The sequence below is a fragment of the Halomonas sp. NyZ770 genome, assembly GCF_020616575.1.
In the GTDB taxonomy this organism is placed as follows: Bacteria; Pseudomonadota; Gammaproteobacteria; order Pseudomonadales; family Halomonadaceae; genus Vreelandella; species Vreelandella hamiltonii.
In genome coordinates this window covers 3951652-4009322 of the sequence record NZ_CP085143.1, presented here as the reverse complement: position 1 = coordinate 4009322, position 57671 = coordinate 3951652, and the positions used below count along the sequence as shown (strand labels likewise).

Annotated in this window: 51 protein-coding genes and 1 pseudogene (2 of these 52 only partly in view); 33 read left to right on the top strand and 19 right to left on the bottom strand. The window is 58.4% G+C overall.

Annotated elements, in window-relative coordinates:
• Positions 1–1576: the 5' portion of a chloride channel protein gene (locus LG409_RS18530; protein ID WP_144983963.1), read on the bottom strand. Its footprint begins 230 nt before the window's first position; the window shows 1576 of its 1806 coding nt (coding positions 1–1576); its start codon is at positions 1574–1576; its stop codon lies beyond the left edge, outside the window.
• Positions 1577–1739: 163 nt separating this feature from the next.
• Between LG409_RS18530 and argC the strand changes: the two genes are divergently transcribed.
• From argC to mgtE, 19 genes are all read left to right on the top strand, one after another.
• Positions 1740–2774: an N-acetyl-gamma-glutamyl-phosphate reductase gene (gene argC, locus LG409_RS18525; protein ID WP_227407382.1), complete on the top strand. Its 1035-nt coding sequence runs from the start codon at positions 1740–1742 to the stop codon at positions 2772–2774.
• A 98-nt stretch (positions 2775–2872) separates the two neighbouring features.
• A complete protein-coding gene (erpA, locus tag LG409_RS18520; protein ID WP_026001913.1) occupies positions 2873–3226 on the top strand; it encodes an iron-sulfur cluster insertion protein ErpA in 354 nt (117 codons plus the stop codon).
• 149 nt (positions 3227–3375) lie between these two features.
• A complete protein-coding gene (locus LG409_RS18515; RefSeq protein WP_100731122.1) occupies positions 3376–4143 on the top strand; it encodes a transporter substrate-binding domain-containing protein in 768 nt (255 codons plus the stop codon).
• A gap of 98 nt (positions 4144–4241) precedes the next feature.
• Positions 4242–4913: an amino acid ABC transporter permease gene (locus LG409_RS18510; RefSeq protein WP_016915590.1), complete on the top strand. Its 672-nt coding sequence runs from the start codon at positions 4242–4244 to the stop codon at positions 4911–4913.
• Between the two features lie 10 nt (positions 4914–4923).
• A complete protein-coding gene (locus LG409_RS18505; RefSeq protein ID WP_308429568.1) occupies positions 4924–5682 on the top strand; it encodes an amino acid ABC transporter ATP-binding protein in 759 nt (252 codons plus the stop codon).
• A gap of 543 nt (positions 5683–6225) precedes the next feature.
• Positions 6226–8130 carry a tRNA uridine-5-carboxymethylaminomethyl(34) synthesis enzyme MnmG gene (gene mnmG, locus LG409_RS18500; protein ID WP_096921746.1) on the top strand — a complete coding sequence of 635 codons (1905 nt, stop codon included), beginning with the start codon at positions 6226–6228 and terminating at the stop codon, positions 8128–8130.
• Positions 8127–8792 carry a 16S rRNA (guanine(527)-N(7))-methyltransferase RsmG gene (gene rsmG, locus LG409_RS18495; protein ID WP_096921747.1) on the top strand — a complete coding sequence of 222 codons (666 nt, stop codon included), beginning with the start codon at positions 8127–8129 and terminating at the stop codon, positions 8790–8792. Before mnmG ends, rsmG begins: the two co-directional genes overlap by 4 nt.
• Complete coding sequence (locus LG409_RS18490; RefSeq protein ID WP_227407381.1) at positions 8792–9559, top strand: ParA family protein; 768 nt, start codon at positions 8792–8794, stop codon at positions 9557–9559. The genes rsmG and LG409_RS18490 overlap by 1 nt, the downstream gene beginning before the upstream one ends.
• Before the next feature lie 66 nt (positions 9560–9625).
• A complete protein-coding gene (locus LG409_RS18485; protein WP_096921748.1) occupies positions 9626–10570 on the top strand; it encodes a ParB/RepB/Spo0J family partition protein in 945 nt (314 codons plus the stop codon).
• Between the two features lie 202 nt (positions 10571–10772).
• Positions 10773–11171, top strand: a complete 399-nt coding sequence (locus LG409_RS18480; RefSeq protein ID WP_227407380.1) for an ATP synthase subunit I — start codon at positions 10773–10775, stop codon at positions 11169–11171.
• Positions 11172–11186: 15 nt separating this feature from the next.
• Entirely contained in the window at positions 11187–12014 is an 828-nt protein-coding gene (gene atpB, locus LG409_RS18475) for a F0F1 ATP synthase subunit A (protein WP_039179035.1), read from the top strand.
• 65 nt (positions 12015–12079) lie between these two features.
• Positions 12080–12307 carry a F0F1 ATP synthase subunit C gene (gene atpE, locus LG409_RS18470; protein WP_039179032.1) on the top strand — a complete coding sequence of 76 codons (228 nt, stop codon included), beginning with the start codon at positions 12080–12082 and terminating at the stop codon, positions 12305–12307.
• 78 nt (positions 12308–12385) lie between these two features.
• Positions 12386–12856: a F0F1 ATP synthase subunit B gene (locus LG409_RS18465; RefSeq protein ID WP_039179028.1), complete on the top strand. Its 471-nt coding sequence runs from the start codon at positions 12386–12388 to the stop codon at positions 12854–12856.
• An 11-nt stretch (positions 12857–12867) separates the two neighbouring features.
• Positions 12868–13404, top strand: a complete 537-nt coding sequence (locus LG409_RS18460; protein WP_039179024.1) for a F0F1 ATP synthase subunit delta — start codon at positions 12868–12870, stop codon at positions 13402–13404.
• Positions 13405–13420: 16 nt separating this feature from the next.
• On the top strand, positions 13421–14965 hold the full coding sequence (atpA, locus tag LG409_RS18455; protein ID WP_039179021.1) for a F0F1 ATP synthase subunit alpha: 1545 nt from the start codon (positions 13421–13423) through the stop codon (positions 14963–14965).
• A gap of 65 nt (positions 14966–15030) precedes the next feature.
• On the top strand, positions 15031–15918 hold the full coding sequence (atpG, locus tag LG409_RS18450) for a F0F1 ATP synthase subunit gamma (protein ID WP_039179018.1): 888 nt from the start codon (positions 15031–15033) through the stop codon (positions 15916–15918).
• 76 nt (positions 15919–15994) lie between these two features.
• Complete coding sequence (gene atpD, locus LG409_RS18445) at positions 15995–17374, top strand: F0F1 ATP synthase subunit beta (RefSeq protein WP_016915577.1); 1380 nt, start codon at positions 15995–15997, stop codon at positions 17372–17374.
• A gap of 24 nt (positions 17375–17398) precedes the next feature.
• Positions 17399–17827: a F0F1 ATP synthase subunit epsilon gene (locus LG409_RS18440; protein ID WP_016915576.1), complete on the top strand. Its 429-nt coding sequence runs from the start codon at positions 17399–17401 to the stop codon at positions 17825–17827.
• Positions 17828–17946: 119 nt separating this feature from the next.
• Positions 17947–19329, top strand: a complete 1383-nt coding sequence (mgtE, locus tag LG409_RS18435; RefSeq protein WP_227407379.1) for a magnesium transporter — start codon at positions 17947–17949, stop codon at positions 19327–19329.
• On the opposite strand, the gene LG409_RS18430 is transcribed toward mgtE, so the two are convergent.
• Positions 19326–20519 (bottom strand): cation diffusion facilitator family transporter, encoded by a 1194-nt coding sequence (locus LG409_RS18430; protein ID WP_039179012.1) that lies wholly within the window; start codon positions 20517–20519, stop codon positions 19326–19328. The genes mgtE and LG409_RS18430 overlap by 4 nt on opposite strands.
• Before the next feature lie 181 nt (positions 20520–20700).
• Here LG409_RS18430 and LG409_RS18425 point away from each other — a divergent pair, with 181 nt between their 5' ends.
• The 5 genes from LG409_RS18425 (at position 20701) to nhaD (ending at position 27501) form a co-directional block, all read left to right on the top strand.
• Positions 20701–21501 carry an undecaprenyl-diphosphate phosphatase gene (locus LG409_RS18425; protein ID WP_039179009.1) on the top strand — a complete coding sequence of 267 codons (801 nt, stop codon included), beginning with the start codon at positions 20701–20703 and terminating at the stop codon, positions 21499–21501.
• Between the two features lie 27 nt (positions 21502–21528).
• Positions 21529–22626, top strand: a complete 1098-nt coding sequence (locus LG409_RS18420) for an FAD:protein FMN transferase (RefSeq protein ID WP_039179005.1) — start codon at positions 21529–21531, stop codon at positions 22624–22626.
• 15 nt (positions 22627–22641) lie between these two features.
• Positions 22642–24009, top strand: coding sequence for a bifunctional UDP-N-acetylglucosamine diphosphorylase/glucosamine-1-phosphate N-acetyltransferase GlmU (gene glmU, locus LG409_RS18415; RefSeq protein WP_227407378.1), 1368 nt, complete (start codon positions 22642–22644; stop codon positions 24007–24009).
• A 43-nt stretch (positions 24010–24052) separates the two neighbouring features.
• Complete coding sequence (glmS, locus tag LG409_RS18410) at positions 24053–25879, top strand: glutamine--fructose-6-phosphate transaminase (isomerizing) (protein ID WP_227407377.1); 1827 nt, start codon at positions 24053–24055, stop codon at positions 25877–25879.
• A gap of 155 nt (positions 25880–26034) precedes the next feature.
• Positions 26035–27501 (top strand): sodium:proton antiporter NhaD, encoded by a 1467-nt coding sequence (gene nhaD, locus LG409_RS18405; RefSeq protein ID WP_227407376.1) that lies wholly within the window; start codon positions 26035–26037, stop codon positions 27499–27501.
• Positions 27502–27599: 98 nt separating this feature from the next.
• Here nhaD and LG409_RS18400 read toward each other — a convergent pair whose 3' ends face one another.
• The 3 genes from LG409_RS18400 to LG409_RS18390 form a co-directional block, all read right to left on the bottom strand.
• On the bottom strand, positions 27600–28217 hold the full coding sequence (locus LG409_RS18400; protein WP_227407375.1) for a CBS domain-containing protein: 618 nt from the start codon (positions 28215–28217) through the stop codon (positions 27600–27602).
• Between the two features lie 117 nt (positions 28218–28334).
• On the bottom strand, positions 28335–29738 hold the full coding sequence (locus LG409_RS18395; RefSeq protein ID WP_096921755.1) for an ATP-binding protein: 1404 nt from the start codon (positions 29736–29738) through the stop codon (positions 28335–28337).
• Positions 29738–30409, bottom strand: a complete 672-nt coding sequence (locus LG409_RS18390) for a response regulator transcription factor (RefSeq protein ID WP_016915565.1) — start codon at positions 30407–30409, stop codon at positions 29738–29740. The genes LG409_RS18395 and LG409_RS18390 overlap by 1 nt, the downstream gene beginning before the upstream one ends.
• 56 nt (positions 30410–30465) lie before the next feature.
• On the opposite strand from LG409_RS18390, the gene LG409_RS18385 reads away from it, so the two are divergent.
• Positions 30466–31395: a GNAT family N-acetyltransferase gene (locus LG409_RS18385; protein ID WP_227407374.1), complete on the top strand. Its 930-nt coding sequence runs from the start codon at positions 30466–30468 to the stop codon at positions 31393–31395.
• 210 nt (positions 31396–31605) lie between these two features.
• The gene (locus tag LG409_RS18380; protein ID WP_227407373.1) at positions 31606–32418 is read left to right on the top strand and encodes a c-type cytochrome; all 813 of its coding nucleotides are present in this window, start codon (positions 31606–31608) and stop codon (positions 32416–32418) included.
• 100 nt (positions 32419–32518) lie between these two features.
• Here LG409_RS18380 and rep read toward each other — a convergent pair whose 3' ends face one another.
• Entirely contained in the window at positions 32519–34588 is a 2070-nt protein-coding gene (rep, locus tag LG409_RS18375) for a DNA helicase Rep (RefSeq protein ID WP_227407372.1), read from the bottom strand.
• A 94-nt stretch (positions 34589–34682) separates the two neighbouring features.
• Here rep and LG409_RS18370 point away from each other — a divergent pair, with 94 nt between their 5' ends.
• A complete protein-coding gene (locus tag LG409_RS18370; protein ID WP_039178973.1) occupies positions 34683–35165 on the top strand; it encodes a tRNA (cytidine(34)-2'-O)-methyltransferase in 483 nt (160 codons plus the stop codon).
• Here the strand turns inward: LG409_RS18370 and pyrE are convergent.
• The gene (gene pyrE / locus LG409_RS18365) at positions 35162–35827 is read right to left on the bottom strand and encodes an orotate phosphoribosyltransferase (protein ID WP_016915560.1); all 666 of its coding nucleotides are present in this window, start codon (positions 35825–35827) and stop codon (positions 35162–35164) included. The genes LG409_RS18370 and pyrE overlap by 4 nt on opposite strands.
• Before the next feature lie 151 nt (positions 35828–35978).
• On the opposite strand from pyrE, the gene LG409_RS18360 reads away from it, so the two are divergent.
• The gene (locus LG409_RS18360) at positions 35979–36746 is read left to right on the top strand and encodes an exodeoxyribonuclease III (protein WP_227407371.1); all 768 of its coding nucleotides are present in this window, start codon (positions 35979–35981) and stop codon (positions 36744–36746) included.
• Between the two features lie 71 nt (positions 36747–36817).
• Here LG409_RS18360 and rph read toward each other — a convergent pair whose 3' ends face one another.
• On the bottom strand, positions 36818–37555 hold the full coding sequence (rph, locus tag LG409_RS18355) for a ribonuclease PH (RefSeq protein WP_016915558.1): 738 nt from the start codon (positions 37553–37555) through the stop codon (positions 36818–36820).
• Between the two features lie 150 nt (positions 37556–37705).
• Between rph and LG409_RS18350 the strand changes: the two genes are divergently transcribed.
• From LG409_RS18350 to LG409_RS18340, 4 genes and pseudogenes are all read left to right on the top strand, one after another.
• The gene (locus LG409_RS18350; RefSeq protein ID WP_227407370.1) at positions 37706–38584 is read left to right on the top strand and encodes a YicC/YloC family endoribonuclease; all 879 of its coding nucleotides are present in this window, start codon (positions 37706–37708) and stop codon (positions 38582–38584) included.
• Between the two features lie 129 nt (positions 38585–38713).
• Positions 38714–39415 (top strand): hypothetical protein, encoded by a 702-nt coding sequence (locus LG409_RS18345; RefSeq protein WP_227407369.1) that lies wholly within the window; start codon positions 38714–38716, stop codon positions 39413–39415.
• Between the two features lies 1 nt (position 39416).
• A pseudogene (locus LG409_RS18760) lies at positions 39417–39605 on the top strand (helix-turn-helix domain-containing protein); the annotation flags it as partial.
• 3 nt (positions 39606–39608) lie between these two features.
• Positions 39609–40628 carry an ImmA/IrrE family metallo-endopeptidase gene (locus LG409_RS18340; protein ID WP_446719105.1) on the top strand — a complete coding sequence of 340 codons (1020 nt, stop codon included), beginning with the start codon at positions 39609–39611 and terminating at the stop codon, positions 40626–40628.
• Between the two features lie 97 nt (positions 40629–40725).
• Here LG409_RS18340 and LG409_RS18335 read toward each other — a convergent pair whose 3' ends face one another.
• From LG409_RS18335 to LG409_RS18285, 11 genes are all read right to left on the bottom strand, one after another.
• Positions 40726–41217 (bottom strand): DUF4411 family protein, encoded by a 492-nt coding sequence (locus tag LG409_RS18335; RefSeq protein WP_227407367.1) that lies wholly within the window; start codon positions 41215–41217, stop codon positions 40726–40728.
• Positions 41214–42353: a helix-turn-helix domain-containing protein gene (locus tag LG409_RS18330; RefSeq protein ID WP_227407366.1), complete on the bottom strand. Its 1140-nt coding sequence runs from the start codon at positions 42351–42353 to the stop codon at positions 41214–41216. Before LG409_RS18330 ends, LG409_RS18335 begins: the two co-directional genes overlap by 4 nt.
• Positions 42354–42459: 106 nt before the next feature.
• The gene (locus LG409_RS18325; protein WP_227407365.1) at positions 42460–45678 is read right to left on the bottom strand and encodes a DEAD/DEAH box helicase; all 3219 of its coding nucleotides are present in this window, start codon (positions 45676–45678) and stop codon (positions 42460–42462) included.
• Positions 45675–47015 carry a restriction endonuclease subunit S gene (locus LG409_RS18320; RefSeq protein ID WP_227407364.1) on the bottom strand — a complete coding sequence of 447 codons (1341 nt, stop codon included), beginning with the start codon at positions 47013–47015 and terminating at the stop codon, positions 45675–45677. Before LG409_RS18320 ends, LG409_RS18325 begins: the two co-directional genes overlap by 4 nt.
• A complete protein-coding gene (locus LG409_RS18315; protein ID WP_227407363.1) occupies positions 47015–48640 on the bottom strand; it encodes a class I SAM-dependent DNA methyltransferase in 1626 nt (541 codons plus the stop codon). Before LG409_RS18315 ends, LG409_RS18320 begins: the two co-directional genes overlap by 1 nt.
• A 38-nt stretch (positions 48641–48678) precedes the next feature.
• On the bottom strand, positions 48679–49206 hold the full coding sequence (locus LG409_RS18310; RefSeq protein ID WP_227407362.1) for a hypothetical protein: 528 nt from the start codon (positions 49204–49206) through the stop codon (positions 48679–48681).
• Positions 49207–49212: 6 nt separating this feature from the next.
• Positions 49213–50397: an AAA family ATPase gene (locus LG409_RS18305; RefSeq protein WP_227407361.1), complete on the bottom strand. Its 1185-nt coding sequence runs from the start codon at positions 50395–50397 to the stop codon at positions 49213–49215.
• A 65-nt stretch (positions 50398–50462) separates the two neighbouring features.
• Complete coding sequence (hsdR, locus tag LG409_RS18300; RefSeq protein WP_227407360.1) at positions 50463–53993, bottom strand: type I restriction-modification system endonuclease; 3531 nt, start codon at positions 53991–53993, stop codon at positions 50463–50465.
• Between the two features lie 323 nt (positions 53994–54316).
• Positions 54317–55606, bottom strand: coding sequence for a type II toxin-antitoxin system HipA family toxin (locus LG409_RS18295; protein ID WP_227407359.1), 1290 nt, complete (start codon positions 55604–55606; stop codon positions 54317–54319).
• Positions 55596–55889 carry a helix-turn-helix domain-containing protein gene (locus LG409_RS18290; RefSeq protein WP_227407358.1) on the bottom strand — a complete coding sequence of 98 codons (294 nt, stop codon included), beginning with the start codon at positions 55887–55889 and terminating at the stop codon, positions 55596–55598. Before LG409_RS18290 ends, LG409_RS18295 begins: the two co-directional genes overlap by 11 nt.
• 129 nt (positions 55890–56018) lie before the next feature.
• Complete coding sequence (locus LG409_RS18285) at positions 56019–56498, bottom strand: Lrp/AsnC family transcriptional regulator (protein WP_227407357.1); 480 nt, start codon at positions 56496–56498, stop codon at positions 56019–56021.
• Positions 56499–56646: 148 nt separating this feature from the next.
• On the opposite strand from LG409_RS18285, the gene LG409_RS18280 reads away from it, so the two are divergent.
• On the top strand, positions 56647–57671 hold the 5' portion of the coding sequence (locus tag LG409_RS18280) for a zinc-dependent alcohol dehydrogenase family protein (RefSeq protein WP_227407356.1). The gene runs 16 nt beyond the window's last position; 1025 of the gene's 1041 nt are visible here — the first part of the coding sequence; the start codon lies at positions 56647–56649; its stop codon lies off the right edge, out of view.

Below are 57671 nucleotides of genomic sequence, written 5' to 3'. Positions count from 1 at the left end.
CCAACAGGTCGATCAACTCCTCCTCTTGCGCGGCTCCCTCTTTCAAGGCTTCGTCATGCTCCAGCAACCAGCGGGCCAGCTCTGCCGCTTTCAAGCCCAATACCGGCTTGTCGTCGCTGGATCGTTCGATCACCAGCCAGGTAGGGTTGGTCTCCAGCCGCTGGCGGGCCTGCTCGAGGGTGATCATGCGCTCGGTACGCACCAGAGAGCGCTCCATGACCGCAGGCACCGACACTCTGGAAAGCGCCTGCATCAACGGCTGCTGCAAGGGGTGCATGCCATACCGCACCGAACTGACGAAAAACCCTTCACAGCCCGTCAACTGTCGCGAGGTCAGGCAAGCCACCACCACCGCCAGCATGCCAGGCAACATCATGTGGGGAGTGTGGGTCAACTCCAGCAGTGCCATCAAGGCCGCCAGCGGAGCCTGCAGCACGGCGCCCATCATGGCGGCCATCCCCAGCATGGCATAAATCCCGGGATCTGCCGCCTTGTCGGGCCATAGCCAGCCACCCAGCATGCCTGCCAGTGCGCCGGTGGCTGCACCCGACACCAGCACGGGGCCGATGATACCGATCGGCACCCCGCCCGCCACGGTCAGGGCCGTGATCAGCAGTTTGCCGATCATCAGCGCCAGCAATACGCTAACGGTCAGTTGGTTATTCAGCGCCGCGGCCAGGCTATCGTAGCCAATGCCCTGTATTTCAGGAAACCACCACGCCAGTGCTCCCGTGGCCACTCCAACGCTGCCCAGCCTCAGCCATAACGGCAGCCCTTCCAGGAAGGCATGGCGTGCCAGATGAATGAATACGCCAGCCATCAGGCCAATCACCAGCCCCGTCACCACTATCCAGGGCAAATTCATCAGCGAGCCAAGCGCTACTTCAGGGATGCGGAAGGCTGGCTCGTTGCCGTACGCCAGCTGAGCCACCAGCGCACCCATGGTGGAAGCCAGGATCACCGGCATGAAGCTCATCAGGGTGTACTCCATCATGACCACTTCCATGGCAAAGATGACCCCCGCGATGGGCGTATTGAAAGAGGCAGAAATACCCGCCGCCGTTCCACAGGCCACCAGCACACGCAGGCTGTTGTGCGGCAGCCGCAGCCGCATCCCCAGGCCACTGGAAGCCGCCGCCCCCAGATGAATCGCCGGTCCTTCACGGCCAGCAGAGAGACCGCCCAACACCGATACCACCCCGACCCACCACTGGTTGAGCCAGTTACGCAGTGGAAAACGCCCCTGATGGTAGGTCAGGCGCTCGATGACATGGCCGACGCCCAGCTTGCGTGCGGTGGCCTTCTGACGATACAGCAGCACACCGATGACGCTCACGGCCAGCAGGGGCAGCAGCACTCTGACCCACGGGGGCAGCGCTTCGAAGCCTTCCGGGTTACCGTCCGGCATGTACAGCGCGGCTCCCGCCTCCAGCAGCAGCCTGAATGCCACCATGACGGCCCCGGTCATGACACCGGACACCAGGCCCAGCACACACAGTTGCGGCAAGGCATCCACATTGGCCAGCTGGCGACGAAAACCCTCTAAGGTGAAATCTGACCGCGAAAAACCTGCCACAACGCTCGTCCTTGGTTGGGTAGAGTGGGTCTACGACACGCAGTGCTCTTATGCGCCTGCTCTCTTGTGTATCATAGCTGGAGACACATCAACAGCCTCGCAAAACTTGCTAGGCTGCTAATTACCGCTGCCAGGACTGTGCAGAAGGCGCAAGGAGTGATCTGTGATAAACGTTGGCATTGTAGGCGGCACTGGCTACACCGGTGTTGAACTTCTGAGGCTACTGGCCCAGCACCCCGAGGTAAATGTTCAAGCGATAACGTCGCGCTCGGAAGCAGGCGTCAAGGTCTGCGACATGTACCCCAACCTGCGAGGCCACTACGATACCCTGACCTTCAGTGAGCCCGATGCCAAGGCCCTGGGGGCCATGGACGCCGTCTTTTTTGCCACCCCTCATGGCGTGGCCCATGCGCTGGCAGGCGAGCTATTGGCCAACGGAACCCGCATCATCGACCTGTCGGCCGACTTTCGCCTGCGCGATGCCGACGAGTGGAGCCGCTGGTACGACCAGCCCCACGGCGCCCCTGAACTGTTGAAAGAGGCGGTCTACGGCCTGCCGGAAATGCATCGTGAAAAGATCAAGACCGCGCGTCTGATCGCGGTACCCGGCTGCTACCCCACCGCCGTTCAGCTGGGTTACCTGCCGCTGCTGGAAGCGGGCCTGATCGACCCGAATCAGCTGATTGCCGACTGCAAGTCCGGGGTCACCGGCGCTGGGCGGGGTGCCAAGGTCGCCTCGCTGCTGGCCGAAGCCAGCGAGTCCATGAAAGCCTACGGTGCAGGCGGCCATCGCCATCTGCCGGAAATTCGTCAGGGCCTGGGCGACATGCAGCCAGACACCGTGGGATTGACCTTCGTCCCCCACCTGACTCCCATGATCCGCGGTATCCACGCCACGCTCTACAGCACCCTCAGCACCGAGCCAGGCGACTTGCAGGCACTGTTCGAAAAACGCTTTGCCGATGAGCCGTTCGTGGACGTCATGCCCGCCGGCAGTCACCCGGAAACCCGCAGCGTAAAAGGCAACAATACCTGCCGCATCGCCGTGCATCGTCCGGGCAACGGCAATACGGTGGTGGTACTTTCCGTCATCGACAACCTGGTCAAGGGTGCCTCCGGCCAGGCCATCCAGAACCTGAACCTGATGTTTGGTTTCGATGAGCAGATGGGCCTCAACGCCCCCGCTCTGATGCCTTGAGCTGCAGTAATTCCCGGCAATAGTTGACCATTTTGCTGGGAATTACCCATAATCCCCCCATGCCGTCTATTCGTTCCTAAAGCTCGCGGGAGGTACCCATGAGCGGTGCAGAAGCTTTTGTTCCAACCCCTTTAATGCTGTCCGACAGTGCACGCCAGCGCATCAAGGCACTCATGGCCGAAGAGCACAATCCAGCCCTCAAGCTGCGTGTCTATGTCACCGGTGGTGGCTGTTCCGGCTTTCAGTATGGTTTTGACTTTGCCGACAACGTGGCAGAGGACGACACCCTGATCGAATTCGGAGATGCCACGCTGGTGGTAGACCCCCTCTCCTACCAATACCTGGTCGGCTCTACCGTGGACTACGAAGAGGGCTTGGCAGGGGCGCGTTTTCGCGTGCAAAACCCCAATGCCACTACCACCTGCGGCTGTGGTGCCTCGTTCATGGTATGACCAGCGTTGGTCGCAACGACTTCCCCATGACTTGACGCCTTGGCGGTTTCTCGCCAAGGTAAAAAGGTCAATAACGGTTCATCGACCGGTTTATAAGAAGAAACACGCTATAAACGGTGACGGAAACCACATAAAACTCGGGGAAACTAATGAAACACTTTTTTACCACCTCCGCTATCGCCACTGCCGTTGCACTGGGCTTGGGCAGTACCACTGCGTTTGCTGACACACCCACGGTCAATGTGGTGACTGACCCAAGCTTTGTGCCCTTCGAGATGCTCGACCCCGAAACCGGTGAAATGATCGGCTTCGACATGGACATCATCAACGAAATCGCCGAACGGGCTGGCTTCGACGTCAATCTCACCACCATGGAGTTCGCGGGCATCATTCCGGCCGTCCAGACCGGCAGCCAGGAAATTGCCATTGCCGGTGTGACCATCACCGAAGAGCGTGCGCAGATCGTCGACTTCTCTGACCCCTACTACGACTCGGGCCTGCAGATCATCGTGCGTGCCGACAACGATGACGTAGAGTCCATCGAAGACTTGGCCGGGCTCTCCATCGCCACGCGCATCGGCTCCACCAGCTACGACTTCCTGCAAGAACAGCTGGGCGACGACGCCGATATCACTCCCTATCCAGGCAATAGCGACATGTACATGGCCCTGCTGGGGCGTAACGTCGATGCCGCGTTCTACGATGCCCCCAACGTTGCCTACTTCTCGCAAACACGCGGTGAAGGTCGCACCAAGGTCGTCGGCCCCCTGTACGAAGGCCAGCAGTACGGCATCGTTTTCCACAAGGGTAGCCAGTGGGTAGAACCCGCCAATGAAGCACTCGCGGCCATGCGTGAAGACGGCACCTACGACGAGATTTACCAGAAGTGGTTTGGTGAGTCCTCCGACGAAGAGTAAGCACTGTCTGAGGTAAGTGCGTTATCTCGCGTTTACAGGGCCGGGCGGCCTAGCCCCCGGCCCTGAATCATTGTGTGGTGCTGTTCTGGAGACGTCACGTGGAAGTCACTTTTCAATTCGACTGGGCGGCCGCTTTCCGCTCGATTCCCTACTTGTTACCCGGTATTCCGTGGACACTGCTGATCTCGTTCGGCGGCCTGGCCATTGGCTTTTTCATCGGCATCTTCTTTGGCCTGCTGCGCATCAGCCGCACGCGCTGGCTGCGCTGGCCAGCCATCCTGTATGTCGAAGTCTTTCGCGGTACGCCCATCCTGGTGCAGGTGCTGTTCATTTTCTACGGCCTGCCCCAACTGCTGGGTGGCCCCATCAATGCGCTGGTGGCCGGCATTGCCGCCATTGCCGTCAATTCAGGGGCCTATATCTCCGAAATCGTACGTGGAGGCGTGCAGTCGATCGAACGCGGGCAACGCGAAGCATCGCTGTCGCTGGGGCTCTCCCGAGCGCAGTCGTTTCGTTACGTCATCTGGCCTCAAGCCTTCCGCCGCATGATCCCCCCGCTGGGCAACCAGGGCATCATCAGCATCAAGGACACCTCGCTGTTTTCCGTCATTGGCGTGGGTGAGCTGGTGCGCCAAGGGCAGATCTACATTGCCACCACCTTTACGGCGCTGGAAGTCTATTTCATGGTCGCCCTGATGTACCTGGCCATTACCTGGACCCTCTCTATCATCCTGCGCCAGTTGGAACGGCGCGGCGTCGTTGGCCAATAAGGAGCGCACAATGACTTCGACCTCATCGCCCATTGTGCAAATGCAGAAGCTCAACAAGCACTTTGGCAGCCTGCATGTGCTCAAGAACATCGACCTGGAAATCGTCCCCGGAGAAGTCGTCGTCGTGATCGGCGCCAGCGGGTCCGGTAAATCCACGCTGATCCGCTGCATCAACGGGCTGGAAGAGTTTCAGTCCGGCAGCCTCGATGTCGATGGCAATACGCTGCTGCCGGATGGCAAAAGCAGCAAGGCCCTGCAAACCATCCGCACCGAAGTCGGCATGGTGTTCCAGCAGTTCAATCTGTTCCCCCATCTGAGCGTCATCGACAACATTACCCTGGCCCCCATGAAAGTGCGTGGCTGGAGCCGTAAGGATGCCGAAGAGACGGCTCAGCGGCTGTTGGAACGCGTCGGCATTGCCGATCAGGCACAGAAGTACCCCAGCCAGCTCTCTGGAGGGCAGCAGCAGCGGGTCGCCCTGGCCCGCGCGCTGGCCATGGAACCCCGGCTCATGCTCTTCGACGAGCCCACCTCGGCGCTAGACCCGGAGATGATCGGTGAAGTGCTGGACGCCATGCGTGAGCTGGCCAAGGAAGGCATGACCATGGTCATCGTGACCCATGAAATGGGCTTTGCACGGGAAGTGGCCGACCGCGTCATCTTCATTCACAAAGGGGAAATCACCGAGCAAGGGTCACCGGAACAGCTGTTCGATGCACCTCGGCACGAACGCACCCAGTCCTTCTTGGCGCGCGTATTGAAACACTAGCAGCCCATCAGGGCACCTCAGAGACCGGCCTGTCCTTGCGACAGGCCTTTTTTTTTGCCTGTGGATAATATTTTTTCCTCGGCTGCCACTATCTGGCTAACACCCGCGCCATGGGCATCTTTCAACGCATATGATGGTCACCAGATCACTTGTTCACAGGTGCGGTAACAAGCGCGGTAGCCAGCGGTGGATAAGCCGTCGTTAACCTGGCCTGTGGGTAAGTAAGCTTTTCATCCACAGCTCCGTCACCGCTTCTACGCAGGCACTCCGCCGGTTCGCCACTACTTGGTCAACAATACAAAATAATGATTCATATAGAAAAAAACCATTTATCAACAGATTTTGTCCACACCATTAGTAACTACATTTACAGAACTTCTCTTATATATTTTTATTTTGTTATTAATTTATAAAACCACTGATAGCAGGGGTGTGGAAAAACCTGACGGTTACCCACAGGAGGTTTATACTGGCGGGCTTATTCCAACAGCGGTGATCCGCTGACCACATCATCCGTGCCTTGGGCACAAGACGAGGTGTCTCTTGAACTACCCCGACCGCTTTGACGTGATTGTCATCGGCGGTGGCCATGCGGGAACCGAAGCCGCATTGGCCTCTGCTCGCATGGGCTGTCAAACCCTATTGCTGACCCACAACATCGAGACGCTGGGCCAAATGTCCTGCAATCCCGCCATTGGTGGGATCGGCAAGAGCCATCTGGTCAAGGAGATCGATGCGTTGGGTGGTGCCATGGGGCTAGCCACGGATTTGGGCGGCATCCAGTTTCGAGTACTCAACGCACGTAAGGGGCCTGCCGTACGCGCGACCCGCGCCCAGGCAGACAGGATCCGCTACAAGGCCGCCATTCGAGGCATGTTGGAAAACCAGCCAAACCTGACGATTTTCCAGCAGGCGGCTGGCGACCTCATTGTGGATAACGACACCGTACGCGGTGTAGTGACCGAGACAGGCATTCGTTTTCATGCCGAGTCGGTGGTGCTGAGCACGGGCACGTTCCTTGGCGGGGTTATCCACATCGGGTTGGACCAAAGCCGTGGTGGCCGCGCAGGCGACCCGCCTTCCAATGCGCTGGCCGAGCGACTGCGGGCACTGCCTTTTCACGTCGACAGGTTGAAGACCGGTACCCCTCCGCGTATCGATGCCAAATCCGTCGACTTTTCACAGCTGGAAGAGCAGCCAGGCGACACACCCACGCCGATCATGTCCTACCTGGGGCATCGGGGCATGCATCCTCAGCAAGTGAGCTGCCATATTGCGCACACCAACGAGCGCACCCACGAGATCATCCTGAACAACCTCGATCGTTCCCCCATGTACTCTGGGGTAATCGAAGGCATCGGCCCCCGCTACTGCCCGTCGATCGAAGACAAGGTGCATCGCTTCGCCGACAAATCGAGCCATCAGGTGTTCATCGAACCGGAAGGTCTGGATACCCACGAGCTCTACCCCAACGGGATCTCCACCTCACTGCCCTTCGATGTGCAGCTGCAGGTCGTGCGCTCCATCAAAGGGTTGGAAAACGCCCATATCACGCGCCCGGGTTATGCCATCGAGTATGACTTCTTCGACCCGCGGGATTTGAAGCACTCGCTGGAAACCAAATTTATCCACAACCTGTTTTTTGCCGGACAGATCAACGGCACCACTGGCTACGAAGAAGCGGGTGCTCAAGGGTTGCTGGCGGGGCTCAACGCGGCACGGCGAGCCAAGCAGCTGGAGGCGTGGTACCCACGTCGTGACGAGGCGTATCTAGGCGTTCTGGTGGATGACCTGATCACCATGGGCACCAAGGAACCCTATCGCATGTTCACGTCGCGCGCCGAGTATCGGCTGCTGCTGCGTGAAGACAATGCCGATCTCCGCCTGACCGAGCAGGGCCGCCAGTTGGGGTTGGTCGATGACACCCGCTGGGCGGCTTTCAGCCAGAAACGTGATGCCATCGAGCGTGAAGCCACGCGCTTGTCCAGTGCCTGGGTACATCCCGACAGCCCGGCTGCCGCCAGCATCGCCGAGAAAACCGGCAAGCCGCTGTCGCGGGAGTACTGCCTGAGCGATTTGCTGAAGCGCCCTGAACTGACCTACGCCGATATTGCCGACCTGCCGGGCATGGAAAGCGGCGGCGTGGAGGATGAAGCTGTCGCCGAACAGGTGCAGATTCAGGCCAAGTATCAGGGGTACATCGATCGTCAGCAGGACGAAATCGACAAGCTCAAGCGCCACGAAGCCACTGCGCTCCCCGCTGAGCTGGATTATCACAACGTGGAGGGGCTCTCCCACGAGATTCGCCAGAAGCTCAGCGCCGCGCGGCCGGAAACCCTTGCCCAGGCTGCCCGTATCTCTGGAGTGACGCCTGCTGCCGTCTCGATACTGCTGATTCACCTGAAAAAGCGCCGCCTGATCAGCCATACCGAGGTCGCCAACGGATGAGTTTCTTGCCGCCGCTGATTGAAAGCCTGCCCGGTAGCGTAGCCCCCAGACTGGAGCAAGGGCTGGCCCAACTGGATATCGCCATTACGCCCACCCAGCGTGAGCAGCTGCTGGGGCTGCTGGCGCTATTGCACAAGTGGAACCGGGCTTATAACCTCACCGCCGTACGCGACGTCGATGAAATGGTGTCTCGCCACGTGCTGGACAGCGCGGCGGTGGCGCCCTTCATACGGGGGCCTCGACTTCTGGACGTAGGCGCCGGGCCAGGCTTGCCTGGGCTGGTGCTGGCGATTTTGAAGCCCGAGCTTCAGGTGACGCTGCTGGACAGCAACGGCAAGAAGGTTCGCTTCCAACGGCAGGCCGTCATGGAGCTGGCGCTGAGCAACGTGACGCCCACTCAGGCAAGAGTCGAACAGTTTGCGGGCCAGCACTTCGATCAGGTGATCTCGCGGGCCTTCGCCAGCCTGGTGGACTTCGTGACCTTGACGCGCCCGCTACCGACCGCCGACGGCCAGTGGCTGGCCATGAAGGGCCCCGGTGCCGATGACGAGCTGCGCGACCTGCCAGCAGGTGTTGAACTGAAGGCTCGGCACCTGTTGAATGTACCCTTCGAGACGGCCGAGCGGCAGCTGTTGATCCTGACCCCAAAAGGAGTTGAGTAGTGAGCCAGATCATTGCCCTGACCAACCAAAAAGGCGGCGTGGGCAAGACCACTTCAGCCGTCAATCTGGCCGCCAGCCTGGCCGCCCTGGACCGGCGCGTACTGTTGGTCGACCTCGACCCCCAGGGGCATGCCAGCATGGGCAGTGGGATCGACAAGTACGATCTGGAAAAGAGCGTGCTGGACGTGCTGCTGGGGGAAACCTCGGCCAGCGACGCCATCGTGCGCGGTTTGTCGGTTCGTTACGATGTCTTGCCGGGCAATGGCGATTTGACGGCGGCGGAAGTCGAGCTACTGGACGCCGATCAGCGGCAGAGTCGCCTTTCTCAGGCGCTGACCAGCGTGGCCGACGAATACGATGTGGTACTGATCGACTGCCCGCCGTCGCTGAACATGCTCACGGTGAATGCGCTTACTGCAGCCCATGGCGTACTGATCCCGCTGCAGTGTGAATTTTACGCTCTGGAAGGACTCTCGGCGCTGCTGGATACCGTGGAACAGATCAAGCAGAGCGTGAATCCCGAGCTTGCCGTCTCCGGTATCCTGCGCACCATGTACGACAAGCGCACCAGCCTCACGCGGGAAGTGGACAAGCAGCTACGCGACTTTTTCGGCGATGCGCTGCTGAAAACCACCATTCCGCGCAACGTGAAAGTGGCAGAAGCGCCAAGCCATGGCCTGCCCGTGACCCAGTACGCCCGTTTTTCGCGGGGCAGCCAGGCCTACCGCGTGCTGGCCAAAGAGATGATTCGACGGTTGTCACTGTAACGCCTGTCGTTACGGCGGCTGTCGCTGTAAGGTTCGAAGTACGTAACGTTCAACGAGGGAAAGCGAATGACGCGTAAACGCGCGCTAGGACGTGGCCTGGATGCCCTGATTGGTGCGGGCGCCCGTCGTCGTGACAGTTTGGACCTGACCAGTAGCGCCTCACAAGGCACAGAGGCCCTTCTGCCGGAAGGTGCTTCCGCAGAGGCAGCGCAGGACGATGCCCATGCCGAACGCCTGGAGCGGCTGCCGCTGGGGCAACTGACGCGGGGCAAGTACCAGCCTCGCCGCGACATTCAGCCCGAGGCACTGGAGGAGCTGGCCGACTCCATTCGCGCCCAGGGGGTCATGCAGCCGATCGTCGTTCGCCCGATTGGCCCGGACCGCTATGAAATCATTGCCGGTGAACGGCGCTGGCGCGCTGCCCAACTGGCCGAGCTGGATGTCATTCCGGCGGTCATTCGCCATGTCAGCGACGACGTGGCACTGGCGCTGGCACTGATCGAGAACATTCAGCGTGAAAATCTCAATGCCATCGAAGAAGCGCTGGCATTGAAACGTCTGGCTGAAGAGTTCGAGCTTACCCAGCAGCAGGTGGCCGATGCCGTGGGCAAATCCCGCACGCAGGTGGCCAACCTGCTGCGTTTGCTGGCCCTGGACCCGGAAGTACAGACCCTGCTGGAGCGTGGCGATCTGGACATGGGGCATGCCCGTGCCCTGCTGTCGCTGAACAGCGCCCAGCAACGCCAGGTGGCCCATGAAGTGGTCAACCAGGACCTGACGGTGAGAGACACCGAGGCGCTGGTAAAAAAAGTGCACGACACCCAGCAGGCGCCGGCGGCATCGGCCAAAAAAGTGGCCAAGACCGCCGATGTGGCGCGTCTCGAAACGCACCTTGGCGAGCTGTTGGGCGCGCCTGTCTCCATCGATCACGGTCAGAAGGGCAAAGGCAAAGTCACCATACGTTATACAAGTCTTGAAGAGCTGGATGGCATTCTTGCCCACATAAAGTAGCAGGCTAATGAAATATGTGGCCTTTTTTTAACCCTTTGGTCGCAAGTAAACGCCAAAACGTACGAAATCCGTGCAACTTCGGTTGAAGGTGTGATAGCGCTTCCCTATAATCCGCCGTGTTTGTCGAAAGCTTGCTTGGACGAACGGGCGTACTCGGTATCCCATTGAGCAGCAGCCCAGCCTGCACGGAGTCGTAGTCAAAGTGAAAAGTGCAGCGCCTGCCCGTCGACGTCTATTGGATTTTCGGCGGCTGTTTCTTGCTCAACTGGTGGCGTTCTTGCTGGTGACCATGTTGGCAAGCGTCATGGTCGGCATCGAGGCAGCAGTATCTGCCCTGTCGGGGGGGCTGATCAGCCTTCTACCGACCATCTATTTTGTGTGGCGTGGGCAGCGTCAGCGAAATAATCGACAACCACAGCGTAATGTGCTCAGTCTTTATCAGGCTGCAGCGGGCAAGTTTGGTTTGACGGTGGCGTTATTCGCCATAGTGCTGACAACAGCGCCCCCTTCAAACCCAGCTTTTTTCTTTGTCGCCTATGTGGTGGCCCAACTGATGCACTGGCTAGCCCCCTGGCTCGTGCGTGAGCGGTCAACCCTTTAAACTTGAGGAAGCAGTATGGCAGCGGATAATGAAGTATCGGCCATCTATTACATACAGCACCACCTCCAGAACCTGACGTTCGGAAAACATCCGGAAAACGGCTGGTCGCTTGCATCCACTTCTGCTGAAGCGGCAGAGATGGGTTTCTGGGCAATTCATTTGGATACGATGGGTTGGTCCATCGGTATGGGTGCCCTGTTTCTTTGGTTATTCCATAAAGCTGGGAAAATGGCGACTACCGGTGTCCCTGGCGGTCTCCAGAACGCAGTAGAGATGGTTTTCGAGTTCATCGAAAACCTGACACGTTCAACTTTTCACGGCCAAAACAAGCATATAGGGCCTATCGCACTGACGCTGTTCATGTGGATTTTGCTCATGAACAGCTTGAAAATCATACCGGTCGACTATTTCCCTGTACTGTTCAACAAGCTTGGTCTTGAGTACATGAAGATCGTTCCTACAACCGATGTGAATGCCACCCTGGGCATGGCGTTCGGTGTGTTTCTGATGATCATCTACTACAGCGTCAAGGTGAAAGGAGCTGGAGGGTTTGCCAAGGAGCTTTCTCTGACCCCCTTCAACCATTGGTCGTTGATCCCTTTCAATCTGGTTCTTGAAACCGTTGGCTTGATCGTCAAGCCTATCAGCCTTGGGCTGCGTCTTTTCGGAAACATGTTTGCCGGTGAAGTTATCTTTATCCTGATTGCCCTGCTACCTTTCTGGGCAATCTGGCTGCTAGATGTCCCATGGGCCATTTTCCATATACTGGTGGTTTCGCTGCAGGCCTTCATCTTTACGACGCTGTCTATCGTCTATCTGAGCGCCGCGCACGAACATCACTAAATCCGAGCAACGCTTTGCATTAAACCCTAAACCCTTGTAATCAACGCACTATCAGGAGCTTCATCATGGAAATCGTCTACATTGCTGCTGCCATCATCATCAGTGTTAGCGCTCTGGCAACTGGCCTAGGCTTCGCCATGCTGGGTGGTAAACTGCTTGAATCCACCGCTCGTCAGCCCGAGCTGGGTGATCAGCTGCAGACTAAAACCTTCATCATGGCTGGCCTGCTGGACGCCGTTCCCATGATCGGTGTTGGTATCGCGATGTACCTGATCTTCGTTGTTGCCGGTTAATGATGTGTTAGCCGAGCGGAATGACCGCTCGGCTTAGTATCACTCCGGTCGCCACGAACTTGTCAGAGGTACATTCCTGTGAATATCAACATGACGCTTATCGGGCAAACGATCGCCTTCGCGATCTTTGTCTGGTTTTGCATAAAGTATGTGTGGCCTCCGATCAGCAGCGCGCTTCATGAGCGTCAAAAGAAAATTGCTGATGGCTTGGACGCAGCCAGCCGTGCGACGCGTGATCTTGAGCTCGCTCAAGAGCGTGCCGAGCAGACGCTGCGCGAGAGCAAGGAGCAGGCATCTCAAATTCTCGAGCAAGCCAACAAGCGTTCCAATCAAATGATTGAAGAAGCACGTGAACAAGCACGTGCTGAAGGCGAACGTCTTGTCGCTAATGCACGGTCTGAAATTGAGCAAGAAGTTCATCGTGCGAAAGAAGAGCTGCGTGCGCAGGTTTCCCGCCTTGCGATCGTAGGCGCCGAGCGAGTTCTTGAAGCCTCTGTTGATGAGAAAGCGCACCGCGACTTGCTTGATAAGCTTGCCGCTGAACTGTAAGGAGGTGATCTATGGCGGAACAAACGACCGTCGCTCGTCCTTACGCCAAAGCGGCGTTTGAATACGCGCGCGATCATCAGGCACTAGACGTTTGGTCACAAGCGTTGAAAGTAGCAGCAGCGATCGTGAAGGATCGGCAGGTTGCTAGCCTGTTAGGTAGCCCCAAACTGAGCAGCGAACAGAAAGTAGCATTGCTGTCAGATATGTTGTCTGACGACGCGGATGATGCTTTCAAACGCTTTTTAGTAGCTTTAGCGGATCAGCGTCGACTCATGACGCTGGACGCAATTGCTGAACAGTTTGAACACCTTCGTGCAGAGCATGAGCAGCGTATCGACGTCACTGTGGTTTCAGCCTACAAGCTGGATAGCAAGCAGCAGACCAAGCTGGCAAACGCGCTCAAGAAGCGTCTGAATCGCGAAATCTCCATTACTACTCAGGTCGACAAGTCGCTCATTGGCGGTGTCATCCTGCGTGCCGGCGATACCGTCATTGACGGTTCGGTGCGTGGTCGATTGAACCGTCTTTCCGAAGCGCTGACCGCTTGAGTCTGAGGGACATGGCATGCAGCAACTGAATCCTTCCGAGATCAGCGACATCATCAAGCAGCGAATTGAGAAGCTTGACGTCGCATCCGAAGCCCGTAATCAGGGCACCATCGTCAGCGTTTCCGACGGTATCGTGAAAATTCACGGCCTCGAAGACGCGATGTTCGGTGAAATGATCGAATTCCCCAACAGCATCTTCGGCATGGTACTCAACCTGGAGCGTGACTCCGTGGGTGCCGTTGTCCTGGGTGACTACCTGCAGCTTGAAGAAGGCATGACCGCTCAGTGTACCGGTCGTATTCTTGAAGTTCCGGTAGGCCCCGAGCTGGTGGGTCGCGTTGTCGACGCGCTGGGTAACCCCATCGACGGCAAAGGCGAGATCAACGCAAAACTGACCGATGCGGTAGAAAAGGTAGCGCCTGGCGTTATCACCCGTCAGTCCGTTGACGAACCCATCCAGACGGGTCTGAAGTCCATCGACGCCATGGTGCCGATCGGTCGTGGTCAGCGTGAGCTGATCATCGGCGACCGTCAGATCGGTAAATCCGCCATTGCCATCGATGCGATCATCAACCAGAAAGGCAAGGGCGTGACCTGTGTCTACGTGGCCATCGGTCAGAAGCAGTCGACCATTGCCAACGTGGTGCGCAAGCTCGAAGAGCACGGCGCGATGGAGCACACCATCGTGGTGGCGGCTGGCGCTGCCGACCCGGCACCCATGCAGTTCCTGGCGGCCTACTCTGGCTGCACCATGGGCGAGTACTTCCGTGACCGTGGCGAAGACGCGCTGATCGTGTATGACGATCTCTCCAAGCAGGCCGTTGCCTACCGTCAGGTATCGCTGCTGCTGCGCCGTCCGCCGGGCCGTGAAGCTTACCCGGGTGACGTGTTCTATCTCCACTCCCGTCTGCTGGAGCGCGCTGCGCGCGTCAATGTCGACTACGTCGAGAAGTTCACCAACGGCGAAGTGAAAGGCAAGACCGGTTCCTTGACCGCGCTGCCGATCATCGAAACCCAGGGCGGTGACGTATCGGCCTTCGTTCCGACCAACGTCATCTCCATCACCGATGGTCAGATCTTCCTGGAAACCAACCTGTTCAACTCCGGTATTCGTCCGGCGATCAACGCAGGTCTGTCGGTTTCTCGTGTTGGTGGTGCTGCACAGACCAAGATCATCAAGAAGTTGGGTGGTGGTGTGCGTCTGGCGCTGGCTCAGTACCGCGAACTGGCGGCGTTCTCGCAGTTTGCCTCTGACCTGGATGAAGCCACGCGTAAGCAGCTCGAGCACGGTCAGCGTGTTACCGAGCTGATGAAGCAGAAGCAGTACTCGCCGATGTCCGTGGCGGAAATGGCCCTGTCTCTGTACGCTGCCAACGAAGGTTACCTGGACGATGTGAGCGTCGAGAAGGTGCTGGACTTCGAACGTGCTCTGCACGACTACATGAAGTCCGAGCACCGCGAACTGCTCGACAAGATCAACCAGACCGGCGACTACAACGGCGAGATTCAGGACGGTTTGAAGTCGGGTCTCGAGAAGTTCAAGGCGACTCAGAGCTGGTAATGTCTGGCCCGCCTGCGGGCGGGCTTGCATGCTTTCTGAGAGCCACGAACGAAGGGTAGATCGCTATGGCAGCTGCAAAAGAGATACGCACCCAGATCGGGAGCATCAAAAATACGCAGAAGATCACCAGCGCCATGGAAATGGTGGCTGCATCGAAAATGCGTAAAGCGCAAGATCTGATGAAGGCCGGCCAGCCGTACGCCAAGCAGATCCGTAACGTGGTAGGCCACATTGCTGACGCTAACCCCGAATACAAGCACGACTACATGGTCGAGCGAAACGAGGTAAAACGCGTCGGATATATTGTGGTTTCCACTGATCGCGGGCTGTGTGGCGGTTTGAACGTCAACTTGTTCAAGGCAGTGGTGAAAGATGCTGTTGCCTGGAAACAGCAAGGTGCTGAGCTGGATTTCTGTGCCCTCGGTTCGAAAGCAGGTGCTTTCTTCCGCAACTATGGTGGCAACTTGATTGCTGCGAAAAGCGGATTAGGAGAGTCGCCTACCGTCGAGGGTCTGATCGGTAGTGTCAAGGTCATGCTGGAAGCGTATGACGAAGGACGCCTGGATCGTTTGTTTGTGGTGTACAACGAGTTTGTAAACACCATGACGCAAAGACCCGTTGTGCGTCAGCTTCTTCCTCTGTCGTCCGATATGGGCGCAGACGCTAAGCATGACGAAGAAAACGCCCGTCCCGGAAGCTGGGACTACCTGTATGAACCGGATGCCAAGGCGTTGCTGGACAGCCTGTTGGTTCGATTCATCGAATCGCAGGTGTATCAGGCGGTAGTCGAAAACGGTGCGTGCGAACAGGCCGCCCGTATGATCGCTATGAAGAGTGCCACTGATAACGCGGGCAACCTGATTGACGATCTGGAGATGGTTTACAACAAGGCCCGTCAGGCCGCCATCACCCAGGAAATTTCCGAGATCGTCGGCGGCGCTTCTGCCGTTTAACGCCGAGGGAGTGGTCTGACTGACAGGTCATTCCCGGCAGACAGGTTTCATTTGCAGGTTTTTGAGAGGAACCAAGATGAGCGGACGTATCGTACAAATCATCGGCGCGGTGATTGACGTAGAGTTTCCGCGGGACTCTGTGCCCAAGGTCTACGACGCGCTGAAGGTCTCCAATGTTGAGACCATCCTCGAAGTCCAGCAGCAGCTGGGCGACGGCGTAGTACGCGCCATTGCCATGGGCTCCACCGAGGGTCTGAAGCGTGGCCTGGACGTGGTCAACACAGGTGCCGCGATTTCCGTACCGGTGGGTAAGGAAACGCTGGGCCGCATCATGAACGTGCTCGGTGAGCCGATCGATGAAGCGGGCCCGATTGGCGAGCAAGAGCGCATGCCGATCCACCGTAAAGCCCCCAGCTATGCCGACCAGGCAGCTTCCAACGAGCTGCTCGAGACCGGTATCAAGGTCATCGACCTGGTATGCCCCTTCGCGAAAGGCGGTAAGGTTGGTCTGTTCGGCGGCGCGGGTGTCGGTAAAACCGTCAACATGATGGAGCTTATCCGCAACATCGCCACCGAACACAGCGGCTACTCCGTATTCGCAGGTGTGGGTGAGCGTACTCGTGAGGGTAACGACTTCTATCATGAAATGACCGAATCCAACGTTATCGACAAGGTAGCGCTGGTCTATGGTCAGATGAACGAGCCGCCCGGCAACCGTCTGCGCGTAGCGCTGACCGGCCTGACCATCGCTGAGAAATTCCGTGATGAAGGCCGTGACGTTCTGCTGTTCGTCGACAACATCTATCGTTACACGCTGGCCGGTACCGAAGTATCTGCACTGCTGGGCCGTATGCCTTCAGCGGTAGGTTACCAGCCGACGCTGGCGGAAGAGATGGGCGTTCTTCAGGAGCGTATCACTTCCACCAAGACAGGCTCTATCACGTCGGTGCAGGCCGTTTACGTTCCTGCGGATGACTTGACTGACCCGTCTCCGGCGACCACCTTCTCCCACCTTGACGCTACCGTGGTACTGGCGCGTTCTATCGCTGAGCTGGGTATCTACCCCGCCATCGATCCGCTGGACTCCACGTCACGTCAGCTGGACCCGCTGGTCGTCGGTGAAGAGCACTACGAAGTGGCGCGTGGCGTGCAGAACGTTCTGCAGCGTTACAAGGAACTGAAGGACATCATCGCGATCCTGGGTATGGACGAGCTGTCTGACGAAGACAAGCTGGCCGTATCTCGTGCGCGTAAGATCCAGCGCTTCCTGTCTCAGCCGTTCTTCGTGGCTGAGGTATTCACAGGCTCACCAGGCAAGTATGTTTCTCTGAAAGACACCATCCGTGGCTTCCAGGGCATTCTGGCTGGCGAGTATGACGATCTGCCGGAACAGGCCTTCTACATGGTCGGCTCCATCGACGAAGCTGTCGACAAAGCCAACCAGATGAAGAAGTAATCCCGTCCATTAGGGGGATTCGCTATGGCGAATAGCTTCACTTGCAATATCGTCAGCGCAGAAGCATCTATCTTCTCAGGCAAGGTCGAGCAGGTGGTGGCTTCCGGGATCATGGGTGACCTCGGCATTTTGCCGGGGCACGCCCCGCTGCTGACCGAGCTTCAGCCGGGCCCGATCCGCGTGATCCACGATGGCGGCAAGGAAGAAAACTTCTTTGTCTCTGGCGGCTTCATGGAAGTCCAGCCAGATGTCGTGACGATCCTGGCAGATGCCGCTGCTCGTGCCGGTGACCTCGACGAGGCCGCCGCCGAGGAAGCGCGTCAGCAGGCGCTGAAAGCCTTTAACGACAAGTCGGCAGAGCTGGATTATACCCGTGCTGCTGCTGAACTTGCCGAAGCCGTTGCTCAGTTGCGAACGATCCAGCAACTGCGCAAAAAGGCGGGTAAAGGCTAGTTACACGCACTGTGTACCCAAACGCCCCTTAAACCCGACCAGGGTTTAAGGGGCGTTTTTTTTGTCTGTTAGTATGGTGGTCAGTCGTCCCGGATTTGTATGGGCATCAGGAGAGAGCGATGGCGCTGAACGAAGAAGCCTTACAGGAATTAAAAACCGAGCTGCTCGAGGAGCTGGTCAAGGAAGAGCCCAGCAAGGCGCAGTTGGCGGAACGCCTCGCCGAAATTCGCTCGGCCGACATTGGCGAAGTGCTGGAAGAGTTGATCGAAGAGGATGAGGAGCTACGTGCGGCCCTGACGGTGCTGGACATACTCTCCACCGAGCGAGCCGCCAATGTGTTGGGCTATCTGCCAGGCGAGAGTCAGCTCGAAGTCGTCGGTGAGCTGAGCGACACCCAAGTGCTCAAGCTGCTGGAGGAGATGGGGTCGGACGAGCGGGTGGATCTGTTCAACCTGCTCGATGAAGATCGCCGCGAAGCGTTGTTGCGTCGCATGGCGCACCAGGAGCGGGAAGATCTCAAGCGTCTGGCCAGCTATGAAGAAGGCACGGCCGGCGCCATCATGACCTCTGACTATGTAGCGATAGCCAGTGGCATGACGGTGTCACAGGCGATGATGCGGGTACGACAGACAGCGCCGGATGCGGAAACGGTCTACCAGCTCTACATCCTCGACAAGGAAGGCGAGCTGGTGGGAACCATGTCGTTGCGGCAGCTGATGGTCGCCCGTCCGGGTGCCATCGTCGATGACATCATGATCAAGGATGTCATCAGCACCCACGTAGACGAAGAGCAGGAAGAAGTGGCGCGTATCGTGGCGCGCTATGACCTGCTGGCGCTGCCGGTACTCGATCAGGATGGGCGCATGGTGGGGATCGTGACCCACGATGATGCCATGGACGTGGCCGAATCCGAGGCCACCGAAGATATCCACAAGGGGATGTCGATTGGCCAATTGGAAGATGGTGTCAGTCGGGTGCCCCTGGCCAGCCTTTACCGCAAGCGGGTGACCTGGCTAGTACTGCTGGTGTTTGCCAACCTGTTTTCGGGGGCTGGTATTGCGTACTTCGAAGATACCATTGCCGCCCAGGTCGCTCTGGTATTCTTCCTGCCGCTGTTGATTGGCAGTGGCGGTAATGCGGGCGCCCAGGCGGCCACGCTGATGGTGCGGGGTATGGCCACCGGGGACGTAGGGGTCAAGGACTGGAGCAAGATGCTGGGCAGGGAGCTGCTGGTGGCCGGTGCGCTGGGGCTGACCATGGCGTTGGCCGTCGCGCCCATCGGGGTCATGCGCGGCGGTGAGGAAGTCGCCATGGTGGTCGCGTTGAGCATGGTCACCATCGTGCTGTTCGGTAGCATGATGGGCATGTGTCTGCCGTTCGTGCTGGAGCGCTTCAAGGTGGACCCGGCCACGGCCTCGGCACCGCTGGTGACGACCTTGATCGATGCCTCGGGGGTATTGATCTACTTCACCATCGCCACCGCCATTCTGACCAACGTCTAGCGCATGGCGCTGCTGGCCGCGCGGGTGATGAACATCACTTCCACGTGGCCCAGCCATTCGATGTCGCTGGCCAGCGCCTTGAGTTGGCTGGCCAGGCACTGGGGCGGCTGGTGGACCGCGTCACCGATGATCAGCGTGACCGATACCTTGTCGTCCAGGTAGTGAAGCTGCAGATCGTTCAACGTGCGCCATACCGGATGCATGTACCAGCGTTCGTCGAGGGCGGCTTCCACTTCTGGGCGCAAGGGCAGGCCGGGCAGGCGGCTCGGATCGCCTTCACCGGCGTCGTCTTCCGGGTCCACGTGGAAAATGACATCGGTCAGCAGCGGAAACTCGTGGCGCAGGCGGCGGCTCACCTCGTTGCCAATTTCATGGGCTTCGGAAACGGTGATACGCGGGCCTACCACCACGTGCAGGTCCACCATCACCCAGCCCGCCGATTGGCGCGTGCGCAGGTCATGCACGCTATCCACGCCGGGCACGCTGCAGGCCACGTCATGCATCTGCTGCTGCACGTCTTCGGGCAAGGCGGTATCCACCAGCTCTCTGGCGGACTCCCACAGCAGGTCGATGCCGACCTTACCTACCAGCAGCCCCACGATGATCGCGGCCACGGCGTCCAGCCACCCCAGCCCATACTGGGCACCCACCAGTGCTACCAGCACGACGGCCGTGGATAGAGCATCGCTGCGGGAGTGCCAGGCATTGGCTTCCAGCAGCTTGGACTTGACCCGTTTGGCGACCCGCATGGTGTAGCGGAAGATCCACTCCTTGCTGATCAGGGCCAGCACCGTCACCGCGATGGCAAAAGCGCCGGGCGCGCCCACTTCGGTACCACTCAACAGGCGGTCGATGCTCGACCAGGCAATACCGCCGGCCACGAAGATCAGTACGCTGCCCAGCAGTAGCGTGGTCAGCGTTTCGATGCGGCCATGGCCATAATGGTGGTCGTTATCCGGTTCCTGACGGCCATAATGAATGGCGGCCAGGACAAAACCATCGGTGACAAGGTCAGACAGGGAGTGAATGCCATCGGCAATCAAGGCTGCCGAGCCGACCAGAAATCCCACCGCTACCTTGACGATACTCAGCAACCCATCCAGCCAGGCTCCAATGTACGTGACACGCTTGGCTTCCTGGCTGTCTATGGCGTTGCTGGGAACCACTGATGATTCTGGGGTCTGAGTCATGGGATACCTTGAAGACTCGCTCTTTCGATAGGCGCTTATTGTAGCGCACCACGGCGCAAGCTCTATACCTTCTTGCCAGGAGTCCTTGGCCAGAGCGGACAATGAAAGCGGGGATGTGTATCCTTGGCAGCTCTGGTACTCCCAGCCATCGCCCTTTGACTCACTGTTTACAGGATGCACCATGGATTGGCTTCAAGTCATTATTCTGGCGTTAGTGCAAGGACTAACGGAATTCTTGCCTATTTCAAGCTCTGCACACCTGATTCTGGTGCCTGAACTGACCTCTTGGGAAGATCAAGGGTTAGCCTTTGACGTGGCACTGCATTTGGGAAGCCTGAGCGCGGTCGTCATCTACTTTCGTCATGAAATCATTCAGATGATCACCAGCACCTCGAAGGCGTTGGTAGGGCGCGGGGTGGATGAAGATGCTCGCTTGGGCATTTGGGTCGTCATCGCGACGATACCCGTCTGTCTGGTGGGGTTTCTGCTCCACGATGTGATTTCAGGCTATATGCGTTCAACCCTGATCATCGGGGCGAGCCTTATCGTTTTCGGCCTGCTGCTAGGCTTTGCCGATTGGCGCAAGCGTGGGACACGCAGTGAGTATCAGATGTCGCTCAAAGACGTGCTCATCATCGGTGGAGCCCAGGTGTTGGCGCTGATTCCAGGCACGTCCCGTTCCGGGATCACCATCACGGCAGCCCTGCTGGTAGGCATGAGCCGAGAGGGCGCGGCACGCTTCTCGTTTCTGCTGTCGATTCCCGTGATTGTGCTGGCTGGAGGACTGGAGGCCGTTGGCTTGCTCCGCGACCCACAGGCCATCGACTGGCCAGCCATGATCGTCGGTACGCTTCTCTCTGGTATTAGCGCTTACTTGTGTATTCACTATTTTCTGGTCGTCATCAAGAAACTGGGCATGCAGCCGTTCGTGGTTTACCGCGTGGTATTTGGTCTCTGGCTGCTGTGGTTCTTCCACTTCTGACCCCGCGCACATTTCAAGGAAAATGCGATGAACATCGGCTATCGCCCTTTTTTGGCTGGCATTGGCTTACTGACCCTGTTGCCCCTGATGGCAGGCTGTTCCGAGAGTGATCGCCCCCTGGAGCCGCCGACCCGATTTGAAGGAGGGGTATTTGGCTCTTTCTACCAGGTGACGGTGATGGATCCGCTGACCCAAGGCCAGGCACAGGCGTTGGAAGAGGGCTTCCTGGCCGAACTCGAGAGCGTGGACCGCTCGATGTCGACCTATCGGGATGACGCCGAGCTGGTAACGTTCAATCATGCGCCGCTGGACGAATGGCAGCCGTTGTCGAATGAGCTGATCGAGGTATTGGCCGTCAGCCAAGCCATTGCGACAGATAGCGATGGTGCCTTCGACGTGACGGTGGGCGGCCTGGTGAATCTGTGGAGTTTCGGGCCAGAGGCGAGGCCAGAAGAAGTGCCCAGCGATGAAGCCCTTGCCGAACGCCTTTCGACCGTCGGGTATGACGCCCTGGAAGTGGATACCCAGCAGATGCAGGCGCGACGCACGCGGGATATCTTTGTCGATCTTTCTGGCGTGGCGAAAGGTCATGCCGTCGATCGAGTGGGTGCGTATCTGGACCAGCAGGGGATCGAGCACTATCTGGTGAACCTGGGGGGAGACATGATCGCCCGTGGTTACCGGGAGCCGGACGAGGAACTGGCTTGGCGTGTAGGTATCGAAGTGCCGGAAGACGGTGAGCAAAGGGCTCAGCATATCGTGCCGCTCAGCAACTTGTCGGTGGCGACCTCAGGCGACTACCGCAATTACTTCGAAGTCGACGGGCAGCGCTACTCGCATACCATCAATCCTCGTGACGGCAAACCGATTACCCATGACCTGGTATCGGTGTCGGTCTTCCACCCTTCCAATGCATGGGCGGATGCCTGGGCCACGGCACTGCTGGTCGTCGGCACGGAAGAGGGAATGGCACTGGCCCTTGAACACGACCTGAGCGTACTGCTGCTGGTGCGCGACGGCGACCGCTGGCGCAGCATCGCCAGCCCTGCGTTTACGAACTATTTTGGTGATGCGCTGCTGGAAGAGCTGGGCATCGATGCCTGGACACCGGCAGTGGCCCAATAACGGTAGGTACTGAACATGCATGATCTCGACATCGTCATTCTGGCCGCTGGCAAAGGGACGCGGATGCGCTCTCCCTTGCCGAAAGTGCTGCATACCCTGGCAGGCAAACCCATGGTGCAGCACGTGCTGGAGACCGCTCAGGCACTGAATCCGGCACGGACCCACGTGGTGATCGGTCACGGCGCTGACCAACTGCGAGAAGCGCTGGCAGAGCATGACGTGCTGTTTGCTCTGCAGGAAGAGCAAAAGGGGACGGGCCATGCCGTGGCTCAGGCCCAGGCTCATCTGGGCAACGGCGTCGTGCTGGTGCTTTACGGCGATGTGCCGCTGATTCGCCGTGACACGTTGGCGAGTCTGCTTGCCCAGGTGGATGAGCAGCATATGGGGCTGTTGACGGTCACGCTGGACGATCCCAGCGGTTACGGGCGCATCGTGCGTGATAGTGACGGGCAGGCCGTGGCGATTGTCGAGCAAAAAGATGCCAACGACGAGCAACTGAGCATCACCGAGTGCAATACCGGCATCATGGCCATGACCAGCGCTCAACTGAAGCGCTGGTTGCCCCAGCTCTCGGCAGAAAATGCCCAGGGTGAGTACTATCTGACCGACGTCATTGCCATGGCTGCCAGCGAAGGTATCAAGGTGGCCACGGCGCAGCCCCACGATGCTACCGAGGTGGAAGGGGTCAACAACCGTGCGCAGATGGCCCGTCTGGAGCGTGCCCTCCAGCAGCAGACGGCGGAAGCGTTGATGGCCCAGGGCGTTGCCCTGGCAGACCCGGCGAGAATCGATGTGCGCGGCAAGCTCACCTGTGGACACGACGTGTTCATCGATGTGGGTTGCGTCTTCGAAGGAGACGTGGAATTGGGCGAAGGCGTGCGCGTTGGCCCTTATTGTGTGATCAAGAACAGTACCCTCGGTGCTGAAAGCGTCATCGATAGCCACAGCGTCATCGACTCCACGGTGGCCGCTGGCCATAATCAGATTGGGCCCTACGCTCGTCTTCGCCCCGGCACGCGTCTGGCGGTCAAGGCGAAAGTGGGCAACTTCGTGGAGACCAAGAACGCCGAGGTCGGTGAAGGCAGCAAGATCAATCACCTGAGCTACGTGGGCGATGCCACCCTGGGGCGCAAGGTGAACGTTGGGGCAGGCACCATTACCTGCAACTACGATGGCGCCAACAAGCATCGCACGCAGATTGGCGACCATGCGTTCATTGGCTCCAACAGCGCGCTGGTCGCGCCTGTTTCGATTGGTCAGGGAGCCACCGTGGGGGCGGGCTCCACCATCGCCAAGGACGTGGCGGAGCACGCCCTGGCAGTGACCCGCAGCCGCCAGTTGGAAAAGGCCGACTGGCCGCGCCCCACCAAAAAAGCAAACTAAACACCGGTGATACAGGCGCTTGGCGCCTTCAGGAGAGTGGAGTATGTGCGGTATCGTCGCAGCCGTGGCACAGCGCAATGTGCAGGGGATATTGCTGGAAGGGCTCAAACGCCTGGAGTATCGCGGTTATGATTCGGCAGGCATGACGGTACTCAGCAGCGGAGCGCTGACCCGCCACCGGGCCCTGGGCAAGGTAGCGGCCCTGGAAGAGCGCCTGGCCAACGAGGCACTGCCGGGTCATTGCGGTATCGCCCATACCCGCTGGGCCACCCACGGCAAGCCCTCCGAGGCCAACGCTCACCCCCACCACAGCCGCGACAGTGTTGCTGTAGTACATAACGGCATCATCGAGAATTACGAGCAGATCAAGGAGACGCTGCAGGGCAGCGGCTACACCTTCACTTCCGACACCGATACCGAAGTGATCGCTCACTTGCTGGCCGACAAACTCACCACTGGCAAGACACTGTTCGAAGCGACCCAGGAGATCGTCAGTGGGCTTGGGGGAGCTTATGCGCTGGGCGTGATGAGTACGCACGAACCCAACGTGGTGGTGGGCGCCCGTCAGGGCAGCCCGCTGGTGGTGGGCGTGGGTATCGATGAGGCCTTCCTGGCCTCCGACCCGCTGGCGCTGCTGCAGGTCACCGACCGCTTCATCTACCTGGAAGAGGGCGATCTGGTCGAGCTGCGCGAACACGGTGCCATCCGTATCGTCGACCGACAGGGGAACGTTGTCGAGCGCCCGGTGCATACCTTCGAGCATGGCGATGGCGCCGCCAGCAAGGGAGAGTATCGCCACTACATGCTCAAGGAAATCTTCGAGCAGCCCAAGGTCATCGAGGCAGCGCTGGAAGGGCGCATGAGTGCCAGCAGCGTTCTGGTCGAGAGCTTCGGGCCAGACGCCCAGGCGCTGTTTCAGAAAACCCGCCAGGTGCATATCATCGCCTGTGGCACCAGCTACCATGCGGGCCTGGTGGCCCGCTACTGGCTGGAGCGCTATGCTGGCGTGCCGGTGCAGGTCGAAGTGGCCTCCGAGTATCGTTACCGCCACCCGGTGGTGCCGGAAGGCACACTATTCGTCACCCTCTCTCAGTCTGGGGAAACCGCCGATACGCTGGCAGCGCTGCGGTTTGCCAAAACCCTTGGCTATGTCGGTACGTTGGCGATCTGCAACGTGCCCGGCAGTTCGCTGGTGCGCGAGTCGGATATGTCGCTGATGACCCGTGCAGGCCCTGAAATCGGCGTGGCCTCCACCAAAGCGTTTACGACGCAATTGATCGCACTGCTGCTGCTGACGCTTTCCGTCAGTAAAGCGAAAGGCCAGCCGGAGCAGCCGGAGATTCTGGCGGGTCTTCAGGCCCTGCCATCGCTCTGCCAGCAGGTGCTAGGCCTCGATGCGCAGATCGAAGCGCTTTCCCAGGCGTTTGCCGAAAAGCATCATGCGCTGTTCTTGGGCCGTGGTGCCCACTATCCGATTGCTCTGGAAGGCGCCCTGAAGCTCAAGGAGATCTCCTACATCCACGCGGAAGCCTATCCTGCGGGTGAGCTGAAGCACGGCCCGTTGGCACTGGTGGATAACGAGATGCCGGTAATTTCGGTAGCGCCCAATGACGAGCTGCTGGAAAAGCTGAAGTCCAACCTTCAAGAAGTGCGCGCTCGCGGTGGTCAACTGTTCGTATTTGCCGATCGCAAGGTAGGCATCAGCGCTCAGGAAGATATCCGCGTACTGGAATTACCGGAGGTGCACGAGGCACTGGCGCCGCTGTTATATACCCTGCCGTTACAGCTGCTGAGCTACCACGTGGCCGTGCTGAAAGGCACCGATGTGGACCAGCCACGTAACTTGGCGAAAAGCGTGACGGTGGAATAAAACCCAGGACACAATTTATTGCAAAGGCCTGCACAAAAGCGCTTTACAGGATGCGGCGAATGGCCGCATCTTATGCGCAATCGCTGCGTTGCAGCACATAGTTAGTGTGCTTATTATCGTGGCGGTACTCTCTTACCCTGCCAGGACCACTTGCCATGAAACCACCTAACGCCCTCGCAGCACGGCACGCCTCCCGCCGAGCTGCTTGGTTGTTGACCGCCCTCTGCTTGACCCTCTTGCCCTCCTTTGCTTTTGCTGCTGCCGGCCCGCTAGACCTGACCTCCTCACTGACCGGTATTGCGGCGGTGACCATCTTCATTCTTGCTTATGCGTTGGTCATGAGTGAAGAAATTATCCACATGCGCAAGTCCAAGCCAGTGTTGGTGGCGGCGGGACTCATCTGGGCCATGGTGGCTTGGGTGTACGTTCAGGCAGGCATGCCTCATGAAGCGGAAGAAGCCTTCAAGGAGACGCTGCTGGAATACGCCGAGCTGCTGCTGTTCCTGCTGGTGGCGATGACCTACATCAACGCCATGGAAGAGCGGCGTGTCTTCGATACGCTGCGTGCCTGGCTGGTGCGCAAGGGGTTCAGCTACCGAACCCTTTTCTGGATCACCGGCTGTCTCGCGTTTGCCATCTCCTCGATTGCCAACAACATGACCACGGCCATGTTGATGTGTGCCGTCGTCTTGAAGGTGGCTGAGGGAGACAACAAGTTCATCAGCCTGTGCTGTGTCAACGTGGTGGTGGCTTCCAACGCAGGGGGCGCCTTCAGCCCGTTTGGCGACATTACCACGCTGATGGTATGGCAAGCCGGGCAAGTGCCGTTCGAAGGCTTCTTTGCGTTGCTGGTGCCCGCCATCGTCAACTTCATGGTGCCCGCGTTGATCATGAACTTCTTCCTCGTCAACCGTCAGCCCGCTGCCTTGACCGAGGACGTCTGGATGAAGCGCGGCGCGAAGCGCATCATCTTGCTGTTCCTGGTGACCGTGGCCATCTCGGTACTGTGCCATTCGATCCTGTATCTCCCCCCTGCCATGGGCATGATGTTCGGCCTGGGCCTGCTGCAGTTCTTTGGCTACTACCTGCGTCGCAGCCTGCCTCGCTCCCTGGAGCGCAAGCGCGAGCGTTACTCTCGCCGTGGCGATTGGCAAAAGCTGGAGCAACTGGGCAGCGTGGTGCCGTTCGATATCTTCAGCCGGATTGCGCGCTCCGAGTGGGACACGCTGCTGTTCTTCTACGGGGTTGTCATGTGTGTTGGTGGCCTAGGCTTCATGGGCTATCTCAGTCTGCTGTCTGAAACGCTGTATGGCGGTTGGAACCCGGTCTGGGCCAACGTGGTGCTGGGCCTGATTTCCGCCGTAGTGGATAACATCCCCGTGATGTTTGCCGTGCTCTCCATGGCGCCAGACATGAGCGAAGGCAACTGGCTGCTGATTACCCTGACGGCGGGGGTGGGCGGTAGCCTGCTTTCCATGGGGTCTGCCGCTGGGGTGGCGCTGATGGGCCAGGCACGGGGCATTTACACCTTTGCCGTGCACTTGCGTTGGGTACCCGCCATCTTACTGGGCTATGCGGCCAGTATTGCGGCGCACCTGATGATCAACGCCAGCTTGTTTTGAAACCGATCGTTTGCCCAGCGCTGGCCGCTGGGCAGGTAAATAAAAACGCCCCTGATCTTTTTGATAAGGGGCGTTTTTATTAGTAAGCGAGTGGAAACTTACAAATCGTGACCGGTGACCACTTGGCAAATGTCGGCGAAGCTGCGGGCCATGGGCACGACCGTGGCATCCGCTTTCCCTTTGGCCTGCTTGCCCATGACGGCTTGAATGTCCGTGGCCGACACGATTCCCCGTACGCTGAGTTCGTGGTTGGCCGTCTGCTCGGTAATCAGCAGGTGTTGCTCGGCAAACGTTTCCATGGAACGCACCAGATCCTCGATGGTGAGCGCTGTCAGCTGCTCCAGCGGCATGGCGCTGAGTTTTTCCCAAGGCGTCATGATCATGGCAGCCGTCACTTCGGAACGTTCCAGATTACGCTGCTGCATGGCAATATTGATGCGCCGTGAACCAATCACTTCCTTGGCCGACAGCACGCCGACGCAGTGATTCTGCTTGTCCATCACGAACAGCAGGCGAACACCGCCATGGCGCATCTTCAGGTGGGCTTCATCGATGGGCGTATCGCCAGCGACAGATTGTGGCACCACCTTGGTGAAATCGGTCAGAACCGACAGCGCCGGGCTATCGGGCGTCAACGTCTTGGTGGCCGGTGTGGTCAGCAGCGGTGTTGCGCCAAATTGGATAAGGGCTTTATGAGATTTCAGCAGTGAATTCATCGGGGGTACCTCCGTGGGGTGAACAGCAGGTCATTGACTGATTGCCTGCTCTGTACCTTCACATTTGCACGGAATTCTTATCGAAATCTTAACAGCCAGAATCTGTTACATTTTTTCTCATTCTTTTGCATGGCGCTGAGTCAGTGAATCTCTCGCCAGCGTGGCGTGTACTCGCAGCCCTCCGCTGGGTGCGTCCTCCAGTAACAGGGTGCCACCATGGCGTTTCACGATGCGTTCGACGATCGACAAGCCCAGGCCAGCGCCCGCTCCAGGCCCTGCACGCTGAAAGCGCTCCACGACCCGGCTGCGCTCGCTGGGTGGGATTCCCTTGCCCTGGTCATCGACCATCAGGGTGATGTGGTGACGGGACGCGCTCAGGTGCACCGTCACAGCGCCTTCCGGGGGCGAGTGCTGAAGGGCGTTGCCCACCAGGTTCTGTACCAGGGTCTCGATGGCCCCGGGCTCCTCTTCCATGAGCCAGCTCTGCTGCTCCTCGACCTCCATGTGCAGCTGCTGGCGGCGCTCCGTGGCCAGCGGCAGGAGTTTCGCCAGGGTCTCCTGGGTCTCTTGCCGCACGTCGGCATGGCGGATCTCGGGTAGCGGCTCCTCTTCGGGGTCCAGCCTTGCCAGGGTCAACAGTTGGGCCACCAGCCGCGTCGAGCGGGCCACGCCGCTGCGCAAATGGTGCAGCGACTCTTCACGATCCGCGCGGTTATCGGCAGCCAGCGCGTTTTGGGCATGCAGATCGAGAATCGCCAGCGGCGTACGCAGCTCATGGGTCGCATCGGCGATGAAGCGCTTTTCGCGAATACGCATCTGCTGTAAACGTGCCAGCAAACGGTTGAGTGCCCCGGCAATGGTATCCAGCTCCTGAGGAAGGCGCTGCAACGACAGCGGCTGGAGGTTGTTAGGGTCGCGGCTGCGGATCTGTTCCGCCATGCGTGACAGCGGTGCCAGCCCCCAGCCAATCGACCACCACAGCAGCAGGGTGAGCAGAGGCAGGCCGATCAGGTCGGGTAGTAGCGTGCGCAGCGCCACTTCTCGGGTCAGCGCCGCGCGCACATCCTGGCGTTCGCTGACGATGACCCGCTTGTTGGCATCTGCCATCGAAAGCACGTAGACCCGCCAGGTCTGCTCCCCCAGGGTGGCGGTCGAATACCCGGCCGGCTGGCTCACCAGCGGGGTCGCCGGGGCGTTATCGGAACGCAGCAGCAGCTGGTTGCCTTCCCACAGCTGAAACGCCAGCTGGTGGGTATAGCCATCGCTCAGATCCGGTGGTTCTGTGGCGCCGGGCTGCAGCAAGGCGCTCTCCAGGCTTCTCAGCAGCAGCGTGCGGTCCTGGGCAGGCAAGGGAGCTTGCAGCAGGCCCTCCAGCAAACGGGCGTTTTGCGCCAGGCTGCGGTCGTGCAACTCTTCGATTTCCTGTGCCGCAAAGCGATAGCTGATGAAACCGATGATGAACATGCTCACGCCGAATACCAGCAGCACGAGCCCCAGCGTGCGGCGACGAATGGAGCGCATCAGCTCTCCTTGCCCGTTTTTTCCATCACATAGCCAATGCCCCGCACGGTGCGGATGGCATCCGGAAACAGCTTGCGCCGCAGGTGATGGATATGGACCTCGATGGCATTGCTTTCCACGTCCTCTTCCCAGCCGTATACCAGCCGGGCCAACGTATCACGGGTGAAGACGCGCCCCGGGTGGCTCATGAACTCCTGCAGCAGCGCCAGCTCGCGACGCGACAGGGGAATGGTCTGCTGCTGGTAGTGCACGGTGAGGGTTTGAGGGTTCAAGCTGATCCCCCGGCAGGAGAGCAGGCCGTTGGGCTGGCCCTGGCTGCGGCGTAGCAAGGCCCGCAGGCGCGCTTTCAGCTCATCCACTTCGAAGGGTTTGGTCAAGTAGTCGTCGGCACCCGCGTCCAGCCCGGCAATGCGGCTCTCGACGGCGTCGCGGGCCGTCAGCACCAGAATGGGCACCTGATGCCCCTGGCGGCGCAGGGTTTGCAGCAGCTCGATGCCGTCCATGGTGGGCAGGCCCAGGTCCAGAATCACGGCATCGAACGGTTCGTTTTGCAGTGCGACCAGGGCCGTGTCACCATCGGTCAGATGATCGACCGTGTAATGCTCGGGCTTTAACGCCATGCGAATGCCCGATGCCAGGCTAGGGTCATCTTCCACCAATAAAATTCGCATACTGACGGGCCACTCCTCTTGTTGTGTTGCGCCTGCTGGCGACAAGGCTATCTGGCATGTTCTCGACCCACCCGGCAACGTCGATCATGGTCTGCCCGGCGCATCAACGGCGCGAGGCGCTGCTGCAGTTGGCTGCTGTCCACCAACCTGCCCAGCAGGCTGCGCTACAGCAGGCGCTGGTCAAGGCCAGCACACGGCCCGAGGGGTGGTCGGGCCTGTGGGTGGCCTGCCAGGCAGGGCGAGTCTGCGCTGCCGCCTGGGTAGAGTGCCAGGAAAACCACATCGCGCAGCTATGGTTGCCCAAGCAGAATAACCAATTTGTCGAGCCCCTGCTAAGTCAACTGCACCGCTGGGTGGCGACCCAAGGGCTGGTGCTGTGTCACGTTGCCCTGGATGAGACCATGGCGAGCTGGGAAGCACCATTGCTGAACCTGGGCATGCAGCGGTTGGCCACCCTCGATCACCTGGCTTGGCACTGTCGGCCGGTTTCTCACGTGCGGGGGCTGCCACCGCTACGGCCGTTTGATGAGCTGACGCCCGCTCAGCAGCAGGCACTGGTCGAGCAGGTGGGGGAGGGCTCGCTGGATTGCCCTGCCTTGCGCGATGTATTGCCTGCGCAGGCTCTGCTGGAAGGCTTTTATCACCAGGCATCGAGCGCTTCCGAACACTGGTATTACCTGCAGGGGGAGCAGGGCCGCCATGCGGGCCTGCTGCTGCTGGATGCCAGCCCAGGCCGCGAGCACTGGAGCGTTCAGTTGATGGGGCTGGTGCCTGGCTGGCGCGGCCAGGGGCAAGGCAAGGCACTGGTGCAGCAAGCGCAGGCCATGGTGGCCCAGGCGGGCGCAAGCCAGCTGGCGCTGACGGTAGACCGTGACAACCTGCCCGCGCAGCGAGCCTATCGGCAGGCGGGGATGCTGCCTGCGGGTGAGCATCAACTGCTGGGCTGGTGTGTCTTGCCCGCCACCGAGTTGAATTGCCGCGCTTAGTAGCATTTTCCTACCCTTTGTGTTCTCGGTATACTAACTCCAAGAGGCATGTCTTGGCGTTTCGGCGGCAGAGTGCGTAGTGGCGCTGGTGCGCAGGGGTTCAGTGCTACATCTTCAAGCGTCCGGTTCCTGAGCACGGTTCCTGAGCTCGAGCTTCAAGCACGATTCTTAAGCACAACGTTTTATATAAAACTCAAAGAGGTGGTGAGAGTGAAATCTAAGCTGATCATGAGCGGGCTGGCGGCCCTCGGCGTCATGGCAGGCACATCGGGTGCTTATGCTCTGGACGACGCCGCACGTGACGCAATGGCTGAGCGCCTGGCACCAGTAGGCCAGCTCTGCCTCCAAGGCCAGGACTGTGGTACCGCATCGGCACCGGCGGCGGCAAGCGGTGGTGGCGACGAGATCGACGGCGCGGGCATTTACAACCGTATCTGCATGGCGTGTCACGAGACGGGCGCTGCCGGTGCACCGGTACGTGGTGATGAAAGCGCCTGGGCCGAGCGTACCGAGCAGGGCTTTGCCACGCTGCTTGAGCACTCGATCAACGGCATTGGCGCGATGCCTGCCCGCGGCGGCAACCCCAACCTGTCGGATGCCGAAATGGAAGCCGCCACGGCCTATTTGGTCGAGCCGGTGATGGACGTGCCTGAGCTGGGCGGCGGTGAAGAAGCGGCTGCCGAAGACGAAGGTGCCAGCGAGGAAGTCGCCGCGGCTGAAGAAGCCACCAGCGAAGACGAAGCCGTGGCCAGCACAGAAGAAGCCGCCAATGGCGGTAGCGATCTGGATGGCGCCGCGCTTTACTCCAGCGCAGGCTGTGTCGCTTGTCACGCCGCTGGTGTGGCCGGTGCACCGGTGCTGGGCGATGCGGATGCCTGGGCAGCGCGAATCGACAAAGGAATGGACGAGCTCTACGCCAGCGTGTTCAACGGCCTGGGCGTGATGCCGCCGCGCGGTGGCAGCAGCGCTTCCGATGAAGAGATCATGGCCATCGTCGACTACATGGTCGCCGAAGCCGAGTAATCCTTCGTTAGCGGATGCTCCAAACTATCCACAGGCGGGTTTTTCCTACCCCCTGTGGATATTTTTTTGTCTTGAAAAACCGCCTTCCTATCAAACGCCCTCAGCCCAGCAAGGAACGCAGTCCCGCAATGGCATCCTTGCCCCGAGCCTGCTTCTTGTCCGGGTCTTCCTTGTCGGCGTGGCCCTCCCACTCCAGGTCGTCGGCGGGCAGCTCGTCCAGAAAGCGGCTAGGCTGGCAGTCCATCAGTTCGCCATACGCCTTGCGCTGGCGCGCCAGGGTCAGCGTCAGCGTCCGCCGGGCGCGGGTAATGCCCACGTAGGCCAGGCGGCGCTCCTCCTCCACGGTGCCCATCTCGATGGCGTTACGGTGGGGCAGCAGATCCTCTTCCCAGCCCATCAGGTAAACGTGGGGAAACTCCAGCCCCTTGGAAGCGTGCATGGTGAGCAGCTGCACGCGATCCGAATCATCCTCTTCGGCCTGCTGCTCCAGGATGTCGCGCAACACCAGCCGTGAGATAGCGGCCTCGACGCTGTCGGTTTCCGTCTCGGTGCTGGCGGTACTCTCTTCCGGGTCGCGGTTCAGCGACTTTTCCAGCTGGTCGATCAGGATCCACACGTTGGCCATGCGGCGCTCGGCAATGGTCGGGGCGCTGGCGTTCTGATACAGCCACGCCTCGTAATCCATATCCCGCAGCATGTCGCGTATCGCGGCAATGGCATCGCCCTGGTCCATCCGTTTGCGCACGCCATCGATGAAGTGCGTAAAGCGCGACAGCCGCTCCACGGCGCGGGTGGGCAGCGTTTGTTCCAGGCCTAGTTCGTGGCAAGCGGAAAACAGCGAAATGGAGCGCTCGGTGGCGTAGTTGGCAAGCTTTTCCAGCGTACCGGGGCCAATTTCACGCCGGGGCACGTTGACGATGCGCAAAAAGGCGTTGTCATCGGCGGGGTTGATCAAAAGCCGCAGGTACGCCATGGCGTCCTTGATCTCGTTACGCGAGAAAAACGACGTGCCGCCGGAGAGCTTGTACGGAATCTGGTAGTGCTGCAGCTTCAGCTCCAGCAGCCGCGCCTGAAAGTTGCCTCGGTAAAGCACCGCGAAATCGCGCCACTCGGCTTTTTCCTTGATGCGCCGAGTGAGCATCTCGCTGGCCACTCGCTCGGCTTCCGCCTCCTCATGGCGGTTCACCACCACGCGAATCGGCGCACCGTCACCCATCTCCGACCACAGGGTTTTGTCGTAGACGTGGGGGTTGTTGGCAATCAGCGTGTTGGCGGCGCGCAGTATCGTGCCGGTAGAGCGGTAGTTCTGCTCCAGCTTGATGACCTTCAAGCGCGGGAAATCCTCCCCCAGGGTGACCAGATTTTCCGGCCGAGCGCCCCGCCAGGCGTAAATCGACTGGTCGTCGTCGCCGACCACGGTAAAGGTGGCGCGTTCGGCCATCAGCAGCTTCACCAGCAGGTACTGGGAAACGTTGGTGTCCTGGTACTCATCCACCAGCATGTAGTGGATTTTGCGCCGCCAGCGGGCCAGTGCTTCCGGGTCACGCTGCAAGAGCACCACGGGCAGCAGAATCAGGTCGTCGAAATCCACCGCGTTATAGGCTTTCAGGTGGCGAACGTAGGCTTCGTACACCCGTGCCGCGAAATGCTCGTCGTCATCGGCAGCAAACGAAAGCGCATCCCCGGGCAGCACCAGGTCGTTCTTCCACTGGGAAATCTTCGCCTGAACGGCGTTGATCTGCTCGGCATCCACCTGAGCGTCCTTGTTCATCAAGTCCCGCAGCAGCGCCTTGGCGTCTTCCGGGTCGAACAGCGAAAACCCCGGCTTGTAGCCTAACGTCTTCAGCTCGCCGCGTATGATGTTGAGCCCCAGGTTGTGGAAGGTCGAAACCGTCAGCCCGTGGCCCTCCTTGCCCTTCAGCATCTGGCCCACCCGCTCTTTCATCTCCCGGGCGGCCTTGTTGGTAAAGGTCACCGCGGCGATCCGGCGGGCGCTCATGCCGCACTCTTGCACCAGGTAGGCAATCTTGGTGGTGATCACGCTGGTCTTGCCCGACCCCGCGCCCGCCAGCACCAGGCAGGGGCCGTCGATGTAGTGCACCGCTTCCTGCTGGCGTGGATTGAGCCCTTTGATACGTTCAAGAATCGTCTTTGGCGGTTGGGGCATCATGGCGAAGGGTGACCTCTACAAGTGTTTCCGAGTGATTTCCATTACAATCAGCCGCGCTGACAACGGCACCATAGATCAATCATGGCAGGTAGTGATGTTTGAAGTAGCGCTCTTCGAGCCACGCATGGCTCCCAATACGGGCAATATTATGCGCCTGGTGGCGAACAACGGCTGCCGCCTGCATCTCATCGAACCGCTGGGCTTCGATCTCGAAGAGAAAAAGCTGCGGCGTGCGGGGCTCGATTACCGTGACCTGGCCAACGTCACCCGTCACGCTGATTTCGCGGCGTTCTACACGGCCATGCAGGGGCGTACTCTCTGGGCGATTACCACCAAAGGCACCCGCGCCCACAGCGATGCCGCCTTCAAGCCGGGGGATGTGCTGCTGTTCGGCTCGGAAACCGCCGGGCTCTCCCCCGAGGTGCACGCCATGCTGCCCGCAGAGCAAAAACTGCGCATTCCCATGCAGCCCAACAACCGCAGCCTGAACCTCTCCAACGCCGTGGCGGTGGTCAGTTACGAAGCGTGGCGCCAACAAGACTACGCTGGCGCACTGCCCATGGGCGACGCAACCTAACCGGCGATACCGTAGCGGTCACGGTACGCACGCACGGCCTCGGCATGGCTGCTGAGGTCGCTACCTGACTGCTCTTCCAGGTAGGTGAGCACTTGCTCAAGCGACACGATGCTGACCACCGGCATGCCATACTGGGACTGCACTTCCTGGATGGCGCTCTGCTCGCCCTGGCCACGCTCCTGGCGGTCCAGAGCAATGATCACGCCGCCCGCCCGAGCGCCGCTCTGCTCGATCAGGGTCATGACTTCGCGGATGGCCGTGCCCGCCGTGATCACGTCATCGATGATCAAGATATCACCCGCCAGCTCAGCCCCCACGATGTTACCGCCTTCACCATGGGTCTTGGCTTCCTTGCGATTGAAGGCGTAGGGCATGTCGCGGTCGTGGTGGTCGGCCAGGGCCGCCGCGGTGACCGCCGCCAGGGGAATGCCCTTGTAGGCAGGGCCGAACAGCACATCGGCCTGCAGGCCGCTATCGACAATCGCCTGGGCATAGAAACGCCCCAGCTTGGCCAGCGCTCGGCCCGTCTGGAACAGGCCCGCGTTGAAAAAGTAAGGGCTTACTCGCCCCGACTTCAGCGTGAACTCGCCAAACTTGAGCACGCCCTGCTCAATAGCGAAGGCAATGAAATCGCGTTGGTAGGGTTGTAGAGTGGTGGCCACGGCGGTGTTCTCTTGTCGGTAGGTGTGGTCGATAGGAATGTAAGTCAAACGCAACAATAAAACGGGGCTAAATAGCAAGAATTGGTTTGTCTATTTACCCAAACGTCTAAACGTCGGGTATCATACAGCAGCGACGCAAAAGGGACGATTTATGAAAATTGCCAGCATCAATGTCAATGGTATTCGTGATGCCGTCGACCGTGGCTTCCTGGACTGGCTGGCTCAGCAGGATGCCGACGTGGTCTGCGTGCAGAACATCAAGGCAAAAAGTTTTGAACTGGGTGACCATATTCTCTATCCGGAAGGCTACGAAGGCTATTTCCTGGATGCCGAGGAGGATGGTTTCGCCGGTGTGGCGCTCTATTGCCGCAAAATCCCCAAGGCCATCATGTACGGCCTGGGGTTTCCTCAGTGCGATCACGAAGGGCGCTTTCTGCAGGCGGACTATGACCGTTTCAGCATTGCCACTTTCCTGATGCCCGACGGAAGTGACCAGAAAGCCAAGCAGGCGTTCATGGAGCAGTACCAGGAGTACCTGACGAAGATGTCGCGCAAGCGCCGCGAATACATCATCTGCGGTAGCTGGCACATTGCCCACAAGACCGTCGACCTGGCCAACTGGTCGGACAATCAGCTCACCTCCGGCTTCCGCCCGGAAGAGCGTGCCTGGATGGACCAGGTGCTGGGCCCAACCGGTTTCATCGACACCTTCCGCGAGATCAATCGCGATGCTGGCGAATACACCTGGTGGCCCAAGCTGGACCAGGAAGTACCCCGGGACCGGCAGGAAGGCTGGCGGATCGACTACCAGCTGGTCGGCCCCAACTTCCGGCGCCATGTGGTAGACGCGTGGATTGATTACGATGCGACCTTCTCCGAGTTCGCACCGCTGATCGTTGAGTATGATTTAGCGCTCTAAGCGTTAGCTACTTCCCGCGTCGCACCGGCAACAGGCCAGCTTACCGCTGGCCTGTTGCGTTTCAGGCCCGCCTAGCCGCGAATGCCCAGCGCTTCACGCTGCTTCTCGCGCAGCTCTTCACCGGCTTTTTCGGCCAGGTCCAGCATGGCGTTCAGTTCCTGGCGGTTGAACGCGCCCGCTTCAGCGGTGCCCTGCACCTCGATCAGCTCGGCGTTTTCGGTCATCACCACGTTCAGGTCGGTGTCGGCCTTGCTGTCTTCCGGGTAGTCCAGGTCCAGCACCGGCACGCCCTTGTAAATGCCCACGGAAATGGCGCTGACCAGCTGCTTGAAGGGGTCGCCCTTGATCTTCTTTTCCCGCTGCAGGTAGCGAATGGCGTCCACCAGCGCCACGCAGCCACCGGTAATCGCCGCCGTGCGCGTGCCGCCATCGGCCTGGATCACATCGCAATCCACGGTAATGGTGAACTCACCCAGCTTCTTCAAATTCACCGCTGCGCGCAGGCTACGGCCAATCAGCCGCTGAATCTCCAGCGTGCGACCACCCTGCTTGCCCTGGGTGGCTTCGCGGTTGCTGCGGGAGTGCGTGGCGCGGGGCAGCATGCCGTACTCCGCCGTAATCCAGCCCTGATTCTTGCCACGCAACCAGCGCGGTACGCCTGCTTCCACGCTGGCGTTGCACAGCACCTTGGTCTCGCCAAACTCCACCAGCACAGAGCCTTCGGCATGGCGCGTGAAGTCGCGGGTCAAACGAATCTCACGCAGCTGGTTGGCCTCGCGACCGCTGGGGCGAACTACATCAGGACGCATAGCACCTCACATCATCATTACGTTGAAAAGGCCCACCATTGTACACGTCAACGCCACCCGGCACGGGGCTATTCAGGCCAGGCCCATTCAAGCCACCCCGCCCCGACAAGATCAGGTAGACTGATCAAAACGCGACTCACAGGAGCCCCCATGGCCAGCCCCCGCCACGTTCACAGCATGACCGCCTTCGCCCGCGCCGAGCAGGCCGCCCCTTTTGGCACCCTGCAGGTCGAGATACGTTCGGTGAACCAGCGCTACCTGGAGCCGCATTTTCGTTTGCACGAAAGCCTGCGTGACCTGGAGCCGCTGCTGCGCGAAGCGCTGCGTACCCGCCTGGCGCGTGGCAAGGTGGAGTGCAGCGTGCGTTTCGAGAGCGCCGACACCGCCCAGGCCCCGGCGGTGAACATCGCGCGCCTGCAAGAGATTGCCGACGCCCTGGCGGCCATTCAGCAGCAGGTGCCCAGCGCCGTACCGCCTACCACTCTGGCGCTGCTCAACCAGCCCGGCGTGATGGAAACCCAGCACCTGGACCAGGACGCCATCAAGGCCGCCGCCAAAGCGCTGTTCTACCAGGCGCTCAAGGAACTGATCGACGCCCGCGCCCGAGAAGGCGAAAAGCTGGCCGAGATGATCACCACCCGCCTGGACGCCGTCAGCGAGCAAGTGACCACCGTACGCAGCCTGCTGCCGCAAATCCTGGAACGCCAGCGGGCCCAGCTGCTGGAGCGTTTAGAAGTCGCCAAGACCGAACTCGACCCCCAGCGCCTGGAAGCCGAACTGGTGTTGGTGGCCCAAAAAGCCGACGTGGACGAAGAGCTCGACCGCCTCACCGCGCATATCGACGAAGTACGCCACCAGCTCGCCCAAAAAGGCCCCAAAGGCCGCCGCCTGGACTTCCTGATGCAGGAGCTCAACCGCGAAGCCAACACGCTGTCATCGAAATCCGTGGTGGCAGAGACCACCCGCTGCGCGGTAGAGCTGAAGGTGCTGATCGAGCAGATGCGGGAGCAGATACAGAATATTGAGTGATGCCCTGTGTGTACTCCATGTGTTTTATGGAGGTGATAGCTATATCGAGCGCTTCGACCGGATGGTTAACAGGAAAATTTAGGACTATAATCCGCTTTACCGGATCGCTTTCCTGCCCAGGAGTCGCTCGTGAATCAAGCCGAACTGAACAAAGAAGAGCTGTGCCGCTATATTTGCCAGGAATTACCCCGCCATCGCTTACAGCAAATGCTCGAAAGCATCGAGGCGGCGTTTCAGAAGAGCGATAGCCACCTCAAAGAGACGTATAAGCATGTGCCGCTGGCCGGGCCAGGTCCTCAGTCACACCATTTCACGGTGCAGGAAGCTCTGCTGAGTCTGGCTAAAGACGACAATTTTGAAGTCAGTAACCAGGTGACCCAGCCCGCTGGAGGGCATTACGCGCTGGTTCGTGCGGGCAGCATGCAGATCACCACCAGCGTGATTACCATGGGCAGGACGCCTCCTATCCGCGATGCTCGTTTTAGACGTTTGCTTGGGCTCATCAATAAGAGACTGGAGAAACAGCACCCTGATCTTTTCAAAGCGTCTGCGTCACCTTTAGGGCCCAGCCAGGAAGCGCTCCATGCGTTATTACTTCCCCACACAACTAAATGGACAGACAGCAACGACCACAGTAGCCCGATTGGGGTGGCCATCGCGGTGCCATACTCTGACCCTCGGGCTGGGTTCCATCTGTTTATGGATATAGGCCAGCTGTGGCAGTACTACAGTGAAGCAGGGGATGAGGTAGTTGATATTGCCTATCCGACCCTGCGTGATAGGATGCGTCGCGCCGAGAGTCTGGATCAACGTGAAGGTGGAAACGAGTGACATGAGAACAGGGGTGGATGGCTTTCAAGGTCAGCGGTTGAACCAACTGCGCATGGCCCAAAATCTGACCCTCGCGGAGCTGGGTGAGCAGGTAGGGCGCTCCTCCAGCACGGTGTCGGCCTGGGAAAAAGGCACGCAGCTACCGGAGGCCGAGTCGTTTGATCGCCTTTGCCACGTGTTTCAAGTGTCGCGCATGTGGTTTTTGAAGCCTGTTCCTGTTGCCGTTCAGGAAAGCCAGCGGCCTTATTTTTTCCGTTCTCAAGCCTCTGCTCATAAACAGGCGCGTGAAAGGTCACAGCTCTATTTGGCGTGGCTACAAGAAATTTCCGATTTCTTTCAGGAGACAATGGAGTGGCCAGACGTCAACGTGCCGATGCTGGACGCGGACGACTGCCGGTTGATCAGCGATGAGGAAATTGAAGACATCGCCAGAGAGTGCCGAGATGCCTGGAAGCTGGGCTCTGCCCCTATCCCAAACGTTATCCAGGTCATGGAAAATGCAGGCATCATTTGCACTCGCGCCACCCTAGGGCACGTCAAAATGGACGGTGTTTCCCATGTCTCCGTTTTGGATGGCCGACCCTATGTGTTGATCGCTGAAGACAAAGCCAATGCTATTCGTAACCGCTTCGATGCCGCGCATGAGCTAGGGCATGTGGTGCTGCACGCCAATATACCGGCTACGCAATACGCTAAAAAAGAGCTGTATGCCCTGTTAGAAGCGCAAGCACACCGCTTTGCCAGCGCTTTCTTGATGCCGCCCGAGAGCTTTGCCCAAGAGGTCGTATGGCCAACGCTGGATAACCTGCTGTCGCTCAAATCGCGCTGGAAAGTCTCGGTGGCATCGATGATCGTGCGCTGTCGTGATTTGTCATTGCTGACTGAACAGTTAGAACTAAGGCTATGGAAAGGACGCTCGGCGCGCAAATGGACGAAGGGTGAGCCAGGCGATGATGCGCTGGCTTTCGAGCAACCCAAGTTGATGATGCGTGGCGCGCACCTTCTGGTAGATAGCGGCATCTTTGAGCGTGCAGAGTTAGTGCATCAGATTGGCCTGCCGCCAGAGACGATTGAAATGCTGTGTAACCTACGCCCAGGTTACCTAAGCGTTCCGCCTGACGCCGGAGACAACGTAGTGCCTCTCAAGCTCAAGCGTGATTCGGCAAGGTCTGGCCGGGTGAGGCGAGCGGATGTGTTGCCGTTTCCAAAATAGAGCGATTGCTTATACTTGGCGGCTCAAACTCGACGCTATAGGGCTCTCAAATATGGGACGGTAAGCTTGCCCTTTTAAGCCGTTCTTGTACTGCTAATCATTGGCCGAGAACAAACCGAGCTTCTAATTCTCGCAGAAACCGGAAGGTGTTGAGGCAGGGTACTTCGAACTGTTGGCATATATTTGGGACTTTAACTTTACGGGTGTTCGCGGCAGCAACCGCTTCATGCGTTACCACACTGGCGCCAATGGCTTTAGCTTTGGCAATAATCCAAGGATCGGCTTTTGCTAGGAAGTTGTCGCGATTGCCGGGGTTATAGTCGCCTTCCATAACGAACTGCACGATATCAGCAAACAGTGTTTGGGTAAGCTCATCATCGTTGCTGATAAAGTGATCTGGCCGCTCTCGAACCCAGTTAGCCAGCTCATCGTTACCCTCTTTTAGCTCTCGGCCAATCATATCGACACTGGCAATGGTACCTAACGCAAATTGCCTATCCAGCCAGTCCCAGTAAGCGGGACAAATATCCATGCCGTAATACTGGTTTTTGGCTTCGATGTAGGTATTTGCGTCTAGTAGATATCTCAAATGCCAAGCTCCTTGGCGAAGCGCTCTATTTTGTTCGGTTTGACCCCACCTAGTAGGTCGCTTGCTTCGCGCAGCATCAATTGTCCACTCAGCGCTTCACTCACGACCGCTTTGGAAAAGCGTTGGCTGATTTGGGCTTTTTTGGCCTTGTAGTAGGTTGGCCCGCCACTACCTTGATGAGCCTCATACTTAGCCTGCTGGTCAGCAATATAGCGACTGTATTGCCCTTGGGAGATAAAATTGAGCGTCAGCGCACGGCGGGCCAATGCCCAGGTACTGACGTGAAAATGAGCTTCCAGCGGGGGTAAATTATCTTGCCAGTGCGCGAAATCGTGTTGCCAAAGAGAGCTGAACTCGCGTTCTGGCACTAAAAACTCTGCCGCAACGGCATTACAAAGCACTTCCTGCTGACGGTGTGTATTTGCATTTCCGTCGGAAATGCCAGATTGTCCAATCCATATATGGCAGAGCTCGTGAATCAATGTGAATAAACGCGCGCCTAGCGCATCGCCATGATTGACGAAAATGATAGGTGCGTAGTCATCCACAATGGCAAACCCGCGAAATTCTTCAACGCGCAAAGGGCGTGTGTAGTGGCCCATATCGCCTTGACGCATTACCAGGATGCCCAGTGCTTCGATTCGCTGGGTTAACTCGCGGTAATAGGCATCCCATTTGCCACGCTTTGGGTGATCCCCAACGCCTAACTGAGAGCGCATGTCGGCGACGATGTCTGCAACAGGGTGGCTCGCAGAGAAGCGACCAACATGAGGATTGGGTTCAGCAAAGTGCTGCTTTAAATAGTCCCGGTACCACTCCTGGCGCTGAAGCATTAGCTTGATCAGATCAAGAAGCTCAGCGCTTGGGCGTGCGACGCCTTGGCCTTCCAGCGTTCGAAGATCGGGAATGGGCAACTCCTCCTCAGGCGGCTCCGTAAGAAACAGGTAGCCAAAAGGTACATAGGCCTTTTCGGCAAACTGCATCGCCTGGCGGAAAGTAAGGGGCTGTTCACCCGCTTCCCAAGCCAGCAATTTTTCTTTACTCACCCCGCACTTGTGTGCAAATTCGAGCACCCGGATGCCGGAGCGCTCGCGCGCCCAGGTCAGCATCTGGATGTTGATATTTGCCTTGGTCATGCAGGACTTCCTGTGTATCTATCTTCATAGTGGATCGTGCAATTATTAAACTGAGTTTAGCAGCACCGTGCATAGCACCCAATAGATTAACGCCCTGAGTGAGCGGTTATGCCTTTTCCTGGGCAAGATACTCCTTGGCATCGGAAAAGTACTGCTTGCCTGCCCATATATCAGTACTGCCTACGATGTATACGCGCTTTTTGGCGCGTGTCACGGCGACGTTCAGCAAGTTGGGCTTGCTGGATGCCCAATCGGCGGCGCCAGGGTCTTCTGCGGATAGCCCCAGTACCATGATGACGTTGTCTTCCTCCTTGCCCTGGAAGGTATGTACCGTACCCACGCGCTCTTTCAGCCACTCCCTTAGCGCGTCACGGCCCCCGAAAGCATCGGCATCAAGGTGTTTGGATAAGTAGTCTTGAAGGCCCTGGGCAACCGCTTTGAAGGGGGAGATGAGGTAGACGCTGGGCAATTCACGTTTGTCTTTAATATGCCGGTTCAGCATGCGCGCCACCCGCTCGGCCTGGGCGGGGACAAAGTGCTTGCCTTCAAGGTCGCCCTCGATGTCAAACCAGCGACTGTCGCCTGGGCCGGGCGGTAGAGTGTCACTGCCGTGAAGCATCTTGCCGTTGTAGGCGATGCGGTTGGCAATGCTGAACATCGGCTCATCGCAGCGTCGGTGCACGCGTAGCGGGCTGCCTACCCAGAATGCTTCAGAGATCTCGTTAGTGCCGTAAGGGTTGGCACGATCTGCCACGACTTGAACCGACGATACCGTGGGCGACCACTTGTTCCAATCACGATCAAATTCGCCCTTCGCCATTGCCTCTACCAGGCCCGCCGGTACGGTAAACACCGGCTCGATCTGGAGCGGGTCGCCCACCACCACGGCACGCTTGGCTCGCCATAGTGCACCAACCGCTTGTTGCGGCGTTGCTTGTCCCGCTTCATCGATAAACAACCAGCCTATCTCACCCTCCTTGAGGGCTTTGAATTGATTGGCCACCGAAGCAAACGTCGACGACACCACCGGCACGATCATGAACAGCATCTGCCACACGGCTTTGGCCGCCTCGCGATCCTGAACGCCGCCGTTGAGTACCGGCATGAGCGACTTCAACGTTGGCCAAAGCTTGTTGCCACCCTCATAGGCGGCCACTAGCCACGCTTCGTGTAGCTCGAATGCTCGTGCCGTCAGCTGCGCACGGGCTTGGTTCAATACATGGCCGTGACCAAAGGAGGTGCGTTGCACGTCGGGGGCTTCCAAATCCGGCGTGTCATCCGCTAACCGTACGTCGCGGTACTGCTCTTGCAGCGAGGCGCACTCGCGATGTTGTGTCTCCAGGCGGCGTTCCAATGAGTTCAGGCGCTGCTGGCTGACGGCCAACAGGTGCTCGGCTCGCTGTACACGCTGCTTGATCTGTTTGATGCGTACTCGGTTCGCGAAGTAGCTGTTTAGCGGCCATAAGGGCACCTGCTTGGCCTGCTGGTTGCTCAACCAAAGCGCTAAGCGGGCCGCAACGCCTTTGTGGCACTTGAACTGACGCCGCGCAGCGTCGGCTTGCGTCTCCAGGCGTTTCAGTGCCTGCAAGCGTTCAAGATCGGCTTGAATGGCCTGAACGTTTTGAGAGGCTTCCTGGAAAGCGCGCTGCGCCGCACGGAAATCCTGTTGGGTATCCCGCCCTTCGGCACGTGCCTTGAGCATAGGCACTAACGTGGAGTAGTCTGCCGCCTCGCCTTCCGCCACGCATTGATCGATCTTCTTGAAAAAGACGCGCTCGCCAAACGTACTGCGATTGCGCTTCTTGCCCAGTGACGTGGCGATCAGCCCCCAACAATCTTTCTCCGGCGGCAGTGTTTTGACATGCACCTCAGTCGCTGATGTTTGCCTGTGGGGGGCGGCAAGCTTCTGGCCCACCGGCTTCAAAAAGGCTAAATTCCGATAGGCCTCGCCCAATGCCTTGGTTTGCGGTAATTCTCGCGTGACGTTTTCCACCGCCGCGTTATTGCTGGACGCTACCACCATTTCGAAGCCGGTCAGCTCGGGGATCAGCGTTTTAATCAGGGTGTCGCCATCGATGTTGGCATGCAGGTCCTCGCCGAACGCTGCCGCTGGTGACGAAAGCGAGGCCAGCACCTCGGCGCGCTTGACCATGTTACGGGCGACCAGGTCACGCAGCATGGTGGTTTTACCGGTGCCAGGCGGGCCGTTGACGGAGTAGAGGCCGGTTTCCGCCAAGGTGTCATCAATGGTGTTGATGGCGAACTGCTGCATCAGACTCATCGAATGCGCGTCTTTATCCGGCCAACGGCCATCCGGCATGCGCTCGGGAGCCAGTGTGCGCACCAGCAGATCGCGCCCTTCGGGTCGCAGAAGGTCGGGGTGGCGCTGGCACTCTCCCGCTAGGTAGCAGGCCAAGGGGGAACCGGGGGCAAGCCCTTGGGTTTTCATATGTTTCATGACCGTTTCCAGGTCACGAATGAAGAAACTGTTGAGAATGGCGATTTCGTTGATCGACACCGCTGCGTCGCCAGACTCGGCTGACGCTTCTACCGCAACATCAGCGTTGGGCGTTGGCGCTTCCAGCCGATGGCTAAGATCGCCCAGCACAGACCACTCTAAATTTGTGGCTTGCGCTGGGTCTGCGGCGACGTTCTTGGCGGATGAAAACAGCTGCACGACCAACGTTGGCGACTCGCTTTCCGGCGCAAAGGCAGTCCAGCGCTGCATCGCCTTGAGGAGTTCGACCAGCTCGAACGTCGTGAGTTTGGGCGGTAGACCATGCTCGCGTTTGAGGCTATCGGCCACGGTGAGAATCGTGGTGAGCCGCTCGCGAAACAGCTCCGTGGCCGTTTCGAACGCATCCAGCGTGGCATCATCCAGCGTGCCTTGCTGCAATGCGCCTAGCATCCAGGGAGCGGTCGATATCTCAAAACTTGCTTGATCGATGCAGCCATCTTCCTTCACCGCTACGCTCATCGAGCAGGTCAGCCCCTCATCGCGGCTGCGCTCCATCCAGGCGTCGGCTTTCTCCGGGTACGCTTCGCGGGCCACGCGGAAAATTTCGCTGCGCGCGAACACGCCCAGGTAGAGTTTGAAGCGATACGCTTTCTCAGGACGGTACTGTTTTCCCGCACGGCGAATTTGCTGCGGATCTAGCCATGGTAGGCAGCTCGGTGTCTCCGTAAGCTCATCACTGCGATAGTGAATCGCGCCCTTGCCGTGATCGATTCCCTTGAGCTCGGCGGATTCGAAAAACTCGACCTTGTGCCAAAACGACAGTATGCGCTCGGCCTGCGTGGCTGAAGCCGTGGGGTGGAATGTCATGCCGTGGCCTTCTTCCTTGTCCGTTTTGCTGGCGCTTTCGCCGCTCGCTCTGCCTTGATTCTCTCCAGCAGTGCCTCTGCACTGTTCTCGCCGCTGATCAGCTCGGGGTTATCCTTGCGCCACTGCTCGGTCAGCTCGCCGCGAAACGCTTTGGCAAGGATGGATTGGGTGAGATTTTTGACTCGTACCAGGGCCTGGTCGACCTGTTGTTCGATGCGGTCGGCGTGGGCGAAGAGCTGGTCGACACGGCGGACGATTTCGGTTTGTTCGTCTATTGGAGGTATCCTGAGCGGATACTTTTTCAGAGCTTTACCCGTTAAATGCTTTATTGTTGTACCGGTAAATAATTGATTTAAAATCAGACTGTCAGCATCGTGCTTCAGATTGAATGTGAGCCACTCGGGGGTTATAAATTCTGAAACTCTGGCGCGATGAATGGCTTTTTGAAAGACAATCTTCTCGTTAATACGCCCATCCCAAATGGCACATCTTCCGGGTTCTCCACCTTCACAGATCAATACATCGCCAGGTCTGATAGTGAGCTCAGTTCTTTCGATCTCTGAGACCAGAATTTCCTGAGCTTCAGATAGATTGAAGTCGAACCAACGTACATTAACATTGCCAAGGTACTTGGTTGGAATGCCTCTGTTTTTAGCTTTATCGAGCATTTTTCCAAGTCGACTATCGACTAGATCTGAATAGGGCTTCACGTTCCAATTTCCGGGAATTGGTGGCCACTTCCAGTCCACTGCATCCGGATGAATGTAAGAACCGGAGTTTGAGCGCCACTCCTCGATCAACCGCCCACTCACCGCCGCCGCGAGCACGGATTGACGAAAGCGTTTGAGGATCTTGGGAATGCGTTCGAGGCGGGCTTTGGTGTTGTCCACCTGGGCCAGCAGGGTATCGAGTTTGTCGGCGATGACTTTTTGTTCGGCGAGCGGGGGAAGTGCTATTTCTTGTGCGTATGCGTCATCCCTATTTAAACCCGGGATTGCGGTAGATCTATTTAATTGATTTAAAGGAAGAAAAACTAGCTGATAAAACCAATACCGAAGTGGTTGTCTGTAAAGCTGGTTTACATAGTAGGTGGTATCAATAGGATAGAAGGGTTTGTCAGAAAACTGAACTTCTCCATAGGAGCCTTTTCTGCCGACAATGATACCTGGCTCTGTAACGAGAGCTTTACTATGACTACCTACAATCCCATTTGAGCCATAAACCGGAAATTCACCGCCATCTCGCCTTTTTGCGGGGAGTGATTTTCCGTAATTAAGTTCTATGATTGAACCAAGATTAGTCTCAACCCAACCCATTGAACCCTGTTTAGAACACATCACTTGACCTCATCCATCATTTCCTTCAGCAACACCCGCTGCCCATCTGCCTCATCCTCAGCCCCCAATTCACGCATCAAGCTATCCAGTTCACCCATCGCCTGCACCAGTTCGCTCATCGCCTCACCGGCCAGCACGCTGGGTTCGGGCAGGTCAGCGGCATCCACGCTGTCCTTGTCCTTGAGCCAGCTGATATCCAGCGAGTCGCCCTTGGTGTCGCGAATCCACTCGCGGCTGAAGCAGCGCCAGCGGGATTTGGCGAGGCGGTCATCACTCACCCCCTGGTTTTCTTCCGAGGCCTCGGCATCGACGGCGATCTCGTCGGCGTTGAACGACCACTCGCCTTCCTGTCGCGGGCTTTGGCCGTTGGGGTCGTCGCCATAAACCGTCTCGAACGGTTTCAAATGCTGCTCGCCAAAAGGCGTGCGCTTGCCGAAGCTCGGCATATTGGTGCGCAGGTCATATACCCACACGTTCTCGGTACAGTTCTCTTCCTGGTACTTATCCGTGACGCTACCTTTGGTAAAGAACAGCACGTTGGTCTTCACGCCCTGGGCGTAAAAGATGCCGGTGGGCAAACGCAAAATGGTGTGCAGGTGGCACTTGTCCATCAGGTCGCGGCGTACCTCGGTGCCCACGCCTGCTTCAAACAGCACGTTATCCGGCAGCACCACGGCGGCGCGGCCACCAGGTTTCAGGTTGCGGTAGATGTGCTGAAGAAAGGCGAGCTGCTTGTTGTTGGTCTTGAACGTCAGGTCGTCGCGGGTGATGCTGGCGTCGCCGCCTTTGCTGGTGCCAAAGGGCGGGTTGGCCAATATCACATCGGCCTTTTTTAGGTGCGCGCCCGCTTGGCCCAGGGCGTTGCCGAGGTGCACCACGCCTTCGTCGTCGCCTTCCATACCGTGTAGCAGGCAGTTCATTAGCGCCAATCGGCGGGTGCCGGGCACCAGTTCAATACCGACAAAGGCTCTGTTTTGCTGGAATAGCTGCTGCTGGGCATCCAAGTCAGCGAGGTCGTCGGTGTGCGCTTTGATGTACTGGTCGGCGGCGGTTAAAAAGCCTGCCGTGCCCGCTGCCGGGTCTTGAATGAGTTCCCCGGGCTGGGGCTTTAGGCAGCGCACCATGCTGTTGATCAGCGCCCGGGGCGTAAAGTACTGGCCCGCGCCGGATTTGGTTTCATTGGCGTTCTTTTCCAGCAGGCCTTCGTATAAATCGCCCAGGCCATCTTTTTGCGCACTGAACCAGTCGATCTGATCCAGAGTTTTGATCATCTGTTCTAAATGGCGCGGCTCCCGCAGGCGTGTTTGCGCATCGGCGTACACGGCGCTGATCAGCGGGTCGGTATGAATCAAGCGGCCGGTGCCGTCGCGGCCGCTGGAGAGGCTGAGCAGAATGCGCTTGTAGTCGTCCAGCAGGTTAATGCCGGATTTATTGTTCAGGTCCGTCCAGCGGCAGCCTTCCGGCAGCGGGTGCTTTTTCAGAATGCCCGCTTCGGTATTCTCATGCACCATCTTGATAAACAGCAGCAGCACCAGCTCGGTGACGTAATCGGAGTAGTTGATGCCGTCATCGCGCAGTACGTCACACAGATTCCAGAGTTTTTGAACGATGTCGTTATTGGTCATGTATAAGCCTTTCGCTCTTGCAGAGATGGCAAGGGGGATTAAGTGAATTGCCCGGTGAGTGCTGTGCGCACTTCGACCACGGATGGATTGGTGGTCGCTTCCAGTACTTCGCGGAGAAATAACTCGGCATAGGCGGCTTGCTCGGTGTGGTGCCCCGCCAGCCGAGGATGCAGCCGATCTTTCAACCGCTGCGCCGTTTCGTAGTCGTTCACTCGCTCGCCAAGTACGTCGAGAAGCGCACCTTCAAGGCAAATTGGCGACCAGAGTATGAGGCGAAAGCCTTGCTTTCGCGCTTTGTCGTGCTGCTGTTGTGAGAGTGCTATATCTGAATCCAGGACAATGAAGCGTTGGTCAAAGTCCTGGTGTGCATATTTCCTGGCAGCGACGTCAATGATATTGCCCGGTGAGCCGCCGGATGCCGGTTTAATTGTGGGGCGAATACATTTCGAGGGTCTAAACTGCTGATACATGTGCTTGATAAAGGCTGCGTCGTCAGGGCCTTCCCCTACTATCAAGAGCGTGGTTTGTTTGGCTTGGCGCTGTCGGGCGGTATGCTTTCTAGCCATGATGCGTCACAGCTCCGGGGTGGCGCCAAGGGCCCCGGCCATGTATTTGGCATACAGATTATCGTCGGCACGCAGCCCTGTCATATCGTCCAACCGCCAGGCTTCGCTCTGTTGGTTATGCTTCTCGACCAGGTAGATCTGATGTTTTTGCAGCAGGTTGAGTACTTCTGGCGTGTGGCACGTAAAAATGATCTGTGCCTGGTGAGGGTTGGTGTGCTCGAACTCGAACCACTCCAGCAGGTGGGGCACCAAGTGTGGGTGCAGATCGTTGTCGATCTCATCGATCACGGCGATACCGCCTTGGTGCAAGGTTTTCAAGATAGGTTCGAGCAGTGCGAAGGCGGATTGGGTGCCGCTGGACTCCTCGACAAACGATAGCTCGAAGGTGCGGCCATCGTCGGCCGTGTGTATGCCGAAAGGCAGGTAGAAGTCTTCCTCCTGGCCGGTGTCATCGCGGGCGGTGAGTTTGCGAATGTCGACGCTTTTCAGCCCTAGATCAAAGGTGCTTAGTGCTTTGGACATGCGCTTTTGCAGTTCTGGCGCTTTTTGAAAGGCGGTCGCTGCTCGAACCAGTGCACCATGATGAAAGTGACGACGACCTGCGCTGGCGACGTTGGTTTCGATGCGTGAGAAAAAGTCGATAAAAGGCTTCGCCGCTTCGATATCGTAGCTGTGTGCCGCGCTGATCAATGAGGTATTACCGCGCAGCTTTTCTGCCTGTGCTTTGGGAAAGGGGAAACCCTTGTGCTTGAAGTGATAGCCCTGCTCACTCTTCTCGCGTTTAAAGAGGTAGCTGAACTGGCTGCTGGTTTTCTCATAAAGAGCTTCGAAGAGCACTTCTTTGGCCGTGAGTTCGAGCAGGTAACGGTAGTCGGTGTCGCCTACCATGAACTCGATCTCGAAGTGGCTGGGCAGTTCGTCATAGAGTAAATGGGCAACAAAGGGGATGTCTTGCTCGGGGTCGCTGCCCAAAAATGAGTTGGCGATGAACCAGCGCAGGAACGCCAGCGGTTTGAGAAACTGGGTTTTACCTGAGCCGTTGGCACCGATCACCGCAATGGCTTTGTTGTAGCGTTCGCCATTGATATCGATGTCGTAGCCCGTGGGCGTGGGCTTTTTGCCCAAGGCAAAGTCGATGACGGTATCATCGGCAAAGCTGTAGAAATTTCTGAAGCTCAGGTTTTTGATCATATTCTTCAATATTCAACAGAATTTTGTTGATTCTGCGCTTTTGGCATTGTGGTATCAAGGTGGAATCAACCGGTTTCTGGCCACATTGCTTCATTCAACTCGTCTAGCACGCTGTCCAACTGATCCCCCAGCACTTTATCCAGCTGCTTGGCGCCGCCTTGGAACGCGGGGAGTTGGTTGACGGTCTCCCGGTCGAGAATCACTTCTTTGGTGAGCTGCTTGGCCAGCTTTCCTAGCCACTTGCGTTGGTTGGGCGTCCAGTCGTGCTGGGTGTAGAGGCGATCCATGGCATCGGCGACGCGTTGTTCAAATGGTTTTAACGGCTCGCCGAGGGCGGCGCGACGGATATGGCCAATGATACTGGCGGCAATATCCTGATTGGTTTGGTTACGCACCGCGCTTTGCAGGTTGGCTTCCGAATAGCCGTGGTTATCCAGCAGTACTTTCACTTCTTTCAACTGTTGGCGGGTTAGGTTGCGAGGTTGGTTGACGACCACGGCCAGGGCAGCCGATTGGTTGAGCTGCTCTTTGATAAACGCATTGAAGCTATCCAGGTAGTCTTCCGGGCGTTTATGAACGCCGTAGCTCTGGCTACGCTCGCGAATCTCATCGTCGTGGTCGGAAAGCACCGGCATACGTTCGCTGCCCACCAGGTGCTTTACCTCGGCTAGCTGGTGTATCAGGCCGCTATGTTGGCGAAGAAATGCGGATGCCTGCCTTGGGCCCAGCTGGTGTAGATGTTCATGAAGCTTGCTGGGCTCCACGCCCCACAGGCTATGTAGATCATCGAGCTTCTGTTTCAGCGCGGGTTTATTTTCCGCTTTGGTCTCGGCTTTGCGCAGTACGCGCATGACTTTTTGACTGAGGTGGCTGAGCACGACATCGGCTTGGCTTTCGTCCTGCTGCTCGCCGGGGCTCTTCAGGGCGTTTTCCAGCCGGTGCTCATCGGTCAATTCATCTACCAGCTGCTCAAGGCTGATATTGGGGTCTCGTACCAGCGGCTTCATGGTGTTGACCTCCGCCAGAGCGGCGTAGATATCCACCGGGTCGTAGATGGTGAAGACGGTCTTGCCGATCTCGTCGCAGCGGCGGGTGGCGCGGCCAATCATCTGTTCAAAAAGAATCCGCGAGCGTACCTGACGCATAAATACCAAGTGGCAGATTTTCGGTACGTCGATACCGGTGGTGAGTAGATCCACGGTAATCGCGATATTGGGGTAGCGCTCGTTTTTATAGCGGCGGATGAGTTGGTCGACCTTGTCGCTTTTGCCGGTGATTTTAGCCACCGCTGCCTGGTGGTAGCTGCCGTTATAGAGTGCCTTGAAGGCATCATCCAGCAGCCGTTTGACCATATCGGCATGAAGGTCGGTAGCGCAGAAAATCAGCGTTTTTTCATCGCCAAACGGGTCGAGCTCTTCGGCCAGTTGCTCACAGATCACGCGGTTGAAGTTTTCGTTGATGACCTGACGATTGAAGGCGTCGACGTCAAAGCGCAGCTCGTCTTCAAGTTCAGTGGTATCGACTTCGCCGGTTTGAGTGTTGATGACCTCGATGGGCTTCCCTTTCTCAAACAGGATGCCCTCTTGGGTCAGTAGGGTTTCATAACGGATGGGCGGCTCGTGGTCGATCAGCCAGTCGTCCGCTACCGCTTCCCGGTAAGAGTAGGTGTACACCGGTTTGCCGAAAATCTCACTGGTGTGCTTGGCCGGGGTGGCAGTCAGCGCGATTTTGACCGCATCGAAGTAGTCGAGTACCCGGCGGTAGCTGGAGAGGTACTGGCTGGCATCGCGGGTGGCCAGCTCGCCTTCGGTCATCTCCTGGTCTAGCGTGTAGCCACGGTGGGCTTCGTCGATGATGATACAATCGAATTGATCAATCGGCGGCGGCGTATCGCTGGCAAAGATGCGTTTCACCATGGCCTGCACGGTGGCCACCTGTACACGGGTTTCCGCTTCAGCTGCCATATCGCCCAGCTCTGCCACATTGTAGATTTTGCTCAGGGTTTGGTTCTGCTCCAACGGCGCTTCGTTGAAGGCGTCGATGGCTTGGTCGCCAAGGGCGGTGCGGTCGACCAGAAATAGAATGCGGTGAAAGCGTTCGGTTTTTAAAAAACGGTACATCAGGCCGATGATCGTGCGGGTCTTGCCAGTGCCGGTAGCCATGGCTAGCAATACCGCGCGGTTGTCGTGGGCGAGGGCGTGCTCAGTAGCGAGTATCGCCTTTTGCTGATACTCCCTTAGCCGCAGGTAACCGAATGGCTCGTGTTTCAACAGCTTGTCGGCGTTTTCTCTATCGCGTTCCAGCAGGTTTAACAGGCCGCCGGGGGTATGAAATTGTGGAAGGGCGCGGCGGGTGTTGCTGGGCTCCCGCACATCGCGAAACCAGGTGCCCGACTGCTCGGCCAATTGCGGTAGGTAAGGGCGGCCATTGCAGGAGTACACAAAAGGTACTTTAAAGTGGCCCTCTTCATCGGCGGGCCAGGCAATGGTGCGTCCGGCAAGCTCCCAGGCACCGACCAGCGGTGGCTCAACCTTCAGGCCTTTGCTGTAGCGCTCGGATTGATCAATCTTGCCCGCGACATTGGTGTTCTCTTTTTTGGCTTCGACCACGGCAATCGGTGTTAAGCCGCAAAACAGCACGTAGTCTGCTCGTTCCTTTTGCCCATGGGTGTGATGCACTGGCTGAGTGGGCCATTCGGCAATAGCGCGGTAAGTGCCTTTCTCGGGGCGAGCGCCTTTTTGGTAGGTCATCTCTTGGCTGTCGGCTTCCCAGCCTGCTTCATTGAGCTGCTGGTCGATCAGTATGCGAGTTAGCTCTTCACTCAGTACTAATGTGTCGCTGGCGGCTTTGGCGTTACTGGCGACCTTTTGGCGCTGCTGATTCACGCTGCTTTCGCCTTGGGCGGTGAGCTGTTGTTGCAAGGCACGGATTTTGGCTTCGTACGCCTGTTGTTGCTGAATGAGTGCCTGTTCGTGGCTTTGCGCCTGTTTTGCCAGGGCGTTGGACTCTTCCTCCATGGCTAGGGCCAGCGCTTCATACTCCTGCTTTTCTTGCTCGACCAGTTGGCTAAGTTGCTGGCTACTGTCTAGTGCCTTGTTGGCGTGTTTAAGCTCGTGGCGGAGCTTTTCTATATCGGCTTGAAGTTGGCGCGACTGTGCGCTGGGGTCGGCGGGCGGTACAAACGGGCCAGGTTTGAAGTTGGTGCCTGCCTTGCCAAATGAGCGGTGGAACCAGATGGCCAGTTCGCGGGCCAGCTTCAGGCCATCCATGGCTTCTTTGTGGCGGGTGCGAAACCGGTGGGTGGCTTTATTACCCTCGATACGCAGGGTGTGAAATAGCTCTTTGACCTGGGGCTCAAGGCGTAGCTCGCGATTTAAACGGTAGAGCAGGTCGGCTTGGCTGGTTTGGTCGTCAAACGCTAGCCCGGACATTGCCGCCATATGCTGTGCGAGCGCTTCTCCCAATTGGCGCAACTTAATCAAGGTGGTGTTTGGGTCGCTGGCAAAGGCGCGTTCGGCAGAGGCCGCTAGTTCGACAAATAGCGCGTCATGCTCTGCTAAAAAGCCAAAGTTGCCGGGAGGATTGGGTGATGTCATTGTATTTGCTCTCCACTGCTTAGCACTTTGGCTTTGTCGCGGCTGCGTCATAAAATTCATACTAATCAAATAGCGAGCGCTTTGCTAAGTCTACTGTTAGGGCGTGCTTTCGCGGGCAGGGTGATCAGGCGCTCATTACCCAGACCGCCCAGGAACAGATAGCAGCATGGCAGGGGGAGGGCAACTTGCTGCTGGCCACCCACCAGGTGAATATCACTGCGCTGGTTGGCGGCGGTGTGGGCTCTGGCGAGATGATCGTGTTACGCCCAACGGTCGATTCGTTTCAGGTCGTGGGTCGGCTAAGCGTTAGTGGCCAATAATCGCTAACTGGCTAAAAGCCCCTTGTTCTCCTGCCAAACTTGACTCAACTGCTGGGTAATGAGTTCGATGGTACTGGCTTTCACCCCCAGGTCTTTTGCCACGCCAGGAAAAGTACTCACAACCTCAACGATCTCTTGAGCGTACGGCAGGGCCTGTTTCCAATCCGTGAAACCTGCCTGTGTTGCCAGCCGTTGCATCGCCTTGAGAGGCGGCTGTTTGCCAAATCCCATGTAGGCCGTCGCGTGCTCTGCAAAAGGGTGGGGGCTAAAGGTCACGTCATAGAACGGCGCTGGTCTCCATTGGCCTGTATCGTCCTGCAAAAATGCCCAGTTCTTACTGTGATCGTCCTGGTTGCAGGCAAACAGATTAAACAGCGCGCGTCGAAATTGCAGTTGGCCGACGGCGGGAGAGCGGCATAGCTGGCGGCTGGCTTTGATCAGGTCGGCGTAGTCCAGGCTAGGGGTTCGGAAATCGGCATCCAGCAGTCCACAGGCGCTGTGCATGTGGAGACGCCCGGCAGGGTGCGTCTGATGAACCCAGTCAAACCGTTTGATGGCAAGCCAGGCGCGCTCACCTTGACTCGTAGGCACGCGAAGCAGCTGCCATTCGGGCGGCTCAAGCCCTGCTGTGTTCGCTAGTTCCAGGTAGGCCGCTTCGCAGAGCCCTTCGTCGTGACCCAGTGGCAGGTGTTGAGAAGTGAACTTGACCAGCCAAGCGTCATCCCCTGGCTTGGCGTCGGTTCGGCACGTTGTTGGCTTGTCCGGTGGCATGAAAAGCTGCGCTTTGGGCCTGGCTCCGCCGGAACTACCCGCTGCGACGAGAGCACTCAGCACGTCTTCCGTTTGACCATCGAAAACGGCCTGAGCCGTTAAGCCAAGTGTCGGCAAGTCTTCGTGATCACCCTGTGTCGGTGCTGCCTCTGATATGGGCTCAAAGGCAAGAGCGCCCATCCCTCGATGGCCAACGAATGCCAGCCGATCCATCGCCGTCAGCTGTGTCGGGGCGATGCCCTGCTGTCGAAAGACACGGTCTTGCAACAGTAGTCCCCAGTTATCGGGTAAACAGTCGCCAAATACCCCATGTAGACCTTGGTGTGGTATTTGGGGGGCAGGTTGAAGAGTCAGGTCGCTGTTGAGCGTAAAGGGCGACAGGTTGCCATGCTGTTCCACGTAGCCTTCTGCGTATTGAAAGAAGACCCCTTGGCGGTTCTGCGCTAAAACGCCAGCCGCGACTCGCTCTCCCGTTGAGAGCGTGCGTGTCACGTTCAACCGCTGCGTTGGCTTAAAGGCCATCTTTGAGCACCTCTTCGATAGAGGAGGGTCGTTGAGCGGGGAGGGCATCGGGTTGGGTCAGCGCATAGAGCCGTGCCAGGTCATCCAGGCTTTGCCAGAGCAACAGCAGCTGGCGGAGTGAGATTTGCCCGGTGAGCTCGAATTTCTTGATGGTAGGAGCGGGCACACAGCTGCGCTGCGCCAGCGCCGCACGGGATAGCTTGGCCTGCTCGCGCAACCTGCGTAGGTGGGCAGCAAAGGCCTGCTGAACATCAGTATCGTCTAACAATAGAAAACGGGGCATAAGCTCACTTTCTTTATCTGGATACTCCTATATCCATTTTAGGCTATTTTAGCTATTTATGGACACGGTTATATCCATTTTATGGCTGCTGAATACACCTTCTTTCAGCGCTCTTCTCCATTGCCCCGCTCACAGCCCCAACAGCTCCTCAACCGGCAAATGGCTGGTCGCTTTCATTTCCCGCAGCGATAGGTTGGAGCGGATGCTCGATACCCCAGGCAGTTTGCGCAGCACCGTTTCGACGAAGTGGCTGTAGTCGTCCAGGTCTTTGGCGACTACCTGTAGCAGGAAGTCGGCTTCTCCGGTGGTGTTGTGGCAGCTCAGTACGCGGGAGATGGCCTGGATGATGCGCTCGAACTCTGCCGTGGCGGCTTCGCTGTGCTGGGTGCAGGTGATTTGCACGAAGGCCAGCACGCTGGCGCCGACTTTGCGGCGGTTGAGGATGGCCTGGTAGCCTTCGATCACTCCCAGCTCTTCCAGGCGTTTGTGGCGTCGCCAGCAGGTGGCTTCGCTCAGGTGCAGCTGCTCGGCCAGCCGTGCGTTGGCCACCCGCCCGTCTGCCTGCAGCAAGGTGGCTAATCGGGCATCCTTTTTATCAAGCTCGCTCATTTTGAAAGGCTCTTTCGGTTTATTCATATTGTTGAAAAGAGTGCTTCAAAAAGGCGCAGGATGTCCATCAGAGTGAAACGTAATTTCGGGCGTGGCTCGCTATAGTGCGTATACATCCAACGCACCGCCGACCGTTCAGGAGTGAGCCATGAAAGCCGTGGTATTCGAGCAGTTTTCTACCCCGCCCAGCATCCAGCAGGTGCCCGACCCAGCGCCAGCGCCTCACGGGGTCGTGGTCAAGGTGATGGCCAACGGCGTATGCCGCAGTGATTGGCATGGCTGGATGGGACACGACCCGGATATCCGGCTTCCCCATGTGCCGGGCCATGAGCTCTCCGGTGTAGTGGAAGCGGTGGGCAAGGACGTGGCGAAGTGGCGCGTTGGCGACCGAGTGACCGTGCCGTTCGTGGGCGGCTGCGGCACCTGCCCGGAGTGCCACACCGGCAATCATCAGGTGTGTGATGCTCAATTCCAGCCGGGGTTTACTCACTGGGGCTCGTTTGCCGAGTATGTGGGCATTCACTACGCCGATGTGAATCTGGTCGCACTGCCGGATACCCTGACGTTCGATACCGCCGCCAGCCTGGGCTGTCGGTTCGTGACCTCTTTTCGTGCGGTGGTAGACCAGGGCCGCGTGTCGGCGGGCCAGTGGGTGGCGGTGCACGGCTGCGGCGGCGTGGGGCTGTCGGCCATCATGATTGCCAGCGCAGCCGGTGCCAACGTGGTGGCGGTGGATATTTCCGAGCAGGCGCTGGCTTTGGCGCGCCAGCTGGGGGCGGTGACCACGGTAAATGCCAATCAGGTGGCCGATGTGGTGGAGGCGGTGGTCGAGATCACCCAAGGCGGCGCGCACGTTTCGCTGGACGCGCTGGGCCACCCCACCACCTGCTTCAACTCCATCAGCAATTTGCGCAAGCGCGGCAAGCATGTTCAGGTGGGTCTGATGCTGGCGGACCACAGCACGCCCGCCGTGCCGATGAGCAAGGTGATTGCCAATGAATTGGAAATTCTGGGCAGCCATGGCATGCAGGCGCATCGCTACGGTGCCATGCTGGCGATGATCCAGTCAGGCAAGCTGGCGCCTGAAAAATTGATTGGCCGCCGTATCACGCTGGAAGAGTCCGTGCAGGCGTTGGTCAACATGGACAAGTTCGAAGGCGCGGGAGTCACCGT

Bases quoted from the DNA above. Each gene is read 5' to 3' on its own strand.
- erpA (WP_026001913.1), top strand. From the start codon at position 2,873: ATGAGCGGTGCAGAAGCTTTTGTTCCAACCCCTTTAATGCTGTCCGAC.
- LG409_RS18515 (WP_100731122.1), top strand. From the start codon at position 3,376: ATGAAACACTTTTTTACCACCTCCGCTATCGCCACTGCCGTTGCACTG.
- LG409_RS18505 (WP_308429568.1), top strand. From the start codon at position 4,924: ATGACTTCGACCTCATCGCCCATTGTGCAAATGCAGAAGCTCAACAAG.
- rsmG (WP_096921747.1), top strand. From the start codon at position 8,127: ATGAGTTTCTTGCCGCCGCTGATTGAAAGCCTGCCCGGTAGCGTAGCC.
- LG409_RS18485 (WP_096921748.1), top strand. From the start codon at position 9,626: ATGACGCGTAAACGCGCGCTAGGACGTGGCCTGGATGCCCTGATTGGT.
- atpB (WP_039179035.1), top strand. From the start codon at position 11,187: ATGGCAGCGGATAATGAAGTATCGGCCATCTATTACATACAGCACCAC.
- atpE (WP_039179032.1), top strand. From the start codon at position 12,080: ATGGAAATCGTCTACATTGCTGCTGCCATCATCATCAGTGTTAGCGCT.
- LG409_RS18460 (WP_039179024.1), top strand. From the start codon at position 12,868: ATGGCGGAACAAACGACCGTCGCTCGTCCTTACGCCAAAGCGGCGTTT.
- atpA (WP_039179021.1), top strand. From the start codon at position 13,421: ATGCAGCAACTGAATCCTTCCGAGATCAGCGACATCATCAAGCAGCGA.
- atpG (WP_039179018.1), top strand. From the start codon at position 15,031: ATGGCAGCTGCAAAAGAGATACGCACCCAGATCGGGAGCATCAAAAAT.
- atpD (WP_016915577.1), top strand. From the start codon at position 15,995: ATGAGCGGACGTATCGTACAAATCATCGGCGCGGTGATTGACGTAGAG.
- LG409_RS18440 (WP_016915576.1), top strand. From the start codon at position 17,399: ATGGCGAATAGCTTCACTTGCAATATCGTCAGCGCAGAAGCATCTATC.
- mgtE (WP_227407379.1), top strand. From the start codon at position 17,947: ATGGCGCTGAACGAAGAAGCCTTACAGGAATTAAAAACCGAGCTGCTC.
- LG409_RS18430 (WP_039179012.1), bottom strand. From the start codon at position 20,519: ATGACTCAGACCCCAGAATCATCAGTGGTTCCCAGCAACGCCATAGAC.
- LG409_RS18425 (WP_039179009.1), top strand. From the start codon at position 20,701: ATGGATTGGCTTCAAGTCATTATTCTGGCGTTAGTGCAAGGACTAACG.
- LG409_RS18420 (WP_039179005.1), top strand. From the start codon at position 21,529: ATGAACATCGGCTATCGCCCTTTTTTGGCTGGCATTGGCTTACTGACC.
- glmU (WP_227407378.1), top strand. From the start codon at position 22,642: ATGCATGATCTCGACATCGTCATTCTGGCCGCTGGCAAAGGGACGCGG.
- glmS (WP_227407377.1), top strand. From the start codon at position 24,053: ATGTGCGGTATCGTCGCAGCCGTGGCACAGCGCAATGTGCAGGGGATA.
- nhaD (WP_227407376.1), top strand. From the start codon at position 26,035: ATGAAACCACCTAACGCCCTCGCAGCACGGCACGCCTCCCGCCGAGCT.
- LG409_RS18400 (WP_227407375.1), bottom strand. From the start codon at position 28,217: ATGAATTCACTGCTGAAATCTCATAAAGCCCTTATCCAATTTGGCGCA.
- LG409_RS18395 (WP_096921755.1), bottom strand. From the start codon at position 29,738: ATGCGCTCCATTCGTCGCCGCACGCTGGGGCTCGTGCTGCTGGTATTC.
- LG409_RS18390 (WP_016915565.1), bottom strand. From the start codon at position 30,409: ATGCGAATTTTATTGGTGGAAGATGACCCTAGCCTGGCATCGGGCATT.
- LG409_RS18385 (WP_227407374.1), top strand. From the start codon at position 30,466: ATGTTCTCGACCCACCCGGCAACGTCGATCATGGTCTGCCCGGCGCAT.
- rep (WP_227407372.1), bottom strand. From the start codon at position 34,588: ATGATGCCCCAACCGCCAAAGACGATTCTTGAACGTATCAAAGGGCTC.
- LG409_RS18370 (WP_039178973.1), top strand. From the start codon at position 34,683: ATGTTTGAAGTAGCGCTCTTCGAGCCACGCATGGCTCCCAATACGGGC.
- LG409_RS18360 (WP_227407371.1), top strand. From the start codon at position 35,979: ATGAAAATTGCCAGCATCAATGTCAATGGTATTCGTGATGCCGTCGAC.
- rph (WP_016915558.1), bottom strand. From the start codon at position 37,555: ATGCGTCCTGATGTAGTTCGCCCCAGCGGTCGCGAGGCCAACCAGCTG.
- LG409_RS18350 (WP_227407370.1), top strand. From the start codon at position 37,706: ATGGCCAGCCCCCGCCACGTTCACAGCATGACCGCCTTCGCCCGCGCC.
- LG409_RS18340 (WP_446719105.1), top strand. From the start codon at position 39,609: ATGTGGTTTTTGAAGCCTGTTCCTGTTGCCGTTCAGGAAAGCCAGCGG.
- LG409_RS18330 (WP_227407366.1), bottom strand. From the start codon at position 42,353: ATGACCAAGGCAAATATCAACATCCAGATGCTGACCTGGGCGCGCGAG.
- LG409_RS18325 (WP_227407365.1), bottom strand. From the start codon at position 45,678: ATGACATTCCACCCCACGGCTTCAGCCACGCAGGCCGAGCGCATACTG.
- LG409_RS18320 (WP_227407364.1), bottom strand. From the start codon at position 47,015: ATGTGTTCTAAACAGGGTTCAATGGGTTGGGTTGAGACTAATCTTGGT.
- LG409_RS18315 (WP_227407363.1), bottom strand. From the start codon at position 48,640: ATGACCAATAACGACATCGTTCAAAAACTCTGGAATCTGTGTGACGTA.
- LG409_RS18310 (WP_227407362.1), bottom strand. From the start codon at position 49,206: ATGGCTAGAAAGCATACCGCCCGACAGCGCCAAGCCAAACAAACCACG.
- LG409_RS18305 (WP_227407361.1), bottom strand. From the start codon at position 50,397: ATGATCAAAAACCTGAGCTTCAGAAATTTCTACAGCTTTGCCGATGAT.
- hsdR (WP_227407360.1), bottom strand. From the start codon at position 53,993: ATGACATCACCCAATCCTCCCGGCAACTTTGGCTTTTTAGCAGAGCAT.
- LG409_RS18295 (WP_227407359.1), bottom strand. From the start codon at position 55,606: ATGGCCTTTAAGCCAACGCAGCGGTTGAACGTGACACGCACGCTCTCA.
- LG409_RS18290 (WP_227407358.1), bottom strand. From the start codon at position 55,889: ATGCCCCGTTTTCTATTGTTAGACGATACTGATGTTCAGCAGGCCTTT.
- LG409_RS18285 (WP_227407357.1), bottom strand. From the start codon at position 56,498: ATGAGCGAGCTTGATAAAAAGGATGCCCGATTAGCCACCTTGCTGCAG.